The following is a 53,324-nucleotide window of genomic DNA, read 5'->3' as shown; positions in this document are numbered from 1 at the left end:
GATTGATTGGCAAGAGAAAAAGTAAATACATAAGACTTCAAGCTCAAAGATTTTATACCATTCTCGTCCCGACATAATGTCGGGACGAGAAATAACTTGACCCAAACTATCATTTGGGTCAAAAATGGTGCTGTGTCTCCGACACAAATCATACAAGCAAATATCAATTTCCCTTTAAATAAAATTACGAGCTTTCTCTTTTGAAACTATTGGCTTATTTTTATCTTGCTCAAGAATACAAAGGGCATCCATTTGCTGGCTTATCTATCGGGTGCTTATCTTATGTCTATCAAACGCTATACACAAGCCTTACCCTTCTAAGAAAACCTGTTTTATAACTTTCAAATCATTTAGTTAAAACAAAAACATGGTTTCTACAATGTATTCCTAACAGCAAATCAATCCTAAAGCATCATCGACTTAAATTATTAAAAGGTCGCCTTTTATTTGTAAACTGATGGATATCCAAAAGCTTTACAAACACAACGTACGCTCTTTTGAAGAGTGAATAACTTCCTGCAAATACGATTCAAGAATCTCAGCCTCATTTTATTTTCATAAAAATCAGTGTATGAAAACTCACTTTTACCTGTCCTTTATTTTTGTATTTTCAATCATTGGGAGTTCGGCCTGGTCAGCGCCTTCCCAAACTACCCCCTATATCAAAATTGACCAGTTTGGCTATTTGCCTACTTCCAAAAAAGTAGCGGTTGTGGTGGACCCCCAAGTCGGCTACAATGCCGCCGAAGCCTTTAGTCCAGGCACGGGAGCCAATCAATATCAAATCCGCCGTTGGAATGACGACGCCGTCGTATTTAGTGGCACGCTTCAAGTATGGAACGGCGGCACTACTCATACCCAATCGGGCGACCGAGGCTGGTGGTTTGATTTTTCGAGTGTCACTAGCCCTGGCTCTTATTATGTTTTTGACCTGACCAACAACGTAGGTTCTTATCGGTTCGATATTGGTGCTAGTGTTTATGATGAAGCCATGAAACACGCCGTCAGAACCTTTTATTATCAACGTCTCAATTTTGCTAAACAAACACCTTACACCGATTCTAAATGGGCAGACGGGGCAAGTTATGAAGGAGCCAACCAAGACCGTTTTGCCACGAGCCGTTACAATAAAGGCAATGCCTCTACTGCCAAAGACCTTCATGGAGGCTGGATGGATGCAGGTGACGTCAACAAATACACCACCTTTGCCGAAAGTGCTGTTATTCAATTGGCTGAAGCCTATCGCATCAATCCCGCCGTATTTAAAGACAATTATAATATCCCCGAGTCAGGCAATGGAACACCCGATATTTTGGATGAATTAAAATACGAACTGGACTTTCTCAAAAGAATGCAAGATGCCACTGGAACCAATGGTTTTTTGTTGAAAGTGGGCGTCGATAATTATAACGAAGTATCCCCTATTAGTACCGATACTCGCCCACGTTATTATTTGCCCGAATGTACTTCAGCCACGCTCGCAGGCGCAGCGATGTTTGCCGTAGCTGGACAAACCTTCAAAACCCATGCGCCCCTTCTTACTTATGGAAACGACCTCATCACACGAGCAGAGGCGGCTTGGAATCGGGCTAAGATTACTACTAATAATTTTACAACTTACGAAACCGCTTGCGACGACGGAGACATCAAGTCGGGTGATGCCGACCAAACCGCCGATGGTCAATTAGGAAGTGCTTTTGTGGCGGCGGTTTATCTTTATGAAGCTACTGGAAAAGCAGAATATAAAACTTTTGTAGAATCCAGATATACCTCCGTAAAACCCTACAGTGACAATTGGTGGGGACCGTATTGGATTCCACAGCAATTGGCCTTTTTACGTTATTCGACCCTCTCAGGTGCTTCTTCAAGTGTGGCCAACAATATCAGAAATCAAAAAGCTGGTATGAATTATTTGTTCTCACTTAATGATTACAACAACGCCACCGACCTTTACCGAGCTTATATGGCCAATGACCAGCACCATTGGGGCAGCAATCAAGTCAGAGCCAACTGTGGGCTACTTAGTCTAGATTTCATAACATTCAATGTCAATACGGCCAATCATGCCCAATATCGAGAAGTAGCTGAGCAGTATCTTCACTGGATGAACGGCGTCAATCCGATGAATTTGGTGATGCTATCCAATATGTCTGTAGCAGGTGCCGAAAACAGCGTCAACGAGATTTATCACACTTGGTTTACCAATGGCACAATATGGGACAATGTACAAACCTCTAGTGCTGGCCCTGCTCCAGGATACGTAACGGGAGGGCCTAACAAAAACTACACTGGATCGGTAGCAAACATCACCAATCAACCGCCACAAAAAGCCTATAAGGAATGGAACAACGGATATCCCGAAAATTCTTGGGAAATCACGGAGCCTTCTATTTATAATCAAGCGGCTTATATTATGCTTTTGGGGCGATTGATGAATACCACTTCTACCGTCGATACGCAAGCCCCTACCGCTCCGACTAACTTGACGACGTCTAACATTTCGCAAACAAGCCTGACTCTAAACTGGACTGCCGCTACCGACAACGTAGGCGTCACGGCTTATGAAGTATATCAAGGTGCGACTTTGGTGAATGGAAATGTAGTGGGGAATAGTTTTACTGTCACTGGCCTTACTTGCAATACCCTTTACAATTTCACAGTTAAAGCCAAAGATGCCGCTGGAAATAGCTCCGAAGCAAGCAATGTCGCTTCTGCCACTACCTCTGCGTGTGATGTACAAGCGCCAAGTATTCCTACCAACCTCACCGCCTCTAATATCTCCACAGGGAGCCTCACGCTCAACTGGACTGCCTCCACCGACAACGTGGGCGTCACGGCCTATGAGGTGTATCGAGGAAATACCCTTGTGAATGGGAATGTTTCAGGCACGACCTTAAATATCACTGGCCTTACTTGTAATACGACTTACAGTTTTACGGTTAAGGCCAAAGACGCTGCCGGCAATATCTCTGCAAGTAGCACCTCCTTGGATGTAAATACTTCGACTTGCCCCACAGGCACTTTTATTTATGACGACGCTTTAGCGGCTGGTTGGGAAGATTGGTCGTGGAGTTCTACTCGCAATTTTTCTAATACCAATCCTACGCAAGCGGGTCCGAACTCCATACGGGTTGATTATACTGCATGGGGAGGTTTATCACTACGACAAGCCACCGCGATAAATACCACTGCCAACACTGTTTTCAAATTTTGGGTATACAGTACTGGCGTAAACAGCATTCGTTTTTCGGTACAAACCGAAGATAATTCTCCTTTGACTACTGAATACACTTTTAGTACAGATGCTAATCAGTGGAAAGAAATTACCGTCACTAGAGCCCAAGTCGGCAACCCCGCCCTTATCAAACGTATCAATTTCCTGAACAATTCTGCCAATAATGCAACAGTGTATTTTGATCAAATCAGAATTGATACAGGCGCCTCCTCAGATACCCAAGCGCCCACTGCTCCTACTAACCTGACAACATCCAATATTTCCCAAACAGGACTAGCACTTTCTTGGACGGCCTCGACCGACAACGTAGGCGTCACCGCTTATGAAGTTTATCGAGGTACTACTTTGCTTAATGCAAATGTTACGGCTACTTCTTTCAACGTCACGGGGCTTACTTGTGGCACAGCTTATACTTTTTCGGTCAAGGCAAAAGACGCCGCTGGGAATATTTCCACTGCTAGCAACAACGCCAACGCCACCACCTCCAACTGCCCTGATACCCAAGCGCCCACTGCTCCTACTAACTTAACAGCGTCCAATATTTTCCAAACAGGACTGACACTTTCTTGGACGCCCTCCACCGACAACGTAGGAGTAGTAGCGTATGAAGTATATCGAGGTACTACTTTGCTTAATGCAAATGTTACGGCTACTTCTTTCAACGTCACGGGGCTTACTTGTGGCACAGCTTATACTTTTTCGGTCAAGGCAAAAGACGCCGCTGGGAATATTTCCACTGCTAGCAACAACGCCAACGCCACCACCTCCAACTGTCCTGATACCCAAGCGCCCACGCGCCCTGCGGGTTTAGTGGCTAGCAATAAAACACAAACTGGCTTTACGCTCTCTTGGACGGCCTCAACCGACAATGTAGGAGTAGTAGCGTATGAAGTATATCAAGCAGGGGTTTTACTAAATAGCAATGTCACAGGTACATCTTTGAATGTCACGGGCCTTAGTTGCAATACGAATTACAGCATGACTGTCAAAGCCAAAGATGCCGCTGGAAACATTTCGCAAGCAAGCTCAGGCTTGACAGTAAGAACAGAAACCTGCTTAAGTCCCGTCATCTATGATGATGCTCTTGGGACAAATTGGAGCGATTGGTCTTGGGGAACCACTCGTAACTTCTCCAACACTAGCCCTGTCAGAGTAGGTAGTAATTCATTAAAAGCAGACTTCACGGCATGGAGTGGTATTTCGCTCCGCCACGAAAATGGCATTAGTACTATATCTACTACGGTATTACGGTTTTGGATAAGAAGCACAACCGCAAGCAGCTACAATGTCTATATCCAAGCTAATGATAATGGAGCCGCAGTTGGCAATTATACATTTACAAGCACCAACAACACTTGGCAAGAAATCGTCCTGAATTTGAGCCAGTTAGGCAATCCTTCCATTGTTAAAAGGGTCAATATTCAAAACAATTCAGGCAACAACGTGACTGCTTATTTAGATAATATTCGCCTCACCAATGTCAACAACGCTCGAAGAGCCTCAGAATGGAAGCCAGAAACAGAGCTTTTGGAAAAGATGCTAGTATATCCAAATCCGTCAGACGGGCCTATCAGCATCAAATATCAATCTTCTATAGCCGAAAATATCAATTTCTCTTTGATAGATTTACGGGGTAATATTATCCAAAATCACAAAAAATTTGCCGAAAAAGGATTGAACGTGTTTGAATTAGACCTTTCTCACGAAAAAGCGGGGCTTTATTTTATTCAATTAAAAGGTTCGGTAGAGACACAAATGCAAAAGGTGATGATTCAACGATAACACCGCGTTATTTTCTATTACAAGAGGCTGTTTCAAAAGTAACAGGGTGCAAAATATTCTTTGGTTTCAACCTCATCCCAACCCTTCTCCTGGCAGGAGAAGGGCTTTCAAAGTCCCCATCTCCAGAAAGGAGAGGGGGATTTAGGGGGTGAGGTTAAATAGGCACAAAAGAAAATTTGGTAACAAAGACTTTTGAGACAGCCTCTTGTATTTAAAAAAAGGGCTGCTTATATTTATTGCCTATACTTTTCTAAACCTTAACTCATGGAAAATAAAGACTTCAAACCCTACATCCCCAACGAAAGCAACATTGCCGAGTTTACCATCAAATCGGTCGTCATGGGAGCTATTTTTGGTATTCTTTTTGGCGCGGCCACGGTTTATTTATCACTCAAAGCAGGGCTATCGGTATCTGCTTCTATTCCCATTGCCGTTTTAGCGATTTCGCTGGGACGCAAGTTTTTGGGTACTACGATTCTCGAAAATAATATTATCCAAACTACTGGTTCAGCGGGAGAGTCGATTGCTTCGGGGGTTGTGTTTACATTACCGGGTTTTTTGTTTTTATCCATGACCGAAGAAGGCAAAAGTATCGGTGCCGACTTTTTCAATTATTGGACCATTTTGACTTTGGCCATTTTGGGCGGTTTTCTCGGGACTTTTATGATGATACCGCTGCGTCGTTCGCTGATTGTTCAAGAACATGGCACCCTTCCCTATCCCGAAGGAACGGCCTGTGGCTCAGTGCTTATTGCGGGAGAAAAAGGGGGAGATTTAGCCAAAACGGCCTATCAAGGTCTAGGCGTAGCCATGCTTTATGCTTTTTTTCAGAAGATACTCCACGTTATTGCCGAAGTTCCCAAACTTGCTTCTTCGCAAGCAAACAAAATTTTTCCGTCGGCCGTAGTCAGTGGCGAAATCACCCCTGAGTACCTTGGGGTAGGCTATATCATTGGTTTTCGTATTTCTGCGGTTTTGGTAGGAGGAGGCTTATTGGCATGGCTAGGATTGATTCCTTTATTGGCGACGCTTGTTCCGGCAGATACGATTGCAGAGCAGCTTATCAAACTTGGCTACTTACAAAGCCTCACTACCGCAGGCGGGCCTGGCGGCTGGGACCCCGCCACTCATGGCTTTGCCGATACAGCGTCGGCTATTTATCGGGCTTATATTCGGCAGATTGGCGCAGGGGCAGTGGCAGCTGGTGGTTTTATGGCTTTGATGAAGAGCATCCCTACGATTGTGTCCTCTTTCAAACAAAGCTTGGCTTCGATGCAAGCAGGCAATGAAGGTGGACGCGCTCGCACTGAGCAAGATTTATCTTTTAAAGTGGTTTTGTTGGGCTGTTTGGCCTTGATCATCCTCATGATTATCCTTCCCCAAATCCCCGGTGATGGCTTCCTAACCAAAACACTAATCGCCATTTTGGTCGTGGTATTTGGGTTTTTCTTTGTCACCGTAGCAAGTCGCATTGTGGGTATTATTGGTTCGAGTTCGTCACCCGTTTCAGGGATGACCATTGCCACTATTATGGCTACCTCTTTGGTTTTTATTGGATTTGGTCTTACTGGAAAACTCTACGAACCTGCCGTATTGGTCATTGGAGGTATGATTTGCATCGCTGCCGCCAATGCTGGCAACACTTCCCAAGATTTAAAAACAGGTTACTTAGTAGGCGCAACGCCTCGTTATCAGCAGATTGCCCTCTTTATTGGGGTGATAGTGTCGTCTTTGGTCATTGGGGCTACGGTCAAGCTTCTCGATACGCCCACTCCCGACTTAGCGGCTCAAGGTATCCAACACGCCATCGGCACTGATAAATTTCCTGCTCCCCAAGGTACCCTTATGGCAACCCTTATCAAAGGACTTTTATCTTTTAATCTCGATTGGCAGTTTGTGTTGGTTGGGGTATTTATTGCGCTTACTATCGAAATCATGGGTGTAAATGCGCTTTCCTTTGCGGTCGGTTTATACTTACCACTCTCTACTACCCTTCCAATTTTTGCAGGAGGTTGTGTGAAGGCTTTTGTCAATTGGAATAGCCAACGTAAAGGCATCGAAGAAGAAGACGCCGACTTAGGCAAAGGCAATTTGTTTTCGACGGGTCTCGTAGCAGGCGGTGCTTTAGCGGGTGTTGTGGTAGCATTGCTATCGGTCAATGACTCCATTTTCAACGCCCTAGCCAACATCAATTTAGAGCCTAGCCTAGCTCACAGCCTTGGAGAAGGAGGTTATCATATATTAGGGACATTATTGTTTGCAGCTATGGCGATAGTATTGTATCGCACCGCGATGAAACGCTAAATCTAAGTTTGGCAAGTTGGGGATTTATCGTTCTCTCCACTTGCCCATTCTCTAATTTTCCTAACCCATGATGCTTTTACGCATAGCAGTAGCGATTATCTTGTTGACGCACAGCCTCCCAGTCATGTTAAACAATGGAGTCAACGATTTTGGCAATCTATTTCTTAACCAAATTGGTTTTGCACCCTTAGGGGTTCCTATTGCATGGGCTGTCAAAATCTCTCATGTCGTTTGTGCACTGTTATTAATAGTCAATAAATACATCAAATGGGCAGGATTTATGACAATTTTGGTACTCCTTGGCGGTATCATACTTGTGCATTATCCCGAAGGATGGTTTGTGGTCGGAAATGGCCGCAATGGAGTTGAATACAATTTTCTGTTGATTTGTACTTTGATAGCCATTATGTATCCTGACGGATTCAGAACTTCCTTTTTCTTGACTAAAAAGTAAACAACACTTCCCTACACAACTACTATACTTTACTGTTGCATAGATTTTTTTTCCAAAATTTATGAGTACACCTGCTGTCAGCAAATAAGCTGGGGAGGTGACCTCTATTGTATAAACACCTAAAAATCAACAACAAAACCCATTTTATTTTCAATATTTTATTTAAAAATGTACACTTATGAATCATTTGTGTCGTTATTGAGTTTTCTTTTCAGCTAATAGCCGATAGACATACGCATTTAGTTTTTGTTAAACAAAACCTTAAACAAACCAATGAAAAAAGTAGTTGTACTTCTCTGTGTTCTTCTTTCAGTAGGTGCTTTTGCCCAAGGTATTAAGACACCTGCGCCAAGCCCCACCCAAACAATCAAGCAAGATTTTGCCCTTTCTTCTATCGAAATCAACTATTCTCGGCCTGTTATGAAAGGTCGTAAAATCTTTGGTGACTTGGTACCTTTCGGAAAAATCTGGAGAACTGGCGCCAATGGTGCGACCAAAATTACTTTTGGCGAAGATGTAAAAGTAGGCGGTGTGCCTGTCAAAGCGGGTTCTTATGCTATTTATTCAGTACCTAACGCCAATGAGTGGGAAATCATCATCAACAAAGGTGCCAACAACGGTGGCCTTACTGGTTACAAAACTGAAGATGACGTAGCTCGCTTCAAAGTAAAAGCGATGCAACTGCCTTTTGAAATTGAATCTTTCACTATCATTTTGGCTAACGTTACGGCATCGTCAGCTACGGTTCAAATTTTATGGGAAAATACCGCCGTCGAATTCCCGGTTGAAGCCGACATCGATAGCAAAATCATGGCACAAATCAACACCGCTATGAGTGTAGATAGCCGCCCTTATTTCCAAGCAGCAAGCTATTATTTCGACAATGGCAAAGACATCAGCAAAGCACTTGAATGGGCAAATAAGGCTGTAGAAGCTCAACCTACTGCTTTTTGGGTATTGCACCTTAAAGCCAAAATCCAAGCCAAAGCAGGTGATAAAGCGGGCGCTAAAACAACCGCAATGAAATCTATCGAATTGGCAAAACAAGCCAAAAACGATGATTATGTAGTACTGAATCAAAAGCTAATCGCTACTTTGTAAGATTCTTAGCTCAACGTAAAATCCCTTGGTTTTCAGTGAAAAACCAAGGGATTTTGTGTTTTAAGCAATAGCGCAAAATTTTTCCCGTATTTGAGCCTTGTCCTGAAATAGTTTGCCCAATTAATTTACAATTAAACAGGTCGAAAATAAAGGTAGAAATTACCTTTTTAGGAATTCGAAAAACTTTGATAAGGTTTGAAACCTTATCAAAGCTAAACTTTCGCGCCTACCCCTTTTTTAGTTTGTTTCCATGTTAATCAGAGTCCTTCCAAGTTTTGAAAACTTGGAAGGACTCTGATTACTCAAAAAAGAGGCAGATGCGTTTTGTTTTAGCCCTTAAAAGTATTATTTAGAAATTCTGAACTACGGTTTTGCCAACAAAAACTCCTTTACCAATTCTAGTTGGTCGGTACTTAGGAAATCTGCACCCGCCTGCCGTAACTTTTTCCAAACTACAGGGTCTTCGGGACAAGCCCACAAACGTAGCTTTTTACCTTCGCTGTGTACTTTTTGTACCAACGTCTTCAATTTCTGAAATTCGGCTTCTGGCATCTCCCCTTTTCCTCGCCATGTCAGGTGATTGGCGTAATTGTCGCTTACGACAGGCATTAAATTGGCACTCATTTTCTTGCCCAAATCCCCCGGACGTCCGTCCAAAGATGCTAATCTTTCTTTGGCTTTTTTTAAGGTTTCGATAGGCCGATTACCCGAAATAAATACCGTCACTGCATTTATCTTAGGGGTATTACCTTTATAAGAAGTAAACAAAGGTCGGTACTTTTGTAACAATTTTTCTAAAGCAAGATACGTACTTTCAGCCTCGGTTTTGAAATCAATCATCAAATAAAACGGCCCTTTATAGTCCGCATACACTTGTCCATTGTTTTGTGAGATACGTTCTTGAAGTGGTTTGAAATACAAATTTTCGAGCGTATTTGCTGCGTTGTTGAAAGTAGGGCGCTCATGCGCCACAAAAAGCGTATCATTGATAAGATATACATCTGCTTCTACACTCGTAAATCCTTGGTCGAGCGCATCCCACAAAGGACGCGATTGTTCATAATCATTGTGGGCATGTGCATTGGGCAGGGGCACGACATTCGCCCTGACAGGAGGAGCTTGCAGTTTTGCTATGGGTTGAAGCCAAGCCGTTTCGACATCTCCCGCCGCAAAAGGATTGTATTTAGGTTTGTTGGAAATAATTTTAGCCCGTACCATCAAATCATCTTCGCCCAATGTATAACTTGATTCTGTGCCCTTGATTTCCTTAAAAATTTCTGTTTTATCTTTTCCTTTTTTGAGACCAATCCACTGAATGGTATATTCAGTCTTAGGTTCTGCCTTGATTTTAAAAGAAATAGACTCGGGTGTTTGGACACATTTTTCAAGCTCTACGCCGGAAGTGGCATAAAACCGCCCTGCTTCCATCGCTTCTATGAGAGAGCGAGGTGATAAGTCAACCGCGTTGACCATTACCCAACCACGGCCGGTATTGCTAAATTCTAAGCCAAAAAACTGGTAATTATGGCTATCGTCGGTAGCAAGTCCATACATTAGCGGACGCCCTTGTTTTAGGAAATGTACATTGATTTTATCCCACATGGTTTCGGTGCCGTCGCGCTTATCATCGCCATAATTGTTGACCAAAGGATGCCCATTAAACACCTCAAAAAAGCGTTCGTAGCGCAATTGCATCAAATCTTGCGCCGTAATGGCATAATAAAAATTGGGGTGATTGATATGAGGAAACATCGGCTGCCCTGTCTGACGGCGCTGCGCCACTACCAAATCAATATTGTTTTGCATCACCTCTGCTACGCTGTTTCCCCTTTGTGGCCTAATGAGGTTTTGTAGATTGGTCATATTGATATGGATAGGCTTGCTATCATAACCCGTAGAAACCTCCTCGCTTTTGATAATCAAAAACTTACCCACTTCGTCAAAATAGCTGCGGTATTCTTGGAGGTTTTTGAGGCGAACCTTGAGGGAGTCGTTGGGGCCTTTTTTGTAAGTGACCCAATCGGGGCCAAAAGTGCGTAGATAGCGCTCAAACGTACGGCGACGCTCTGGTACACGTGGTACATTTACCCACTTTTCGCCTTCTTGAAAGGTATTATGATCTGATAATCCCACAAAATGATAACCGTTGGCTTTGTACCACTCCATAATCATTTCGGGATAATCGTCGCCGTCGCTCCATAACGAATGCGTATGTAAATTGCCTTTGTACCAGTTTTGAGCCTGAGCAACCGATAGCCCAACAAACAAAAAAAGGAAGAATAATAAGCGCATCTCAGAGAAGAATATTGATTGATGCTCACATAAGGCGCTTATCTTCCATTTCTAACATTATGATATCATTAAGGCTATTATGGTCTCATTGTTCCAAGTCTTACAAATAAGCCTACTTTTCACAACCACACCTAGCACTACTTCGGAATCACCGTGACTTGACTGAGGGTATCTGCTTTTTCTTTTTCGTCGTTTTGTTTTTTCTTTCTGAAATATCTTCTAAACAAAAAGTTGTGTTGTAATGCTTCTAGGTTTTCGTCCAGTTTGGCCGAGCCACTCTCAAGATTTTGAAGGATTCCTTTTACATTTTGGGCGGTTTTGGCATCATGAAGCAATACACCCACCGTACTATTTCTGTCATTGGCAAGTTTTTCACTAGTCTCTTGTAGATTGGCCATCATGACTTTGGCCGAGGTTGAAGTTTCGCGAAGCATACGAGAGGTTTCACCTAAAGTATTGACCGTTTGCTTCAAATCACCATACATCTGCTTATCTGTCATCAAATCGTTGACAAAATTGCCTTCCGTATTGAGGTTCTTGGAAAATTGAGCCAAAGAAGCCGTAGTGGCTTTAGCATTGACGGTAGCGGCTTCCAACCCACTCAAAGTAGTGTTTAATTTGGTATATAAATCATCTTGAGTCAAAAGCTTACCCACTGACCCTTGACCACCTTTAATACTATGAATCAGTTCTTTGAAATCGGTCGTAATCGCCAGCAAATTTTTATTGTTTTCTTGTAAGGTTTTTATCATTTCTTGCTGCGATTCTTCTTTAGATACGTGAAATTGGTAGCCATCTTCTACCATATCGGCAGCAGCGGAGCCCCCCGATACCACGATGATAGTATTTCCAATGAGCCCGTCAGAACTTACTTTGACGGTCGCATCTTTTTTGATGAACTTTTGGGAAGCTTCTTCAATCCCAAAAGTCACTTTCACTTTTGAGTTTTCTACAAAATCAATATGTTTAACGGTCCCTACTTTTACTCCCGAAAACCATACATTGCTTCCCCGAGTTAGACCATTGACATCGTCTAAGATAGCATAAGCATCTATTTTATTGACAAACGTCTTGCGCATAGTGCCAATCATCAATATCCCTGACACTAAAATAAGGATACCCAAGACTACAAATAGACCTACTTTTACTTTATAGTTGTTAGACTTCGGCGCAGATTTCATGCTGTATATATGTTTTAGTCTTGAAGTTTGGATTCAATAAAATTATAATCATAAAAGCTACGAATACGAGGATCGGCATTAGAAAACACCTCCTCAAACGTACCTTGATACTTAAATTTTCCGTCAAAAAGCACGGCTACTCGGTCGCCCGTTTCTTTGGCACAAGTCAAATCGTGGGTAATAATGATAGAACTTGTTCGGTATCTTTCTTTCACCTCGTTCATCAACTCATTGATTTCTTGGCACGTAATAGGATCCAAACCGGCCGTAGGTTCATCATAAAGCATGATTTTGGGATTCATAATGAGCGTACGAGCAATCCCAATCCTTTTGCGTTGCCCTCCCGACAATTCTGAAGGCATTTGGTCGAGTGTTTTTTTGAGCCCTACTCCATCTATTACCTCTTCTACGGCCTTATCGATCTCGGCACGTGTCATATTTTTAATGTTTCTGACGAGCGGAAACTCCAGGTTTTCGCGCACGGTCATACTATCGTACAAAGCACTATTTTGGAACGAAAAACCTATTTTCAAACGCAAGGCGTTGAGTTCTTTTTTATCTAAATCAGGTACCGACTGCCCAAAAACTTTCACTTGTCCTAGGTCAGGCGAGAGCAATCCCGCAATGATTTTAATCAATACCGACTTTCCCGTTCCCGAGCGCCCCAATACTACCACATTCTCATTTTCGTACACGTCCAGATTGACACCAAGCAATACATCAAGGCTTCCAAATGATTTATATAGGTCTTTTATTTCAATGGTTTTCTCCATGATTGGGGTCTATTTTTAACGAAACCAATTGGTGACTTGTACAATAAAAATCTCTTCAATAAATATCAAAAACATGGAAAGTACTACCGAAGAGTTGGCCGCTTTTCCTACACCTTGGGTACCATTGCTGGCGTTGAAGCCTTTGTAGCATCCAATCATCCCGATGGTAAAGCCAAAACTGACGGCTTTGATGACGGCCGTAATCACATCCAAGAATATGATACTATCAAACCCTTTTTCAAAAAACGCGAAGAGATTGGTGCCTTCGTTGACCGCAACATTTAAAAAACACCCTGCCAAAGCCACCAACGCACAATAAAAAGACAAAATAGGAATCGTAATCGTAGAAGCCAACACCCGCGTAACCACTAAGTATCGGATAGGATTTACGGCCGATACTTCCATGGCATCGATTTGCTCGGTCACTTTCATAGAACCTAATTCGGCGCCAATGCCCGACCCAATTTTACCAGAACAAATCAGAGAAGTCACCAAAGGTGCCAACGCCCTCACGATAGCAATAGTGACCAGAGAAGGCAACCATGAAGTAGCCCCAAATTCCATGAGCGAAGGCCGAGACTGTTTGGTAAAAACGAAACCTGTTACAAAACCCGTCAACGAAATCAACGGCAGCGAACGCAGCCCAATGTGATAGCATTGACGTACAAATTCATTGAATTCAAAATCGCCCGAAAAGGCTTCCTTGAAAACCAATTTTACAAATTCGAAGGCATTGTAAAAACCTAATAACCAATCATCTATTTTTTCAGAAAAAACTGGCTTTGTTGCTTCCCTGCTCATATGTTGGTACTAGTGTTTCGATTTTGTGACGTAGATTTTACTCAAAATTTTAAAGAAGTAACCTTAAAAAATTATTCCACAAGACACTGTAGAATAATTTCCCCAAAAGTATTGTACAAAGCAAATACATTTCTAAAACGTTGATTGTGCAAAAAAACGTAGAATTTTGGGTAAAAAATTTCCCTTCTTCGCCCACTACAACATTTTTAGCATTTTGACATAAGGAATAGGACCTTTGTAGAAAATTACTCCTTCTTGGTACATCCCAAAACGTTGGTAAAAAGGAGCGGCCTCTAGACGCGCATCACACCAAATTTGAGTAGCTTTTTGTAAAACAGCCTCCTCAAATACCGCTTGTAACAAAGCCGTGCCGATGCCTTTTTTTTGATAATTGGGATGCGTAGCAAACTTGCGAAAGCGGGCGTGGTGCTTGGTATCTATAAAAAGAGAAATCACTGATACGAGCTCATTTTCTATAAAATACCCATAATGATAGCCCGCCTCATCTTCGGGCACTTTTACAAAATCAAGTGGCTGCTCAGGCCACAAAACCTGGTGACGAAGTGGGTAGGTATCAGCAGCGGTTATTGTACGAATCATGACCAAAAACAATTGCGGCACTGCCTTTGGTGACAGTGCCGCAACTTTAATTTTGTGTACTAAAAATCCCCTCGGGGTCGCATTTTTTGGAGAGCAGTTCTTTCATAAATTCATAATCTAGAAGCTCCGCATCTAAGAGCCTAGTTTTATGAAGATTAGCCCACGCAGCGTCATAGTTTTCTTTGTGGTATTCAAGAACCGATTTTTTGAGGTAGGCATTGGCGTTGGTACTATCGATTCGGAGCACCCTAGTCAAGATTTGGTCGGCCTCTATCAACTCCCAATTGTCTTTGCTTTCTTTGAAATGAATCAAATCTACCGTAGCCAAATCTACCAAAAGCCCCACATTCATGGAGTCGATATCAGCGCCTTTTCGGAGCATTCTTTCGGCATCGGTAAGGTGGCCTTGATGATAGCACATCACACCCAATCCCCACAAACAATCACTGTTTTTATTGTCGAGGAGATAGGCCAAATTGAAACGATAGCAGGCCGTATCTAGCTCTCCTTCTTGCAGATAATCCCAACCACGAGCCGAAAAAAACTGACTTGCCTCGCTACGACTTGCAAAGTTTTGATCACACTCATTTAAGAAGTGTATTTCAAACTCTATTTGTTCTACACTCTTACTCGTTTCTCCAAAAAGAGGAAGCAGATGAGGGTTTTTGACAGCAGGAGCGGATTCGTTAGCAACTTGTGTACTAGTATCGGCAGGGCGACTACTACTCACAAACTGCATGGCCTGAGCCGATGCTACCACAGGGGCTAAGATTGCCCAAAAAGACCCCAATACAAAATGACTAAGTGACAATATCTCTTTCATACGCTACCAACTCATCAGAACGTCATAAAAAACGTTTCATTCTTCACATTATTATCTCAATCTTCACTTTTTTCGTTTGTTACCGTTTTTTCTTGGCGATATGGTTTGCTTTTTTTTAGGCTTCGAATCTACAAATTTTTTATGTTTCTTTTCATGAAATGCCCCTTTAAAATTTGGGTCTTCTTTTCGACGCTGATTGTCGAGTTCACGAAGCATTTCCTGTTTTTCTTCAAAGGGGGTTTCGGGCACATCTACGTTTGGGGGCATAGGAGTCCGCGGAATCGTCATCCGAATGATTTTCTCAATTTTGGCAATATGATATTCATCCGACATGGTTACAAACGTAATGGCCTTTCCTTCTTGGTTGGCACGTCCCGTACGCCCAATACGGTGTACATAGTCTTCGTAGATAAGAGGTACATCAAAATTAACGACATGACTTACCATCGTCACATCTATTCCTCGGGCGGCTACATCTGTAGCGATTAAGATACGAACATTGCCTTCTTTAAAAGCTTCCATGGCATTGATGCGGGTATTTTGGCCCTTATTGGCATGAATTACCCTCACTTCGTCTTCCGAAACTACCTTGCGTTTCAAAAATTTGTAAATATTCTCCGCTGCTTCTTTTGAACGTACAAAGACCATTCCCCGCTGAAAAACCGCTGCATCCTGAACAAGATACTCCAACAAATTGATTTTGGCTCTAAAATTGGGTACTTCAAAAATCACCTGCGCTACGCGTTCGGCGGTGGTGGCTTGGGGGGTTACTTCTACGCGAACGGGTGCTTCTAAAAAATTTTCAGACAGGCGCTCAACTTTAGGGGGGAAAGTAGCCGAGAAAAGCAAATTTTGTCTTTTGCGGGGAATTACCTCCAAAATCCGATTGATTTGGGGCATAAAACCCATGTCCATCATCTTGTCGGCTTCATCAAGAATCAAAGTCGTAAGCTGCTTGACTCCAATCTCCCCTCTCAAGTACAAATCCATAAAACGCCCTGGGGTAGCCACAATAATATCTACTCCTTTTTGGATATTTTCGATTTGCGTTTTGGGACCTAAACCGCCATACAATGCGACATACCTCAAATCCGTAAATTTGCCTAATACGCCAATTGCTTCGTGGATTTGCATCACCAATTCACGCGTGGGTGCCAAAATGAGCGCTCGAGGAGTTTGTCCTTGGGCGTATTTGATACGCATCAACAAAGGCAACACATAGGCGGCGGTTTTGCCAGTGCCTGTTTGGGCGATTCCCAATACATCGTGCCCCTGCAATACCAACGGAATGGCCTGCTCTTGAATAGGGGATGGCGTTTCGTATCCTGCCTCTGCTATGGCATTGAGAAGCTGTCGGTTGAGGTTAAAATCTTCAAAAGTCATCGAAATCAATTTAATTCTAAAAAAGAAAAGGCGTTAGTTTTAGGTACGCTTTTCGGTGCTTGGTTGTTCGTAATTCAAACAAAACCCACCCAATCACAAGGGAGGGAGTGTTTTTACGGATTTATTCAGAAAACAAACTAAACAACTGAATATCAATCATATAACACATAATTGATTGTTCAAAAACAAAATGGCTTAGTTGTGCTTTATTATTTCTAACGTACTCAATTCCAAATACATTCAAAGTTACAAGAAGTTTTGTTACGAATAGCCCAACGAAAATCTTAACTTTGTGGCCGAAAAGTCACTTATTCATCCGCTTAGTTACTCCATCTTATATTATATATGAAATTCGGCGTAGTAGTATTTCCAGGCTCCAATTGCGACGATGACACCGTCTATACCTTACGGGTCAATTTAGAACAAGAAGTTGTTAAACTTTGGCACAAAGACCACGACCTCCAAGGTTGCGATTTTATCATTTTGCCGGGTGGTTTTTCGTACGGTGACTATTTACGTACGGGGGCGATTGCCCGCTTTTCTCCCATTATGAACGAAGTAATCGCCCACGCCAATCGGGGAGGATATGTAATGGGAATTTGTAACGGATTTCAGATTTTGGCCGAAGCAGGTCTTGTACCGGGGGTATTGCTACGCAACAGCTCTCAACGCTACATTTGCCGCAATGTGTATCTAAATCCCCAAAGTAAATCAACGATTTTGACGGCAGGTCTCGACCGCGCTGCTTACAAAATTCCGATTGCACACGGAGACGGACGGTATTTTGCCGATGAAGATACCCTCAAAAGCCTTAATGACAACGACCAAGTGTTGTTTAGATATTGTGACGAAAATGGGCTTATCACCGAAGCCGCCAATCCTAATGGTAGCTTAGAAAACATAGCAGGAGTTTCTAACGCTGGTAAAAATGTGTTTGGAATGATGCCTCACCCCGAAAGAGCTTCTGATGATGCTCTAGGTAATGCCGACGGGCGCTTTATCTTAGAGCAACTTTTGGCCGTAACTGCCTAAAAAAATTAAGATCAAAAACATGAATCATCCCGACTTTAGATGATTCATAAAAAAACCTTCAGATTCGTGTTTGAGTAGGTATAAACTCTCAAATGCAAACAGAAGGTTTTTTTTGCTTATTATGGTAGCTTTTTACAAATATCTTTTGATTTTACCCTTCCTGTTATGTTTGACTTCTCCGAAGTCGTTTTTTTGTTAGGGACTTGAGAACTACAAACATTGAGCCTCTCCGAGGCAGAAAATAAGAAGGCTGTTGTGAAAGAATAGCATCACAGAAGCCTTTGCAATAGGAAGTTCTTCGCCTTCACACCAATAACTTCAGAGAAGTCAAATCTAAACTATTTGTCTTAGCTTTTACGACAAAAATTTTCAGATCTTAAATGCTTGCTTGGGATGATTCATGTTTTAGAGGCTAGAATGAATACCCAACGGCAATATTGAAAACCAGATTTTCTTTCCGCCAGCTTTTGTTTCCAAAATCAAACTGATTGAATACCCATCTCTCATTTTCGGGAAGCCAAGGCTTACGGAAAGGCGTAGCCAAATCTAAACGTAACAACACAAAAGGCGTAACAATCCGCAGCCCTAACCCTCCTCCTACGGCTACTTGCTTGTAAAATTGATTGGTAAATACGGCATTATCTTCGGGTAGATAAAATGAATCATCATAATTTCGATACATCCATATATTACCGGCATCCACAAACATCGCTCCTTCAAAATATTGGCTAAATCTCAACCGTAATTCAGTACTCGCTTCCAAGCGAATATCACCAAAAGAGGCATTTCCGAAAATACTCGCCGTAACCGAATCGGGCTGATAGCTCCCCGGGCCTAAAGTACGCGCCCTAAAAGCCCGAATACCGTTGGTTCCCCCCCCAAAATACTGTTTAAACTGCGGCATTGATAACGAATTCCCATACGGTATCCCGACTCCTGCCAATACCCGACTGGCCCATTTCATGGTTTTACTCACCTCTCGATAATAACGCATCTCAAAATCGAAGCGAGCGTATTGTTCATAAGGGATTCCAAACACCATTCCCACTTCATCACGCCCTTTGGCAAGTAACCCCGCTACATTACCAGCTATATCGATTCCGCCCGTAAATACAAAGTTGTTTTTACTTAATGGCCGAGGTGTAGGCGTATACGTAACATTGTATTGTGCCCCTAAAATGAGCCTATTCTCCAAAATTCTGAAATAGCGAAGTAAGTCTTGGGGTTTGGCAAAAGGGTCTGTAATCAAATTCAAAAATGCCTCTCCGTTGATATTGGTAGGCTGCACTATATTGAGCGCAATCGGCAATAAGGTATGCTCAAACTCGGTGCTTTTACGCCAGCTATACCCCCAATTAAACTTAATGGAGGTTTGGGTATAAAGCCCCTGCTGAGTCAACCGTTCAAAACCCGTAGTCAAAGTGGTTTTGGGAAGACCTTGACTTTTTTCGGGCCTTACTCGATAAAAAGGCAAAACAAATCTTGGAAAAGACAACTCGGCTTCAAAACTTGTACGATAAAAATCTCTGACATTGGCGTTGCGATTACCCCCTAGCTGTACGTCCAAGCCAGCCGTGGCATTGAGACGAAGCTGCTCTGCACCTCTAAAAAGATTGCGGTTGAGCCAGGTTAGATTAAACTGCGTACCAGTGAGGTTATTAGACTTGGTCACGGCACTTATTTCGGCCCGAAGTGTTTTCTTTTTGAGCGGAGTCAAGTAATAATATACATCCAAAAATGCTGAATCTGAACGAGGAACCAATTCAAATTGATTTTTGACAAACTTAAAATTTTTGAGGTTGATGAGGCGCGAAAGCGACACATCATGCACTTCGCTGCTATACATAGCCCCTCTACGAAATCCAATGGCATCAAAAAAGATTCTTGGTTTATACGATTGGGAAGGGTCCACAATTCGGACACCGCTTCTTCGTCCCACTAGACTCGGCACAGTATCTTTTTTCAGACTTCCATTGTCAGAAATAACATAGATGTTTTGAATAAAATACGTTTTTAGAGCCAACTGCGTCGTATTCGGTTTAAGCTCTACGTACAAATTTACCTTATGATTATTGAGGTTAGTATCCGCTTTGACGATGAGGTAATCGGGGCGAAAATAATAAAACCCTTGTTTTTTAAGTTCACGTTCTACACGATTCCGCTCTTCCTCAATCACACTCAACCGATACGGATTTCCTACTTTAAGGAGTGTTTTTGGGGCAACATCACCTAGTCTTTTAGAAAAGACGCTAATGTTTGAATCAGGTTTTATAAACTGTACACTATTGATAGTATAGCGAGGTTTCAGATATACCGTATAAGTCGCCTTTGATTTACGCTTGCTTTCGGTCAGCTCTCCCGTAGCGCTCGACCTAAAGTAGCCTTCATTGTTGAGATAATTGCCTATGATAGCACTGTTGGTGGTGACAGCCCGACGGCTCGCAAATACAGGTGGCTCCCCAAATCTCTTTCGGAACCATCCACGGAAGCTTTTTTCTTTTTTAGGCTCTCCCAGTACATAGTACAACCATACTTTGTAAGGAAACCCCAGCAGCACCGTATTGGGTTTGGGCCTTATGATAGGCTCTATTTCTTCTTTTACTGTTTTTGAAACTTTAGATGCAATCGTCGAATCCGCCACCATTTTTACTTCGGCACCCGTATATATGCTTTCATTGGGAGGCAAATAACGCGAAACCGAACAGCTAGAGAGCCATACAGCCAATAATACAAAAATGATGTTGAATCTTGTAATCACGCTTAATCCTGTTTTCTAAAACTATTTTTTGAAAATTTCCTTGATTTTGTCGTAATCCATTACCACCGCAAAACTCACTCCTGTTTCCACAATAAACCCTTCCAAAACCGCTTGGTATTGGTTTTTGCGATAAGCACGGAAGGCATAGCGGCCATCACGAGTAAGGTTGTAATTGATATTGACATTGTCAACAATCTCCGTCGAACGGGCTGCTCTCGCTCCGTTTTCAATTTCAAAATTACGTCCCACGTTGACAGTCAGGCGGTCGTCCAAAAACGCTTTGCTCAAGCCCACATTCAAATCGGTTTGGGCAGCATTGCCAGTAGCCGTAGCTACCGAAGTAGAGTTTAGATTGAAATCTAGCTTTACCCCTTTTATCAAGTCAGAAGCCAACATATTGAGCTGATCGGTAAGGAGTTTGCTTACACTTTCACGGGCGATAAGCTCAGGATTGACATTGGAAAAGAAATCGGATGATTGCTCTCCCGAAAATTTATTCAAAACCAATAATGAAAAAACTTGCTTGTTCATCATTACGGCGTTGTTTCTCATTTCGCCAAAAATATTATCGTTATTGAGTTTGCTAAGATCATCACTTGATAGCTTAGTAGCATCAGGACGTATATCAAAACTGATTTGCGGTTTTTCTAAGCTTCCCTGCATTTTGAGCAGTACTTGCAAGGGTACTTTACCATATTTAGCTGCGTCAGCGTTAAGTGCTCTTAGTTCGGCCGTAACAGGATACACCGCCGTAATATCAACATCAGCTTTCATGGGGTCGCCTGCCCAAATAAGGCGACTACCTTTTTGGATGGTAAATCCACGCTTTAAGATTTCAAATGTCAAATCATAAGAACCTTGCGTGATTTCGTATAATCCTAAAATAAACACTTGTCCACTTTCTGAAATACCAGCATTTAGCTGAGCATTTCCCCTTACTTTGAGATTGTCGCCGTTGAGTTCATCCACCACAATAGTCAGTTGTGAACGGTCATCCGCTTCTAGATTGAGCGATATTTCGGAGCTATAATGTGGTGCTTCTTCTTTGGTACTATCTACCCCCATAGCCGCAGGGTTTTTGAGATTGACAAATTCCACAATCCCTTCGGCGGCATTTTCTCCAAGCGATTCATCAGGCAAAATAACCGTAATGTCACTTCCTTCTTTCAACTTCACTGACCCATCAATCGTAGGTGTACTGCCTACGCCTGCCACGTGTAAATTTGCATCTACAATACCTTTGCCGTAAAAGAACTCGTTTTCTTTGCGGGTAGCATTGAGTACCGTAAAATTCTTCCCAGCTATATTGAGATCATAAGCTACTTCGGGTACCTTAGCTATATTGATTTTACCGTCGATTTGTAAGGGCTGATTAGTAGTATCACTCACTACAAATTTCTGAAGGAGGATTTCTGAACCCTTAAATTGCAAATCGCTTTTGTTGATTCGATAAGTGGCGCCCAGTTGGGTCACATTAAATGAAACACTATCAAAAGCCATTCGACCTTCAATCTGAGGCTTGTCAATCGCTCCTTTGATAGTAGCTTGCCCCGATAAGCTTCCTTTCGTACGACGTAGCTGACCTGCGCTAAACGCCTCTACAGTCTGCATCCCTAAGCGAGCAATGTCTAATTTGAGATTCAGCGGGTTTTTGTTTTTAAGAAGATAATTACCCGTCAGCCTTACATCATTTTGGGGGCTTTGAAGGGTGGCTTCCGCAGCGATATTATCAGCTGACTGATTATCGGCTTTCACCTTCAAGTCTCCTATCAAGATGTCCGTAAACTTAAGATTACGAATCGAAAAATTGCCCGTAAAAACAGGCGTTTGAGTATAGTTTTGCAGAAGCACATTACCAGCCAATACTCCTCCTACGAGCATAGAATCGGCAGCTATCGCTACCAATGGGCGTAGATTGAGGCTATCCATTTCTACTCTGATAGGCCCATTGGGGATATTTGTTTCGCTATTTACAAAAAGCCTTTGACGGTTTTGGGATAGTACAAATTGCCTGACCAATAGCCCTTCTTTTCCAAATTGGACATATCCCGTAGAATCGGCCTGCCAAGGCTTATAATCTAATAGCAACGCCCGACGACGTAATTGCAGACGGTAATTGCTCCCCACTGCCGCAAGTGCTCCTTCTACTCCATGTCGGTCTTTATCAAGAGAATCTTTGAGCACGAGATTAAAACCTACGATATTATTGGCAATTTGCCCCTCTAAGTTAGTACGTTTTATTTGGTAGGTATTGTACGTAATTTTGTCAACATGGGTATGGTATTGGGCTTTATTGTTAGCGCCTATCAAGCTAAAAGTTGCCTTTTCGACGGTTGAGCTATCGTACTCTATCAAAGGCGCGATAAGGCTCATTTTTAAAGTAGTATCTTGCTGACTATTGAGCTGCATCGAAAACCTCACGGTATCCATTTTGGTCAGCTCTGGTACAAAAGCTTTGATAGCAGGGTGGTTGGCCACTTTTCCATCCAACACAAGCTGATAAGGCTCCGTAATAGGTTTGTATTTGATATCAGGAACGGCAAAATACCGATTGATTTCGGTCAACACTATATCCGCCAATTGGGCATAGCGAAACTGTCCACTAGCTTGGGCTTTCAAAAAAGGAGCTTCTATGAGCGCCAAACGTTGTCCCTTTTGATTCTCTAGTCTTACTTGAACCTCTTGAAGCGGTATTTCTTTGCCGTCTTGGATCAACACGCCATTTTCTACGCTCAAAGTCCCGCGAGGGTCCTCAGGATTGGTAGATACAAAATCTACTTTAATCTTTCCTTTTATTCCCAAATCCTCCGCATACAAATTCAGTGGTTTAAAACGTAGCTTTTCAATCTCTACTTCCGATTTTACGACCGGAAATTCTGTGCTCAAATCAGCCTGCGCCGAAAGCCGTAGGGTAGCATTTGCGTCTTCTATGTCGGCTTTAAAATCTGCCACTTGTTGCCGATAAGTCCCCGCTAAGTTTAGATTGTTGTAAGTATATCCTTTAACATCTGCGCTCTCAAGCGTACCTTTCAAATCAGCTTGCAGCGTTTTTGGGTCAATCCCTTGTCCATCTACGGTTACCGACAACGACAACTTACCCAACTGCTCAGGGGGCTGTTTCAGCAATTTTCCCGCATTAAACTCTTTTAAAACTAAAGTCCCTTGATAAGCTTGATTTTTGGCTTTTGCAAAATTTTTCAAATTACCGTCAAAAGCCGCTTCTCCCAAATCAGACCCTAATTTAGTATTGATAGTGAGGTCATCCGCTTTGCCTTTTAAAGTACCAGTCATCACCAATCGGCCAGGTATGTCAATCGACGTAGGCAAGGCATCTTTGGGCAAGAGTCGTTCGATGTCAGCTTTGGTGGTAGCCAGTTCGCTTAGTTTTAAGTCTAATATGACTTTTGTAGGTTCGGGCAATCCCGCTATTCTACCTTCCATTTTTAGACGTGTTCCTTGCAAGGTACTTACGTCTATTTTTTTCAAAATAAGATTTCCCACTTTGCCTTCTACCACGCCATTGAGTTTGACAACAGCATTGGGATTTTTGTCAAAGGGCGGGGTTTTACGAAGCGATGGCATCCAAGTCAATACATCCTTAAAACCCAGCTTGCTATCTTGTAGATTGATTTCTACGGCTAGATTCCCGATATTTTTTGATAATTCTTCGGGCGAACGATAGCGGAGTATGGCTTTGTTACGAAGCGTAGTTTCATTGGTTTGTACCAACAGATTTTGAAGAGACGCCTGCGTATCCGAATACACAAAGTTGGTTTGAAACTGCCGTAATACAAACCCTCTTTTTTCGGCCATACTAGCCGATTTAAGCTTACCTTCAATCAAATTGGAGGTAAACTTAAAATCTTCGAGTAATGTATTGACTTGACTAAGGTCTATGTCCAAGCTATCGGTTTTATAAACCAAACTTGAATTGTTTAAGGCTAGTTTTTTGAGTGATACGGCTAGTTTTTCTAAAAACAACTGTTCACTTTCAAGCTCCAACGTCCCAATCTTTGCGCCTGTTTTGAGTTTTTGTGTTTCGTCAACATAATTTAACTCATAGTTTTCTACACGGATTTTACCCAGCTTTATATCTAGAGAATCAGAAGCTGAAGACACCACCACGGCACTATCAGAAGCTACGGCAGGAGCGCGGAGCGGCGCATACATTCTCACGGAGCCTTTGCCTTCATTGAGCAGTGTAGTGCTCAAATGATAACGATTGTAGGAAGGATTGAAAGCCGAAAATGTCACTTTTGAATCCTTCAGCCATAGCTTCGCATCGGTCCCGATGAGGGCATCGCGGTATTGTAAGTTGACGTTTTTGAGTGATATAGCATCAAGGCGCATATCCAAAGGGGTCGATGCCGTATCGGGAGCAGCATCAGGACTTGCAAAAGCTTGTGTAATAAAAGCAAAATTGAAAGTAGTATCAGGTAAAGTTCGGTGGACATTCAGTACAATATTTTCCAATTGTATTTCATTGATACCTACTTTATTTTGTAAAAGGCCCCAAACATCCAAATCCACAAACAAACGCCCACCCGCCAGTAAAGTATCCCGATGTTTGTCTTCCAAATACACCTCCTTTAACTCAACCCAGTCGGGCAGTTGAAACCTCACTTGAGCTACTTCTACCCGCGTTTGGAGTTTTTGCCGCAAATACGACACTACCCTCCGCGTAAGCCAGTCTTGACCTGCTCCTGTTTGCAACCAAACAATCGCAGTTCCCAAAAACAGCAATAGCCCCAGGAAAATAAACAGGATGATTTTACCGACTTTTCTCAAAATGCTATAAAATGCTAACGCTGCACTTCTAAAAGCGCATAGTTAAGGTGGATAATTCGAGCAATAAATTACTCTATTACTTCACAAAAGAGTCATCCGGGAGTTTGGCGTTGAACTCTACTGTGGTAGTTACTTTCATTGTTTTTTTGTCGATGCTACTCACAAAAGTCGATTCAGAAGGATACGACAATCCATACGCTGACTTAGTGTATTGAGTATGGTCACGGGTCTGGATTTCATTGGTAGGTAGCGTCAACTTTTCTCTAATCAATTCTCCTTTGAGAGCATCAAAATAGAGATTGTATTTTACGCCTTTCCCTTCCAATTCTACATTGTAAGCTTGCTTTCCATTGATGGTTTCTTGGCCCACTACGGTAGCAATGTAGCCTTTTTGGGCATAATTGTAAAAAGGCACCAAAATGTCTCCTAATTCCCGGCGCATGGTTTCTTTTTCTTTATCGCTTAAGGCACTTGTTTGGAATTGGGTTACTTTATCACGGCTTCCAATAGGTATCTTTACCCAGCCATCGGTACCTCTCACACCATATATAAAATCACGCTTCATGATAGTCCTGATTTTGGAAATTGCTTGAAGTGGCATTGAGCCCCTTATTTCTAAATCATAGTCATTGGCGGTACCCGCCCGATACGATTGCTTGATAGAATAGGTCTGAACACCATCCCAAAGTGCCTTACCACCCGTAGCGGTATAATACTTGTTAAAGATACTGTCGGCCGGAATGCTTGTCTGAGCAATGACACCCACTTGAGTAGCCGCTACAATCAAAAGAGTTTGGAGGTACTGTTTCATAGGTAAAAAGATTTTTGGATTAATAACTCCAAAAATATTGGTTTATGATATTTAAATCCTCAAAAAAATCGTGCCAAACAAAAAGCCCCTTGATAGGGGCCTTTCATTATAGCAAAAAAACTTTAGTCTTTTGGTATATTTCTAAAATCGAACTCAAAGCAATTAATTTTGGTAAGTCACTGCTTTTACAGCATCGATGGTACGTTTTACGCTTGGCAATGTTGCTTCTACCAAAGTAGGGGCATATGGCAACGATACGTCCATGTTGTTGACACGGATTACGGGCGCATCCAAATAATCAAACGCTTTGCGTTGAATCATGTAAGCCAACTCAGTAGCGATTGATGAAAGCGGCCAAGCTTCTTCTACTACTACACAACGGTTGGTTTTCTTTACGGAATTGATAACAGTGTCATAATCAATCGGGCGTACAGTCCTCAAATCTACTAGCTCGGCATTAATGCCCATTTTCGCTAATTCCTCAATCGCAGGATTGACTACCCGTGGAATCATCTTACCAAAGGAAACAATCGTCACATCACTTCCTTCTTTTTTCACTTCAGCTTTGCCCAATGGAATGATATATTCTTCTTCGGGCACTTCCCCTTTGTCGCCATACATCAACTCTGACTCCATAAAAATCACCGGGTCATTGTCACGAATAGACGCTTTAAGCAAGCCTTTGGCATCATATGGATTAGAAGGAACGACCACCTTCAAACCAGGTGTGTTAGCGTACCAATTTTCAAAATTTTGTGAGTGCTGCGCTCCCAATTGCCCCGCATTACCGGTAGGTCCCCGAAATACAATAGGGCAGCTATATTGCCCACCTGACATCGAAAGGATTTTAGCAGCCGAGTTGATTACTTGGTCGATAGCTACCAAAGAGAAATTGAAAGTCATAAACTCAATGATAGGCCGCAGTCCGTTCATACCCGCTCCTACTCCAATCCCCGCAAAGCCCAATTCGGCGATAGGGGTATCAATAACTCTCTCTGGCCCAAATTCGTCAAGCATCCCTTGACTCACCTTATAGGCTCCATTATATTCGGCAACTTCTTCTCCCATCAAGAATACGCTCGCATCACGGCGCATTTCTTCAGATAGGGCCTCACGCAAGGCTTCACGGAAAAGTATTTGTCTCATTGTATGTCTAAAATTCGGATTTGAGTTGAAAACGGGCGTAAAAATAGGAATTTTTTGCAAAAATGGTCTAACCAAACCAGATATACCCCAAAATCCCTGCCTTTAACATAACAATATCTTTGATTTTGCTCCGAATTAGTGCCTTTTTCAGAGAGTTAGGTATCTATTGTTTTAGGTACATTTTTAGGTTCTTTTTGGAAGGTAGCGTCACGAGAAGGGTTAGGTTCTACTTTTTCTATATTAGCCAAAACAAAATCATCCTTTTGAATCAATGTCGCCAACACACCTTGCATCTCCATCAGTGCAAATTATAGTCGTATAAGCACACGAAAAATTTTGCTCTATTACTTACCACCTTTCTGAGATGAGTAAGAATTTTGAATTTTTTCAAGAAAAACTAACCAATGCCAAGGTGTGACCTACCCAAAGCAGCTTGTGAGCTACTGAGATTGATGGAAGTTTTTTTTGCTTCAATAGCATTCAAAAGGCATTTTTTAGTAATTTTGAGGCGTATACTTCCTTCATTAGTTTACTTTCTTTAAATTTATTTTAAAAAAGCTAAACAAATCGTTAAAAAGCTCAGATAGGCGTAGCCCTAAACGTACAAATTGGCGTAATTGGTATTGAAACAAGAGGGTTTTTAAAAAATCTATCCCAACTAACAGTAAAAAGTTATAGAAATGGGCTTACTTTTGCAGTAAATTTGTAAAAGTATCCTAATAATTTTCAATAAAACCTAACTACAAACATCCACTTTAACCTCATACAAAATGAGAAAAATTATTTTGTTTTCCTTATCTGTTCTTTTGTTTGCATCTTGCAATAAGAAACAATTAGCACAATTAACCAAAGACAAAGCTGAGCTTCAAGCCTTGCTCGACAAAAACAAAGCTGATTGTGACGCGCTTACGGCCAAACTCAAAAATGACGTGAGCGATTTGCAAGGCCAAATCAAATTGAAAGATGGCGACATCACCAATGAAAGAGCAAAATTGAAAGCTCTTGAAGATGAAATCGCTTACTTGAAACGTACCAACACCAACTTGCTTGACCGTCTTTCGGACTTGTCGATCGTAAGTAAAGATGGTGCCGAAAGTATCAAAAAATCATTGGATGCACTTAATCGCCAAAGTTCTTATATCCAAGACCTTAACTCTAACTTGCGCCGCAAAGATTCTCTTAACTTGGCGCTTGTGATGGCACTTAAGCGCTCTTTGGAAAATATCAACGATGAAGATGTAAACATCGAAGTGAAAAAAGGAGTGGTGTATGTTTCTCTTTCAGACAAAATGTTGTTTAAGTATGGTAGCTACGATATCACTTCACAAGCTGAAAGTGTATTGGGCAAAATCGCTAAAGTCGTAAACGACCGCAAAGACTTCGACATTTTGGTAGAAGGCCATACCGACAACATCCCTTACAACAGTGCCTCAGTGTTGGAAGACAACTGGGATTTGAGCGTGAAGCGTGCTACTTCAGTGGTACGTTCACTTCAGAAAAAATACGGAGTTGCTCCTGAGCGTATGACTGCGGGTGGTCGTGGCGAGTTTGTACCCAAAGTCGCTAACTCTGATACCAAAAGCCGTAGCGTAAACCGCCGCACTGAAATCATCATCTTACCAAAATTGGATCAATTCTTCCAATTGTTTGAAGCTGGTAAGTAACCTTTATAAAGTAAGGTTTTAGGTCCTTGCTTGTATGCGAGCGATGTCTTTTGGGGCATCGCTCGTTTTTTTGTTAGAAATACATAACTTCGTAGGGATTTTTCGTTATTTTACCACGAAGTATAAACACTCAATCGACCTGCCACAAACTTTTCTTTGGATTTTGACCACCATGAAACATTTACGTAAATTCTCTTTAGCCGCTGTTTGTGTTGCTGGATTGGGATTTTTTGCCTTCCGCAACGATGAGCGTTTTTTTGAAATCGCTCGTAACTTAGACATCTACGCGACACTGTTCAAAGAACTGAACCGCTATTACGTAGACGAAATCAATCCCAACAGACTTACCAAAATGAGCATAGAGTCGATGCTCAAAAACCTCGACCCTTACACTAACTTTTATGCCGAAGATGAGATAGAAGACTATCGCACCATGACTACCGGTCAGTACACGGGTATTGGAGCGGTGATTTCGAGCGTCAAAGGTAAAAATATCGTTTTTTCAATTTTAGATGATTCCCCTGCCGAAAAGTCAGGCCTGCACATTGGGGACGAAATCGTCAAAATTGACGGGGTAGACCTAACAACTCGCAAAGATGCCAATCCCGACAAACTTATGAAAGGACAGGCGAATTCGTCCGTCAAATTGACGGTCAAGAGAGTAGGAAGCAAAGAGCCTATTGACATCAATGTGACGCGTGAATTTGTGAAAACGGGCAATGTCCCCTACTATGGAATGCTCAACGACGAAGTGGGCTATATCGACCTCAAAGATTTCAACCAAACGGCTGCCCGCGAAGTAAAAACAGCTTTAATCGAACTAAAAGGCAAGGGCATGAAGAAACTTGTCTTGGATGTACGCGAAAACCCCGGCGGACTGCTAGACCAAGCCGTTTTGATTTGCAATCTCTTTATCCCTAAAGATGCAGAGGTAGTATCAAACCGTGGGAAGGTAACAGAGTGGAACAAAACCTACACGGCTCCCATGGCGCCCGTAGATACCGATATCCCGTTGGTAGTATTGGTAAACGGCCGTAGTGCCTCAGCTGCTGAGATTGTATCGGGCGTAATGCAAGACTACGACCGTGGCGTGTTGATTGGACAGCGTACTTATGGCAAAGGCCTCGTCCAAACGACCCGCGACTTATCCTATAATACCAAACTTAAAGTAACCGTCGCTAAGTATTATATTCCAAGTGGCAGATGTATTCAGGCCATTGACTATAGTCATCGCAATGCTGACGGTAGCGTTGGTAAGATTCCTGATTCTCTTAAAGTCGCCTTCAAAACCCGCAATGGTCGCGTGGTATATGATGGCGGTGGCGTAGAACCAGATATAGTGACGGAACTTCCCAGCCGTTCGCCCATTGTCACTAGTCTCAGTGCCAAAGGTCTTATTTTTGATTATGCTCTCAAATACCGTGCTGAGCATCCAACCATTAAGCCCGCCAAAGAATTTGAACTTAGCGACAGTGATTATCAAAACTTTGTAACTTGGCTCAAAGACAAAGAATATGACTATACGACCCAAGTAGAAAAGGATTTGTCGGAGCTGGAAGCCTCGGCTAAGAAAGAAAAATATTTTGATGCCATTCAAGAGCAGTTCAAAGCCCTCAAGACCAAACTTACCCACAGTAAAGACGCCGATTTGGCCAACTTCAAAAAAGAAATCAAACACATTTTAGAACGCGAAATCGTGTCTCATTACTATCTCCAAAAAGGCGAAAGGGAATTTGTGTTTCGAAACGACCCAGAAGTAAAAACGGCTCTAGACTTGTTTAAAGACTCTTCACGTTATACCAAAATTTTGCAAGGGCAAAAATAAATAATCGACATTTTACAATCCCTTATACAAACAAAGCCGCTGTCAATTGACAGCGGCTTTGTTTGTATAAAAAGAAAAAGTGGCAAACTATTCAGGCGTAACATACGCAGCGGTGATACCACCGTCTACCAAAAACTCTGTACCTGTCACGTAAGAAGACTCATCAGAGGCAAGGTAGAGGGCAGCAAAAGCCATTTCTTTGGCTTCGCCAAAACGTCCCATTGGAATATGAACCAAGCGGCGCTGTTTTTTCTCCTCAGTATTCAAAAATTTCATCAAAAGCTCAGTCCGCAATGGGCCAGGACAAAGCGCATTGACACGAATATTTTCACGAGCATGAATCACCGCCAATTCGCGGCTCATCGACAATACCGCCCCTTTACTCGCTGTATAGGCAATTTGAGGAGTAGCTGCTCCCAACAATGCTACGAAAGAAGCTGTATTGATAATACTTCCTCCTCCCGCACGGCGAAGGGCAGGAATAGCATATTTACATCCAAAAAACACCCCTTTTACGTTGATATTCATAGTGAGATCCCACACTGACTCTTCAGTTGTGATGGCATTGTCATCATCACTGTGCATGATACCCGCATTGTTGAAAATGATGTTGAGCTTGCCAAAAGTTTGCTCGGCAAAAGCCACCATATTTTCACAATCAGAAGCTTTCGAAACATCTGTACGAATGTAGGCCGCTTTGCCGCCTTGTTTTTCGATCAGCTTTACCGTTTCTTTAGCAGCTTCGTTGATATCAGCCACTACTACTGCAGCTCCTTCTTGTGCAAATAACAATGCCGTTTCGCGGCCAATTCCGCTGCTTCCACCCGTAATAAGGGCTACTTTATCTTTAAGGCGCATAATATAATTTAGATGTTATCAATTAATTTATAGTAAAATGAGGGTTTTTCGTCTATGTTGATAAGTGTATTACTCGGAGAAGAGTCAGGTTTACTATTAAAGTTTATAGATAAAGTTTTTGAAATTAATCAAAGGCTTTCATAAGCGCATACTTGCAGGAATCATTCCCATAAAAGCTTTGTAAACTTTCAGCACTGATTCAGGGGCTGGATGCTTGGCATCCCCCCATGTGACTTTATGCTCTTTTTGGCCCGTTTTTAGAATAATAAAGTACGAACTGCGGCTTGGATGTTTAAAATCTATCTCCTCAAAATTTACATCTTTTAAGGCTTTAAATGCTGTTTCAACATTTTTTTTGGTTTGTTCACCCAAAACTTCAAACTCCTGAGAGGTATTCATACGTCGATAAATCCCCCCATCTTCTAGCAAACGGTATTCTTTCTCTAATCCTCCGATGGACTGGCCTACAATCATCTGCCGACCCGTATAAGTAAAGGGATGTTTGGAAACCGCAAAAGGCGTAGGCTTTGCCGTATTTTCTTGGGCAAAAGATACCCAAGGAATCAAAAAACAAATCAAACGGAGGGTTTTATTCATCGCCAAAGTATTAGCTAATTTTTAATTCTTCTAATGCCAACCAAGCCATCAACCCAGGGCCAATTTCCAAGGCAGATTCGTCGATATCAAAAGTAGGCGTATGCACCCCCGATACGATACCCCGCGCCTCGTTGCGGGTTCCTAATCGATAAAAACAGGCGTCAGTTACTTGCGAATAAAACGCAAAATCTTCTCCTGCTAGCCACAAATCCAAATCTATCACGTTTTCGGCACCCATATAAGTCACGGCAGCAGCTTTGGTACGCCGAGTAAGTTCGGGATGATTTTTGAGAAAAGGATATCCTTTTCTGACCTCTACTTCGCAGCTTCCGCCCATGGCTTCGGCCAACCCTTGTGCTATCTTAGTGATTCGCTTCCAGCCTTCTTCTCTCCATTCTTCGTCCATACACCGGAATGTCCCTTCTATATATACTTCATTAGGAATGACATTGGTAGCACCATTGGCAATTACCTTCCCAAACGACAGCACCGAAGGTGCTGCTGGCTTACGATTACGGCTAATTACCTGCTGTAATCCTACGATGATATGTGACGCAATCAGGATAGGATCAATAAGCGTATCAGGCATAGCCCCGTGCCCTCCTTTTCCTTTTACAGTTAAGTAAAGTTCATCGGTACTAGCCATGTACATCCCCTCTCTAAAGCCAATTTTGCCTACAGGTATATTGGGAGCTACGTGTTGTCCCAAAATACTCGCAGGGGCGGGGTTTTGAAGCACTCCTTCTTTTATCATCAAAGAAGCCCCGCCGGGGATTTTTTCTTCACCGGGTTGAAAAATCAGTTTTACTGTGCCCTCAAAGTCATCTTTCAGTTCATTCAGAATACGCGCTGTACTGAGCAACGACGACGTGTGTACATCATGCCCACAAGCGTGCATCACGCCAGGGTTTTGTGACTTATACGAAACCTCATTTGCTTCGATGATTGGTAAAGCATCCATATCCGCACGAAGTGCCACAACGCGACTTTCGGGGTTCTTTCCTTCAATCATTACAACTACCCCCGTGTCGGCTACTCCTTCTTGGGGAGCAAGCCCCATATCTCTCAATCTTGAGGCTACAAATCGAGCCGTATTATACTCCTGAAACGATAATTCGGGATGGGTATGCAAATGTCGACGATTAGCAACAGTATGTTCGGCATAAGCCTTAGATAAAACTTTGATTTTTTCTAACATCTTAAATAGTCTTAACTTTGACCAGACAAAACTACAAAATAGAATGCGGATGACGCAGTATCCACCCATTTAGCTCCTTAAAAATCTATTTTGCCACTTTATTTTGGTACTCACAACAATGAAAATAGGATTATTCTTTGGGTCTTTTAACCCTATCCACGTAGGTCATCTCATTATTGCCAATACTATGGCAACTTCTACCGATTTAGAACAGGTCTGGTTTGTGGTATCTCCCCAAAATCCTTTTAAAAAGAACAAAGGATTGCTACACGAGTTTGACCGTTATGATATGGTAGACAAAGCCATCGCCGACAACCCCAAACTAAAAGTAAGTGATGTAGAATTTTTGATGCCCAAGCCAAGCTATACGATTGATACACTGACCAAACTACAAGAAAAATACCCCCAGCATACTTTTAAGCTTATCATCGGAGAAGACAATTTAGCACAATTTAAAAACTGGAAAAACTACGAAGCTATCCTAGAATATTACGGCTTATATGTATATCCACGCCCAAATGTCCCTCCTCATGAATTTGGGAATCACCCTGCGGTACGTTTTTTTTCGGCACCTTTATTAGATATTTCTGCTACTTTTATTCGCGAATCCATCAAAAATAGACGTTCTATTCGGTATATGGTAGCGGATGTTGTGGAGGAGATGATACAAAGGAAGAAATTTTATATTTGACAATCTGCTTTGAAATACATTACTTTGCAGCGTTTTTGAACCAAACTCCTCAAAAAAATGTCAGAGATTGCAGAAAAAGTAAAGAAAATTATCGTTGATAAATTAGGCGTTGATGAGTCAGAAGTGACCGAAGAAGCCAGCTTCACCAACGACCTCGGCGCTGATTCGCTCGATACGGTAGAATTGATTATGGAATTCGAAAAAGAATTTAACGTTTCGATTCCTGATGACCAAGCTGAACACATCGGAACAGTAGGTCAGGCGGTCAAATACCTCGAAGAAAACGTCAAGTAAGCTTATTTTTCTTAATTTATAGATCCATTTTATGATTTTAAGACGAGTGGTAGTGACAGGGATGGGGGCTTTAACTCCTATCGGTAATACGCTATCGGAATACAAAGAGGGGCTTTTTAGTGGTACCAGCGGGGCTGGGCCTATTACCCGATTTGACGCAACTAAGTTCAAAACCCGCTTCGCCTGTGAAGTCAAGGGGCTAGACATGTCGCAGTTTATTCCCCGTCAGGAAGCCCGTAAAATGGATTTATATACCCAATTTGCGGTAGTTGCGGCCGCAGAAGCCATCAGAGATGCTGGCTTGGATGAATACCTCAAACCCATTGACTTCGAAAAAGGTATCCCTACCGATTTACCTGTCAACCTACACCGAGTAGGATGTATCTGGGGTGGCGGAATCGGAGGTCTCAAAACTTTTGAGGAAGAAATTATTAGCTTTGCCAAAGGTGACGGTACTCCACGCATCAACCCGTTTTTTATTCCGAAAATGATTGCCGACAGTGCTTCGGGTATTTTATCTATCCGGCACGGTCTGTTAGGGCCTTCCTATGTTACGGTATCGGCTTGTGCCTCTTCCAACAACTCTCTGATTGACGCTTTTAATTATATCCGCCTCGGCAAAATCGATATTTGCGTGTCAGGCGGGTCAGAAGCGGCCATTACTCAAGCGGGGGTAGGTGGCTTTAATGCCCTCAAAGCAATGTCGGAACGTAACGATGACCCTAGTACGGCTTCTCGTCCTTACGACAAAGACCGCGACGGTTTTGTCTTAGGAGAAGGTGGGGCATGTTTGATTTTGGAAGAATACGAACACGCTATTGCACGAGGTGCCAAAATCTACGCCGAAATCTTGGGCGGTGGTATGTCTTCGGATGCGTATCACATCACGGCTCCCCACCCCGACGGCATCGGTGCTTATATGTGTATGAAAAATGCGCTTGAAGATGCCGAAATCACTCCTGATCAGGTAGATTATATCAATACTCACGGTACTTCTACTCCTATCGGGGATCCCCAAGAAATCAAAGCTATCGAACGTCTTTTCGGCGAACATGCTTACAATATCAACATTAGCTCTACTAAATCAATGGTGGGCCACTTGTTGGGAGGAGCAGGCGCTGTAGAGGCAGTAGCTTCTATTTTGGCCATCCAAGAGCAAAAAATCCCTCCTACCATCAATCACGTCACCGATGACCCGGACATTAACCCTCGGTTGAACTTGACCTTCAATGAGGCTCAATCTCGTAAGGTAAATATTGCTATCAGCAATACTTTTGGTTTTGGTGGACACAATACCTGCGTGGTATTTCGTAAATTTGAGGGATAAATAATTTTAACAGTAACGATTGATTTTTTCAATCAAAAACTGTAGATTGTAAAAACTTTAAATTCACCCCCTTTGGCTACGGTGTTAAATCCCATTATTGATTTCTTTAAACCGGGGAATATGTCCCCCGAAAAGAAATTTAGAAAGGCCGTAGAATTAATCATCGGCGAAAAACCTTCAAACTTGGAGGTTTATCAGCTAGCTTTTCGCCATACTTCCGCTTCCAAAGAAACCAACATCAAAGGTTTTAGAGAATCAAACGAACGCCTGGAGTATCTCGGTGACTCCGTGCTTGGTATGGTAATAGCCGAGTACCTCTTCAAAAAATTCCCTTACAAAGATGAAGGTTTTTTAACTGAAATCCGCTCGCGGATTGTCAATCGTGAAACCCTCAATGGTATCGCTCGTAAAATCGGCCTCGACCGCCTGATTGAGTTTGACGGCAATCGCAAAGGAATGCCGCCCAATTCTTCTATGTATGGCGATGCCCTCGAAGCACTCGTAGGAGCTGTGTATTTGGATAAAGGTTTTCGTTTTACGCGGAAATTTATCACCAAAGAACTCCTCACTCACTACGACTTAGACGCGCTTATCAACAACAACGCCAACTTCAAAAGCCGCCTCATCGAATGGGCACAGCGCGAAGGGAAAGAAGTACGCTTTGCGATTGTGGAAGAAAAAGGAAGCCGTCATTTCCGCGAATTTATCTCTCAAGTGACCCTTGACGGTGAGGTATTTGCCCAAGGTAGTGGCTATTCCAAGAAAAAAGCCGAACAATCGGCCGCCGAAAAAGCTTGTGAACAATTGGAATTGAAGTAAATACTTCAAACTTTATCAGCTCCCTCTTCACTCAACATTCTTGAATACTCTCCAAGAGTTTTATCGTGTATTTATTCTTGCCCCCACCAGTTGTAGTTGTACACTTCTTCATGTTGTCTCCTTATCAAATGAACTCATTTCATTTATATGAACCAGATTTTCAGAAACATATTGAAAAGTATATCTGTAGTTATACTTATAAGTAGTTGTGCCCCAACTAATTCTTGCCCAAGTACTTCTTTAGAATACAAAGGCCACATTATTTCTTTTCCTATTTCAGCCAAAGACGCTATTTATTCGTATGATCTAAAGTTCAAAAGAGGAGCTTTACTTGCAGATACGTCTTTAGCAGAATCTAGAAAGATAGTTGCTTATTATCGAAAGGGTTATGATGATAACAGATATACGATGAATGAAAATCAAAAAAAAGACGAACTATTAAACAAAGGAATTTATAGTATTAGTTTTTTTGATTGGAACACCAATGATACGAAAATGATTGCTACCCAATTAAAAGATTTATACAAAAAACCAATAATAATAAACAAAACACAGTTCCAAAAAATCACCTATTACAAAGTTGAAATAAACGAATGTGTATCTGTCATCGTGTTTGGTTTTCAACCAATTAATGTATCTTTCTGCTATCTCTTAAATGACCAAGAAATGGACAGATTTGTAGAATCAAACGGTAGTATTATTTTGGATTAACTAAAGTCAGATTAAATGTTGACTTTTTGAGTTAATTTTTCAAATATATTTTTTGGCTGTAATTGTCCACAACTTTGTAGATTATAAAAAATAAAGGTTTATGAAACCATTACTTATCCTAATTTTCATCTCCTTTATGGCCTGCTTAATCGCTTGTAATCCTCATAACGAGCAGGATTCTCTTACCGAATCAGATACGACCCAAATAGTACAAGTTCTCCTTACTACACCTATTTTAGAGAAATATTTGAGTAGTTTTCAAGATAAACAACTAAAAATTGTTCAGAATCAAACTATCTCTAAGCAATATAATATTTATAAAAATGGGAAGTTGGTTGTTTTAAGTCAGGTAGATTCCACTGACGAACAATTGCTAAACCCTTATAAACCAGCTTTTTTCTTAGAAGTTACAAAAATTCAGTTTTTAACTCCCAATCAAGCCAAAGTTTTTATGATATTTAAAGGTACAGGTCTCACTCTTTCAGCCGACTTACAAAAAGAAAAAAATAATTCTTGGAGCATTATTAGTTCAGCAATAGGATTTATATAATAATCGTTTGGCAGAATACGGAGACAGCCCCAATGTTTATTCCATTGCTGGTGTTTTACCCGAATACCAACAATGGCTAAATTGTACCTACCATGAAAACGCTACTTTGGATTTGCTACTTTACTTTTTTTACCAGCTCTTATAGCTTTGCTCAACCTAAAAAGGACATCCCTTATTTTTCAAGAGAAATAACCTTTAGCGACACGCTGACTTTAGGGGTTCTGAATCACTATATCGAAAAAGTCCCTTCCTACAGAGTTGTACATTTATCTATGGCAGTGGTCCCAGACACGGTTTTTTATCGGGTGGAGGCTATTACCACTTTCGAGGCAATTACCGAAAGTATTAAGCCTTTTTTGTGTTCAAGTACAAAGGCTACTTCTTCTTGATTGACAATGGTCTTGGCAAACTAATGCAAGGAAATGAGGCATTTGCGAAGTATCTCACCAAAAAATTAAAGAAATATTTGGTCCACCAACAAACCTCCAAAAAGATTAGTAAAGACTTAATGGAGACTTCCTTATCAGTTTTTGACCCTCCCGTATTGTCGGTAACTTTCTCAAAAAATGGAGTAAAGCAAATCAAATGGTACGGCTTATGAAATTCTTAGATTAATTTTTTTCCTCAAAACATCATTCCTAAGCGTAGTGCCATCCGATTATAAACTCGGTCTTCCCACTTTTCGATTTCACCCCAATTGAGCGGCTTGGTGACTTTGGCATTTTGACGCTTATAACTTAACGACAATACCAAAGCACTGCCCGATTTGAAGCCAAATTTGAGCCCCAAACCAGGATTTAGCATCATGCCTCCTTGGGTTTTATAATCGGTGGCATCTACGTGGAGCCAATTAGAGCTGTAGCCAGCATCAAACAAGCCCAATAAGGTTACATTCTTTTTAGAACGGGCTAAATCATAACGCACCCCTGCTGCTACGGGTGCAAGCAACACCGCCTGATACCAATCTACCCCACAACTGACGCCAAGGGCAAGGCGCGGTTTGAGTTGAATACCATTGAAGGTCTGAATCGTAAGGCTCAGGCGATTTTCGACTTGTTGGGTAGCTGGCACACTCCCCGGAATATCGTACACAACTCGCCCAAACAACCCTCCTACTTCAGTCATGTTGACATAATGCGGTTTAAAGGTAGGTGCCTGCGCACGAAGTGAATCGATAGTATGAGCCAGTATAAACCCCATCCATAAAAATTTGAATATTGTTGGCATAGATGAATAGGCAAATTTGGAAATGAATTAATAATCAAAAACTTGGCAAGTAGGCGACCTCTAAACCATCCAACTTTCCAAGTTTTGAAAACTTGGAAAGTTTAAAAGTTCAAGCCTAAATATCCAGTCTTTTTACAGGGATTTTACTGAGTTGACGTAAGCTACTTGGATTAGAAATATCAAACTGATAAAGACCGTCTTTGCCTACCATCATCAAGGTTTTGTTGGCAAGGGGAATTACGTCATAGGCATCCATGCCTGTCAAATGTTGCATTTGTTTGACATCGAAATCATTGGCTACATTGAGCGATTTGAGACCGTGGGTTCCTTCGCACAAATACAAATTGGGATAGTCGACCCCCAACCCGTGCGGATTTTGCATAGGATACGATTTCAATAACCGTGGATTGCGCAAGTCTGTAATATCAATGACATCTAGCTGATTGAGACCACGATTGCAAGTAGTACCCGAACGAAGTGTGACATAAGCGCGATTGTCGGTTACAACGACGGGGTCGCACGACATAGCATGTTGGAAAGTAGAGAGGCGTTCGGGTTTTTCGGGGTTGCTGTTGTCATAAATAAACATCCCCGTCGTAGAACCAATAAACAGCTTGTCGCGATACGGAAAAATAGTTTCGATGCCCCAGCCTATGCTGATTTTGGTACTACGGGCAGGTTTGGAAGGTGTGCTTATATCGAAAAGCAACATATCATTTTGACCGACGGTATAAAGATACCTGTCGTACAATGCAAAACGGGCCATCGAACCTGCTTGTCCTTGTCCGCTATTGGCGCTATTTCCTGTAGAGGGCGCTGCTGAATTGAACGCCGCTCGGTCAAACCAAATTCCCCCACCCCACCATGAGTTGTTGGCATTTTCGCAACTTACCTTTCGGGTTTCGGTCACAATATCCACTTTTTGGTCGTTGATAGCTCCAGTAGTCGTATTCAAAAACCACGAAACTCCATCAAACATCCCTGAAGGGAAAACTTCTTTTTCGCGGCTGATTTCTTTGACATCCAGTGGATTAGAAATATCGAAAGCTACTAAATCTGAATAACTATCGGCATACAAAATATTGCCCCGGACGGCCATATCGCCATTGCCCGGAATTTTGATAAACGAAACCATCTTAGGTGCACTCGGATTGGTATTATCCACAATGTGCAACCCTTCTTTCATCTCATTGATAAACAGATAATTTCCTTTGGTATAAATTTTGCCGGGATTGATTAAATCGCGCGAAGTCTCCGTACGTACTCCCTGACGTATCTCGGCCAAAGACACCGTAACAGGGCTAAATCGTTTGTATTTGCGGGTTTCGGTGCATTGGTCGGTACAAGACCACTGCAAAAGGCAAACCAAAAATAGTGAGAATAGAAGTGGTTTATTCATGGTGAACGTTGGCGTTTAGGATTTCTTTTTCCTAAGACGCAACTGCCTGATAAGAAGTTGGAAACACTTCTTAAATAATCTTCTTACGCCACCATTCTCTGCTCCATCTTCGCTCAAAACGCCAACCTTTATTTTGGAGCTGTAAAGGTAAATAGGCATGGGCTTCTTTGGCCGAAACCGCCTGTTGGTAGAGACTGTCGTCGGTTAGTATTACACTTTCATAGAGATTTTTTTTTTTGACCGTAATATCCGCAAAGGGGAGTTGTAGATGAAAAGTGAAAGGCAACGACTCATGCGATGTGTGAGCTAAAATCTGATTTTTAAGATTCCAAGTGTACTGGTTTTGCTCAGTTATGAAGGGACTAGGAACAAACCGTTTTTCCGACACATCCAACGCATACTGTAAATATGCTTTTAGGAGTTTCGGCCCTTCATGTAAAGTATCGTCTACTTTGAGTTCATGAGGCAAGATACTCGTTACTACAAATACTTTCTCACGGGCACGTGTGACCGCGACATTGAGCCGATTTTCGCCGCCTTGGGCGTTTAAACTCCCAAACTGCGCTCTCAATTTGCCTCGGCTATCGGGTGCATACCCCACACAAAAAATAATAATGTCTCGTTCATCACCTTGTACATTCTCTATATTTTTGACAAACAATGATGTATTATTCTGCTCGTTTTTTCCTACAAAATTAGCTTCAAGATGCGGCTCTAACATCTGTTCAATCAACTGCTGCTGAGGATGATTGAAAGTAACCACTCCCACCGAATACCCCACGTAAGTATTTACCAGTTTTTTTACAAGCATTGTCACCTCTTCGGCCTCAGCAAGGTTGCGGTTGTTTTCCCACACGCCATTTACTTTGATAAATTCGATAGCAGGTTCGGGCCGATTAATATCCTCAAAATGAGGAAGTAACTGAAGTTTATTTTTGTAAAAATGGTTATTGGAAAAAGTAATCAAATCCAGCGAACGACTCCGATAATGCCCTTGAAGGAGCGTTTCTGGCAAAAACTGTTTGGCTAAATCAAGTAAAGATTCTACTTCGAGGGCGGCCTTTTCTTCTTCGTTTTCTGCTTCATACCGCACCCTGTACAAATCATAAGGCGTAAGCTGTTTGCTATCACCCACCACTACCACTTGCTTGGCTCTATAAATAGCCGGAATGCCGTATTCGGCATAGCACTGAGAAGCTTCGTCGAAGATAACAATATCAAAAAGCCCCTCCGTAAGTGGAAACACCGCCGAAACCGTCTCGGGCGAAGCCAACCAACAAGGCACCAAATGAAACACTTCTTCGGTGTGGTTTTCCATGAGTTTGCGAACGGGCCAAATTTTACGCTTTTTGGTGACTTGATGCTGCAAATCGCGGTAAGTGACGCGATTTTGGAGACGATTAAAGGCCACATTTTTGTAGGTTTGTTCGCGCAGTTGCATCAATAAAATCTCTCTGCTAAGCGCCTGTTTTCGCAAAATAGCTTCTTGGAGTTCTTGCTCTAATTGCCCGATTTTCAAAGAAGAAACAGCGCGAAGTATTGGATTTTTTTCTTCTAAATATGCCAACCAAGCCAAACGAAGAGAATTCAGGAATACCTCCCCTATGTCTTCTTGGGTTGTTGTTTTTTCTCTCAGTGCTTGATATAGCTGATACTCTTGCCCCGAAAAATCAGCTTTGAGAAGGTCAGCTTCTTTCAATAGTTCAAAGTCGGTACGAAGTTGTTGAAGCAGTTTATCTTCAAAGGCATCTTCTTCAATCAGCCGATTGATTTGCGAAGGCAGCAGGTAGGTTTGCCAATTTTGATATTGTTGGATAGTATCTTCAACATCCTTCCATTGCCTTTGAATTTCGTTGGCAAACTCCCCAAAAGTCGAAGCAATACTAACCTTTTTTTGAAGAAATGGATAGGTGTTTTCTAAAGTCTTAAATGCTTTTTGGGCATTGTCATAGGCATCCAACAGCGCCTCTAACTGATGTTTAGAAGAATCGAAATATTCAGCAGTTAGGGGTATTTCTAATTTGTCAGAAAGCTCTTCTAAAAGAGCTTCCCAACGCAGTCTATGCTCTAGTAATTCTTGAAGTTTGTACAAATCACTCATCGATAGTCCCAACCCATACTTCTCCGTTAGGGTACGAAAATAGGTTTTATCCCCATAAAAAGGCCATTTTAAAATTGATTTACGGACTTCAATCAAATCCTGCAAACGAGCCAAAACAGGCTTCAATTGGCTCTTTGTTAATTCTTTTTCAACGAGTTGGTTGGCAGCTAGCAGCGAAAGTTCGTCAGTAATCCGTTTAAACCACTTTTTACGCGAATCCGCCCAAAGACCTTGTTGCTGTTTTTTGAAAAATTGCCACGTATTATCCTCTTCTAGCAGAGCCAACCACGCAAAGAGTTGTGGTTTTTGAGAATGAATTTGTAAAATATTGTCCAATGAAATATGGGACTCCCATTCTTCCCGAAAACGCCCTAATATCTTTTCTTTCCACTGTTTTACTTCCCCAATAGTAGCTTCAATCTGGGTTATTTCTTGAAAACCAATTTTAGAAAAATCCACCCTTTCATGCCAAGTATGAGCTTCGGGTATGCGATTTTGATAAGCTTCGTAGCGGCGTAGCTTTTGTACTAATTCGTCCAAACGCTCGTCAAACTTAAAGTTTCTAAAATCTTTTATTGCAATAATGTCAGCGTGCGGACGACTTGTCAGATAGAGTTCTTTGGGCGATACTCCACAATCTGACCTATCAAAAAGAGCTTTTCTAAAATCCTCTAACTCATTCGTGATCTGCTCAATAGCCCTACTTGCTTGCAAAAACTGACGTTCGAGAACGATATTATCCAAACTATAATTTTGCTTCTGATACGCTTCCACATTGTCGATTTGGGCTGCCAATTGCTGATACAACGCCGAGCGGTCGTTTTTGAAATCATGTACCAAAGCCAAAAAAGGAGACATCCCAACCTGCGTGAGCCGTTGACTGACCACATCCAAAGCCACCCGCTTTTGACACACCAACAACACTTTTTTACCCCGCGCCGCAAAATCAGCCATCAGGTTTGAAATCAGCTGCGACTTACCCGTACCAGGCGGCCCCTGTACCACCAAAGATTCCCCTTGTTTGACGCGTTTGAGGGCGACTTCTTGCGTAGCATCCTGCAAAAAAGCCGTAAAAGTATTGGTCTCGCTCGTGGCATTGCGGTGTAAGGAAGGTTCGAAAGAAAAAAGCGCAGTAGCAGATTTTTCGAGCTCAATCAAAGCTTCATAGTCGGGTCCAAGATAGCTACCGGTTTGTGGAAAAATACCCAAAACCGCCTCTGGATAAAGTTTCAACTCACCATTTCGTTCTATCAAATCAAGGTCGGCTTTTGATTGCGCTTCAAAATACCGAAGTGTCTCTTGAAAAAGCTCTTGATTAAAATTGATTTCGAGCGTAGAATTTTTGAGTAATTCATACAATTCAGTCCGAAAGGCCAAAGCATCTTTGCTCAACTCATCTAAGTTTTTTTCGAGCAGTTCGTCGGAGATACTTACCTGATTGAAATGCCCATAAGCCAGCAAAAAGCTACGATTGAGCAGAGTCGGTTCGTCGCGGCGATGCAGCTCCCAATATCCTTTTTGACTAGATTCGGACAAAGATTTGAGGGACAAACCCACTGGAAAAAATGCCAAAGGAGCATGAATAACGGTACCGTCCATGAGTTTTCCTCTTACAAAAGGATAGCCTATATATAGGTCTTGTGAACCACGTTCTTCTTCAATGAATTGAGCTGTACGGGCTATTTTAGCCAATTTTTTGCTTGCTTCATTGCTTTTTTCTGAGCGGCTATCCAACCGTTGACAGAGTTTTATCGTCTTTTTTTGAGCAATTACCTCTTTAAGTACCTCAAACGCCGACCGTCCTTCCAAATAATCTAAAGCCTGCCAATCCAAAAACTGCTCAGAAGGAAGAGAAGTTAATAGCAACGAACGATTGCGCGTGCTGAGGTTGGTAAGGCGACGAAGGTACACTTTGAGGATGTCAGCGGTCAGCATTATCTACGTGAAGGAGGTGAAAAAAGCGATGAATAAATGGGGCAAACAATACGGAAGTAGCCGATAAAAAAGTAATGCCACTGAATAACGCATAGAGAGAGGCAAAAATTTTGGCAATATCAGATTGTAAAGGGTCAACAGGTCCCATACCCCCCAAAATCATGGCCGCATTGTAGAAAGAATCGACCCAACTTAGGTGAGGATCCGTCAAATAATGATAGCCTAGCGCTCCTATCCACCACGATACGCCAATCATCGTCAAAGCGAAAAGCGCATACTTAATCACCCGACGCTGGAAATGAGGCCGCGAAATGACTTTCTGGCTTTTGTGTTCAAACATAAGTACAATGTCTTTTGTAATTGAAATCGTAAAATAGCATTTTGTAAAATAATTTGATAATGACATCTCTAAACCTCTCTTTCATTACAATGCGAAGTATAACTTTTTTGAGCATTATCTTATCTTTAGTGTTTTACAGTTGCGAAGAATGCGGTATTGATGGCGAACCTACCCTAAAAGTCATATACCCTTCTCAAGATACGTTGTCGCTTAAAAGTATCAAAGCTATCGGAAGCTTATCTCCTATCCCCAAAGAAGGAATTGCGAGTTATCAACAATCGGGAGTAATTACCCTACCTTTCAACCTTACTGCTGATTCGACGACTTATATTTTTGAACAACAAACCAAAACCGATACCCTTACCGTATTTTACAAAAAAACGGTAGTCAATGTCAGCAAAAAATGTGGATATATAATAGATATAGTACGCCCTGAAAATAATAAAGAGGTAGAATCGACATTCGAAGATGTATTTGTTAGTTATATCCCCTATTATAAAAATACCAAGGGCATTCAGTCAAGTGGTGGCGAAGGGGTGATTGTCCAAATCATAAAATTATGAAAAGTGTACTTTTAGGGGGTTTTATACTACTACACACGATGCTGTATGCCCAATCTACCGGCTTACGATTGAGGGCAGTCGGTATTGATGTTTTCAAAAATTTGCCATTGATGGCTTCTTTTCCCAAAATGGGTATCATGGCTGGTCAAGAACGAATACAATACAGCAACCCTCTTGCGCTGGAAACTTTTTTTCAGTTTTCTACCCGACAGCCTCATCACTTCAATCATATTGGGGTAGGATATACCCAACTCAACCAACAAATAGCTTCTCGCTTAACTCAAAATTCAGAAGGATATTTCATAAAAATGGGACATGAACAACATGCCCAAAACACCCATTTCAAAAGCTATGCTTTTTGGGGATATAATCTGACACTTACTTACTTAAAAGTCCAAAGTCAGCTTTCAATTAGAGGCCAATACTTTCCTCATTATCAGCAATCATTGCCTGACGAATCGGGACTAGGAGCATATCTTGAAATGAATGGGGGCTATGCTTTCTTAGTTTATGGGCGTTTAGAAACACGCATTGTAGCTCGCGCAGGCTTAGCACTGTCAGAAGTAGGTAGTCCCAATTCGTCTTACTTACCCGGTGCCGGAATGCGCTTATGGGCGTATCCTCTCAGTCCCGTTGGTGGCATCACTGTTCAGGTTTTTTATCTCACAAAACCTACTTTTAAGTAAAATCTAAGCCTGTGAGATTTTTATTTGCCAAACCAAAACCCGAACTTTGTTGTTGTCAACTAAAGCTTTGACTATTAGGCTATTCTTATTTCAACCAATTATTCTTAACAATGCTCTCTCGCCGCCAACAACGCGAACAAATGAAAAATACCCTCGGCTATCGTATTTGGAGCGTAGGGTTCACTATTTTTTATCCTTTTATTTCTCTATTCACGCTGGTATTCACTGGTTTGGTAAGGTTATTTTCGGGCTTGTCGCAAGGACTCGTATGGCTATTGAAAGGAGGTCGTAGTATCTAATGACTGATTACGTAGCAGAATTGCTCGACAAAAAGGTCGCTCAGTACAATCAGCCAGATTTTATCCCCTACGACCCCATCAGTATCCCCCACCAATTTTCGCGTTTGCAAGACATCGAAATCATGGGTTTTTGGGCAGCGGTTTTGGCTTGGGGACAGCGTAAAACAATCATCAATAAATGCAATGAGTTGATTCAACTCATGGACGGTGCACCGTATGATTTTGTAAAGAATCACACAGAACAAGACCTCAAAAGATTTTTAAACTTTAAGCATCGGACTTTCAACGCCACCGATACGCTTTATTTTCTGCACTTTTTCAAACAATATTACGCCCAGCATTCTTCGCTCGAATGGGCTTTTGTGCAAGATTTGACGCCTGATGATACGCATGTAGAAAGAGGGTTAGCAAGCTTTCACAATCTTTTTTTTAGCCTTGAAGACTTTCCCGAACGTACCCGCAAACACATTGCTACGCCCATGCGCAAATCTTCTTGCAAACGGCTCAATATGTTTCTGCGCTGGATGGTGCGCAAAGATGACAAAGGCGTGGACTTCGGACTTTGGCAAACCCTCCAACCTTCGCAACTCATCTGTCCTTGTGATGTACACGTAGACCGCGTAGCACGTAAGCTAGGACTTATTCAGCGTCCCACTACCGACTGGCAAACGGCACTTGAGTTGACCGAAAATCTTAAACAATTTGATGCAAACGACCCCGTTAAGTACGATTTTGCGTTGTTTGGTTTGGGAGTAGAGGGGGAAATGTAAGTTCCTAAAAATATTCAAATACCACAGCTTCTTCCCTTCCAGGATATACGCTTGCAATTTTTTTCATCCCTGACTTTTCAAGTACCTTGCGCGAATTTGCGTTTTGAGCTTGGATAAAAGCGATGATTCGACGACCTGCAAAATGCGTTTGAATATACTCAATAGCAGCTTTGGTGAGTTCGGTGGCATAGCCCTTTCCCCACGCTTCTGGTACAAAAGCATAGCCCACTTCGATGTCGTCGGTGGGGTCGATATGTTTTATTTTTGCCAAACCTACGTAAGTATTGGTTTCTTTTTCAAAACACGCATACAATCCTAGTCCAGGATATGCCTCATTATAGATGATTTCTTGTTGGATTCGTGCCAAGCTTTGGGAAGCATCCACCGCCGGCGGGCGAATGTAGCGCATCACATCAGGATTTCCTTCGATACGAAATAAATCTGCGGCATTACTTTCTTGAAAAAGGCGAAGAACAAGGCGGGGAGTTTCTAGATAAAACATGATGAAGATGTTTCGCCAAAGTTACGTCAATTGCATCAGAGACGCAAAACCGAATTTCGCCCTAATTTGGAATTGGGCAAGGGAGCTCGTCCCGAATTCTGATTCGGGACGGACGCGGCTTAGCGTCTCCGAAGCGTACAGAATAAAAGCGTCAGAGACGCTAAACCAAATTTCGCCCCAAATGGAAGGTGGGGCGGGCATCTCACGAATTCTGATTCGGGACGGGCACGGTCTAGCGTCTCCGACGCGTACAGAACAAAAGCGTCAGAAACGCTAAACCGAATTTCGCCCCAAATGAAAGGTGGGGCGGGTTTCGGGAACCTCGTCCCGAATTGTGATTCGGGACGGGCACGGTCTAGCGTCTCCGACGCGTACAGAACAAAAGCGTCAGAAACGCTAAACCAAATTTCGCCCCAAATGGAAGTTGGAGCGGGCATCTCGACGAATCCGACGCGTGTTAGTCTAAGCTATATGCCAATTTTTGAGCTGATTAGATTTTTCTTTGAACTCAGTAGGAGAAAGACTTTTCTTTTTCTTAAAAATACGGCAGAAGTAAGAAAAACTATTAAATCCGCTAGCCATAAATACTTCTTTGACACTCATTTTAGGGTCACGTAGTAGGCTTTCAGCGAGTTTGAGGCGTTCCTCAATGATAAAATCAATCGGGGAAGCTCCTGTTTCGTGTTTAAATGTACGGTAAAAATTAGACTCACTCATGTAAGCTTTTTCGCTCAGTAACTCAATCGTGAGATCTTCGGTGATATTTTCCCGAATGAAATTAAGCACAAACGAGATACGGTCGTTGTTGGGTTGGGTGTAAGACTTTTTAAGGTAAATACTCTTCGATTCAGTTTGCAAAATGCGAATGATAAGCTCTTGGAGCAGCATATCAGCAAAAATGTCTTTGGAAGGATGGTTTTCGGTGAAAATAAAAATAAGCCGTTGGAGGATTTGGTTGATGGCAATGTCGTTGGTAAAATGATAATTGTAATCGGTTAGGCTCCATTCCTTCCCATTTTGTTTGACACCCCGTTCATTCAATAAATCAACGGTTTGCTGAAGTTTGGACTTGTTGAATGCTAGTGCCAAACACTGCGTAGGGTTTTGCTGAGTAGCTTCAGGAAAATCAATACACATCAATTCATTAGAGGGTAAAATCACTGATTCGCCGGGCAAAAAACCAAACGAGGGAGTATTCTGAAGATGCATGATTTTTTTACCGCGTATCATACTTGCCAAAACAGGTTCATGAAACTGCAACATCACTTGCGCTGCCTTTTGGTGGGTCTCAAAGATGTTGAGTTCGGCATTATTGAGCGTATGCAGGGTACGATTCTCTACCAAGGTTTCGAGGCGGCGATTTTGGTAATGCAAGGGATTTAACTCAACCATAGGTCTATATTGCTAAAGAATTTGTTGTATTAATTCTTAAAATCATACTAAAAGTAAGTAAAAAATGGACAAAATGGTAGTATAGTGCAATAGTTGATAGAATAGTGCAATCAGTTGATAGGATAGGGAAAATAGTGAGCAGGATAGGTCAATCAAATGTAATTTTTTGAAGGTTGTTTTGTGCAAAATCTTTTTGTAACACAAAGCCCTTACAACTATGTCAACCCTAATCACCCAACAAAACAACTTGGTAGCAAAGCCAATCTTCAAAACCCACTACGATAATTTCATTGGCGGACAATGGGTCAGTCCTGTCAAAGGCGAATATTTTGAAACCACCTCACCCGTTGATGGCCAAGTATTTACGAAAGTCGCTCGCTCGACCGAAGAAGATATCAACCTTGCCTTGGATGCAGCTTGGGCCGCAGCTCCTTATTGGAACAATACATCGGTGGCAACTCGGAGTAATATTTTGCTCAAAATCGCCGATGTCATGGAAGCAAATTTAGAATTGTTGGCAAGCGTAGAAACGTGGGACAACGGTAAGCCAATCCGCGAAACCAAGGCCGCTGATTTACCTTTAGCGATTGACCACTTCCGCTACTTTGCGGGCGTGATTCGGGCAGAAGAAGGCTCGGCGTCGGAGTTGGATTCAAACACTTTATCGCTAATTGTACACGAACCCCTTGGAGTAGTAGGCCAAATTATTCCTTGGAACTTTCCGTTGTTGATGGCAGCTTGGAAAATAGCACCTGCACTCGCCGCTGGAAACTGTGTGGTCTTGAAGCCTGCCGAGCAAACGCCCGTGGGAATTATGGCATTGGCCGAATTGATTCAGGAAGTATTGCCTGCGGGAGTTTTGAATATCGTGAATGGGTTTGGTATCGAAGCAGGGAAGCCGTTGGCATCTAGCTCCCGAATCAACAAAATAGCTTTTACGGGAGAGACAACAACAGGGCAATTGATTATGCAATATGCCTCTAAAAATATCATCCCTGTTACGCTTGAACTGGGAGGAAAATCACCAAATATTTTCTTCAAAAGTATCATGGATGCCGACGACGAATTCTTCGATAAATGTTTGGAAGGAGCTACGATGTTTGCCCTCAACCAAGGCGAAGTATGTACGTGTCCATCGCGTATTTTGGTGGAAGAATCTATTTATGACGCCTTTATCCAGCGGGTGGTAGACCGCATTGAAGCTATTAAACTTGGCCACCCGCTCGACCCAAATACGATGATGGGGGCACAGGCATCAAACGATCAATACCAGAAAATTCTTCATTATATCGACCTCGGTAAAGAAGAAGGAGCCGAACTACTAACAGGTGGAGGCGCAGCTTACAACGAAGGCCTTGAAGGTGGGTATTATATCAAACCAACGTTGTTTAAAGGCAACAACAAAATGCGCATTTTCCAAGAAGAAATTTTTGGGCCAGTGGTGTGCGTCACTACTTTCAAAACGGAAGAGGAAGCGATTTCGATTGCCAACGATACACTTTATGGCCTCGGCGCGGGGGTATGGACGCGTGACACCCACCAAGCCTACAAAGTAGCGCGTGCGGTGCAAGCGGGTCGTGTCTGGGTAAACTGCTACCATGCGTATCCTGCGCACGCACCGTTTGGCGGGTATAAAAAATCAGGTATTGGCCGCGAGACGCACAAAATGATGTTGAATCATTATCGTCAGGCCAAAAATATGTTGATTTCGTATGACAAAAATAAATTAGGATTCTTTTAGGCTAGTAGGGAAAAGGGTAAACCTGTGGGGTTAAACCCTCACAGGTTTTTTAATAAATATCGCTATGTCCAGAATCGCAATTACCAAAGAAGCGGAGCAAGTCGTTGATACATTACGTGCCAAATATGGAGAACTGATGTTTCATCAAAGTGGAGGCTGCTGCGACGGGTCAGCGCCCATGTGCTTTGAGGTGGGGGAGTTGATGTTGAATGAAACTGATGTGAAGCTGGGAGAAATCCACGGCTGCGAATTTTATATGTCCCGCGATCAGTTTGAGTATTGGCAACACACGCATTTAACGCTCGACGTCGTCTCTGGTAGAGGGGCGAGTTTTTCTTTAGAGATTCCGATGGGGGTACGTTTTATTATCAAATCGCGGCTCTTACAAGCCCATGAGACCTAAATTCATTGTCTATCAAGGCATATGGATTTAGCAAGGACTGTATTCTCATAAGTGCACGGTGCAATCGCTTCCAAATGTTGGAGTCTATCAGAATTCATACCTTCGGGTATTTCTTGAAGTGGAATAGAGCAAAGCCCCGTATAGCCACCGTTCAAACGGTGGCTATACGGGGCTTTGAATGTATGTTTGTCAGTTGTTGAATCATTGTGTTAAGATTTGCCAAAAAGCTTTTAACTACCTAACTTTAAAAATAAATACATCAGAAAATAACCATGCAAATTACTAATTTCACTTAAATCGTTGCTGATGCAGGCATTTGCCAAGGTTTACCACGAGTCAAAGATACGCGTATTACGGTATCATCTATTTTGGCACATATTGCTGGTGGAATGTCGGTTGGTGATTTACTTGTTGCTTTTTCTCAATTATCTGAAACTGCTATTAATGAGGTGATTATGTTTGCGGCGCAGCGCATCCAAGAAATATACATTCCTATGAAAGCAGCATGAAGTTTCTCTTAGAGGAAAATCTGCCTTCGTATTACAGTAAAGTATTCTGTATTGACAACAATCACGAAGGCTTTCATGTTTCTGATTATGGGCTAACCAATACTACTGATGAGATTATAAGGGTATTTGCGCAGGCAAATGGTTTCACTATTGTAACTTTAGATTTTTCTCGATTAGCGGCTTTAAATAATGAGCCTAAACCTTCTGTATTAACATTCCGAGCTTCAAAAATGAGTAAAACATTTTTAGAGTCATTTGTCGAAGACCACTTATCAGATTATCAGAATTGCTTCCTCATCTTGAAACTGGAGCCACTGCTACGGTAGATGACCGTAAGATTAGGATTAGACAGCTGCCTTTTTAAATGATTATTATCAAAGCCCCAAAATAACCACCCTCCAAACGATGGCTAGGTGGGGCTTTGACAGTACGTTTTTAACGTTTTGAATCAGTGATTCTACAAATGCTTCAGCAACTCAGCGCCCATGGCGTCGGTGCCTAGGATTTTGTCGGCTGGAGTTTCGCTGTTGGCGATGTAAAAATTTTGAATAAGAAGGCCTTTATCTTTATGTATAGGGCATTCCATTGAAGAATCAGTAATATTCATTAGGATAATTTTCATTGAAGTCGTCATTATAATTATCAAACGATGATAATGACCCCATTTTTCCGCTTTCACGACGTTCATTACCAAATCCTACTGAACCATCTTCTGAAATACCTCCTTTATATGACACCTTATCAGAATTTTCGAGCACTAAACTTTTATGAGTTGAATGTGATGTATGTGTCGTAGGTATTAAACCATGCTTTCTTAACTCTTTTTGACAGTTCTCTAGCCTTTTTTTATAGTCATCTTTCTCTCTTTTTAGTTTTTCTATTTCTTTTTCCAACTTAAGTTTATCACTAAGAACAACATCTATTCTAAAACCTTCATTTTTAGTTATTTTATTTTCTTCCTTTAACCTATCTAAATCTTTTTTCAGGTTCTTATTTTCAACTTCTAGCGTTCGAATTCGTTCTTTATTATCTTTTTTTATTTTTTCCATTTCTTGATTTTTCAACATTAAATCACCCCCTAATGACTTAACTTTATATTTTAATAACAAATCAGTTTTTTGCGATTTATTGCTATTAATCTCATTAATCAGTTTTCTATTTTCTTCAAACAACCTTTTATTCTCTCTACTTTTTTCAATACGAAGGTTTTCTTTTTCTTCGGTCATCCTATACACTTCATTTTTCGCATCTTCTAGCTTACTATACAATTCACTCAACATTTTAATACCTTTTTCTTCTGAACCAACTTTAATTTCTTCAATAATAGAGTTGTTTTCTTGTTGATTACTAACAAGTTATCTTTTTCTTAAAGTCGATTTTGAAGTTCCAAAGGCCTGCGCATAATTCAATACTTTCATCAAATTTTTCCTTAGATTTTCCTCTATACTTGTTAATTAAAATATGATAACGTTTTATTCCTGCAATTGCATTTTCTACAAAAACTCGCTTTTTACTAATAGACTTGTTGTAGTTTTTTTGCTCTAATGTTAAGCTTGGATAAGGATTTTTTTTGCTTTTTTTGGGCTTTTTAAATGGAATCTTTAAAGACAAAAATTTGTATTCTTTCTGAATACCAAGATAACCTAAATCAACATATAC

At 41.8% G+C, this 53,324-nt stretch carries 45 protein-coding genes; 22 read left to right on the top strand and 23 right to left on the bottom strand.

Translation table 11 applies throughout. The features are described 5' to 3' along the window. Positions 1 to 571: 571 nt before the first annotated feature. The 4 genes from G563_RS37345 to G563_RS0129185 all read left to right on the top strand — a co-directional run bounded on the left by G563_RS37345 (position 572) and on the right by G563_RS0129185 (position 8,876). Positions 572 to 5,017, top strand: a complete 4,446-nt coding sequence (locus G563_RS37345) for a fibronectin type III domain-containing protein (RefSeq protein WP_051211278.1) — start codon at positions 572 to 574, stop codon at positions 5,015 to 5,017. Positions 5,018 to 5,281: 264 nt separating this feature from the next. Further along, positions 5,282 to 7,321: an OPT family oligopeptide transporter gene (locus G563_RS0129195; protein ID WP_028668452.1), complete on the top strand. Its 2,040-nt coding sequence runs from the start codon at positions 5,282 to 5,284 to the stop codon at positions 7,319 to 7,321. A gap of 67 nt (positions 7,322 to 7,388) precedes the next feature. Then, complete coding sequence (locus tag G563_RS0129190; protein ID WP_028668451.1) at positions 7,389 to 7,775, top strand: DoxX family protein; 387 nt, start codon at positions 7,389 to 7,391, stop codon at positions 7,773 to 7,775. Positions 7,776 to 8,048: 273 nt separating this feature from the next. Next, on the top strand, positions 8,049 to 8,876 hold the full coding sequence (locus G563_RS0129185) for a DUF2911 domain-containing protein (protein WP_028668450.1): 828 nt from the start codon (positions 8,049 to 8,051) through the stop codon (positions 8,874 to 8,876). 363 nt (positions 8,877 to 9,239) lie between these two features. Here the strand turns inward: G563_RS0129185 and G563_RS0129180 are convergent, their stop codons facing one another. The 7 genes from G563_RS0129180 to G563_RS0129150 form a co-directional block, all read right to left on the bottom strand. Then, complete coding sequence (locus tag G563_RS0129180; protein ID WP_037328517.1) at positions 9,240 to 11,168, bottom strand: histidinol-phosphatase; 1,929 nt, start codon at positions 11,166 to 11,168, stop codon at positions 9,240 to 9,242. A 137-nt stretch (positions 11,169 to 11,305) separates the two neighbouring features. Then, positions 11,306 to 12,349 carry an MlaD family protein gene (locus G563_RS0129175; protein ID WP_028668448.1) on the bottom strand — a complete coding sequence of 348 codons (1,044 nt, stop codon included), beginning with the start codon at positions 12,347 to 12,349 and terminating at the stop codon, positions 11,306 to 11,308. A gap of 14 nt (positions 12,350 to 12,363) precedes the next feature. After that, positions 12,364 to 13,122: an ABC transporter ATP-binding protein gene (locus G563_RS0129170; protein WP_211235324.1), complete on the bottom strand. Its 759-nt coding sequence runs from the start codon at positions 13,120 to 13,122 to the stop codon at positions 12,364 to 12,366. Between the two features lie 15 nt (positions 13,123 to 13,137). Further along, positions 13,138 to 13,923: an MlaE family ABC transporter permease gene (locus tag G563_RS0129165; protein ID WP_028668446.1), complete on the bottom strand. Its 786-nt coding sequence runs from the start codon at positions 13,921 to 13,923 to the stop codon at positions 13,138 to 13,140. Positions 13,924 to 14,118: 195 nt separating this feature from the next. Beyond that, positions 14,119 to 14,523: a GNAT family N-acetyltransferase gene (locus G563_RS0129160; RefSeq protein WP_037328515.1), complete on the bottom strand. Its 405-nt coding sequence runs from the start codon at positions 14,521 to 14,523 to the stop codon at positions 14,119 to 14,121. A 46-nt stretch (positions 14,524 to 14,569) separates the two neighbouring features. Beyond that, complete coding sequence (locus G563_RS0129155) at positions 14,570 to 15,346, bottom strand: tetratricopeptide repeat protein (protein ID WP_051211277.1); 777 nt, start codon at positions 15,344 to 15,346, stop codon at positions 14,570 to 14,572. A gap of 63 nt (positions 15,347 to 15,409) precedes the next feature. Next, positions 15,410 to 16,729 carry a DEAD/DEAH box helicase gene (locus G563_RS0129150; protein WP_028668443.1) on the bottom strand — a complete coding sequence of 440 codons (1,320 nt, stop codon included), beginning with the start codon at positions 16,727 to 16,729 and terminating at the stop codon, positions 15,410 to 15,412. Between the two features lie 345 nt (positions 16,730 to 17,074). Here G563_RS0129150 and purQ point away from each other — a divergent pair, with 345 nt between their 5' ends. After that, positions 17,075 to 17,761: a phosphoribosylformylglycinamidine synthase subunit PurQ gene (purQ, locus tag G563_RS0129145; protein ID WP_028668442.1), complete on the top strand. Its 687-nt coding sequence runs from the start codon at positions 17,075 to 17,077 to the stop codon at positions 17,759 to 17,761. 412 nt (positions 17,762 to 18,173) lie between these two features. Here purQ and tamL read toward each other — a convergent pair whose 3' ends face one another. The 4 genes from tamL to G563_RS0129125 all read right to left on the bottom strand — a co-directional run bounded on the left by tamL (position 18,174) and on the right by G563_RS0129125 (position 27,264). Further along, positions 18,174 to 20,519: a translocation and assembly module lipoprotein TamL gene (gene tamL / locus G563_RS0129140; protein ID WP_051211276.1), complete on the bottom strand. Its 2,346-nt coding sequence runs from the start codon at positions 20,517 to 20,519 to the stop codon at positions 18,174 to 18,176. A gap of 21 nt (positions 20,520 to 20,540) precedes the next feature. Beyond that, on the bottom strand, positions 20,541 to 25,307 hold the full coding sequence (locus G563_RS0129135) for a translocation/assembly module TamB domain-containing protein (RefSeq protein WP_028668440.1): 4,767 nt from the start codon (positions 25,305 to 25,307) through the stop codon (positions 20,541 to 20,543). 76 nt (positions 25,308 to 25,383) lie between these two features. Continuing rightward, positions 25,384 to 26,118: a hypothetical protein gene (locus G563_RS0129130; RefSeq protein ID WP_028668439.1), complete on the bottom strand. Its 735-nt coding sequence runs from the start codon at positions 26,116 to 26,118 to the stop codon at positions 25,384 to 25,386. A 162-nt stretch (positions 26,119 to 26,280) separates the two neighbouring features. Next, positions 26,281 to 27,264, bottom strand: coding sequence for a pyruvate dehydrogenase complex E1 component subunit beta (locus tag G563_RS0129125; RefSeq protein WP_028668438.1), 984 nt, complete (start codon positions 27,262 to 27,264; stop codon positions 26,281 to 26,283). 770 nt (positions 27,265 to 28,034) lie between these two features. Between G563_RS0129125 and G563_RS0129115 the strand changes: the two genes are divergently transcribed. Together G563_RS0129115 and G563_RS0129110 are read left to right on the top strand one after the other, a co-directional pair. After that, entirely contained in the window at positions 28,035 to 28,928 is an 894-nt protein-coding gene (locus G563_RS0129115) for an OmpA family protein (protein WP_028668437.1), read from the top strand. A gap of 172 nt (positions 28,929 to 29,100) precedes the next feature. Beyond that, on the top strand, positions 29,101 to 30,753 hold the full coding sequence (locus G563_RS0129110; protein ID WP_028668436.1) for a S41 family peptidase: 1,653 nt from the start codon (positions 29,101 to 29,103) through the stop codon (positions 30,751 to 30,753). A gap of 87 nt (positions 30,754 to 30,840) precedes the next feature. On the opposite strand, the gene G563_RS0129105 is transcribed toward G563_RS0129110, so the two are convergent. From G563_RS0129105 to G563_RS0129095, 3 genes are all read right to left on the bottom strand, one after another. Further along, positions 30,841 to 31,611: a glucose 1-dehydrogenase gene (locus G563_RS0129105; RefSeq protein ID WP_028668435.1), complete on the bottom strand. Its 771-nt coding sequence runs from the start codon at positions 31,609 to 31,611 to the stop codon at positions 30,841 to 30,843. 138 nt (positions 31,612 to 31,749) lie between these two features. Beyond that, a complete protein-coding gene (locus tag G563_RS0129100; RefSeq protein WP_028668434.1) occupies positions 31,750 to 32,208 on the bottom strand; it encodes a hypothetical protein in 459 nt (152 codons plus the stop codon). 10 nt (positions 32,209 to 32,218) lie between these two features. Then, complete coding sequence (locus G563_RS0129095) at positions 32,219 to 33,406, bottom strand: M20 metallopeptidase family protein (RefSeq protein ID WP_028668433.1); 1,188 nt, start codon at positions 33,404 to 33,406, stop codon at positions 32,219 to 32,221. A 118-nt stretch (positions 33,407 to 33,524) separates the two neighbouring features. Here G563_RS0129095 and nadD point away from each other — a divergent pair, with 118 nt between their 5' ends. From nadD to G563_RS0129055, 7 genes are all read left to right on the top strand, one after another. After that, complete coding sequence (nadD, locus tag G563_RS0129090) at positions 33,525 to 34,097, top strand: nicotinate (nicotinamide) nucleotide adenylyltransferase (protein WP_028668432.1); 573 nt, start codon at positions 33,525 to 33,527, stop codon at positions 34,095 to 34,097. Between the two features lie 57 nt (positions 34,098 to 34,154). Further along, a complete protein-coding gene (locus G563_RS0129085; protein ID WP_028668431.1) occupies positions 34,155 to 34,391 on the top strand; it encodes an acyl carrier protein in 237 nt (78 codons plus the stop codon). Positions 34,392 to 34,422: 31 nt separating this feature from the next. After that, positions 34,423 to 35,718 carry a beta-ketoacyl-ACP synthase II gene (gene fabF / locus G563_RS0129080; protein ID WP_028668430.1) on the top strand — a complete coding sequence of 432 codons (1,296 nt, stop codon included), beginning with the start codon at positions 34,423 to 34,425 and terminating at the stop codon, positions 35,716 to 35,718. 120 nt (positions 35,719 to 35,838) lie between these two features. Next, positions 35,839 to 36,537: a ribonuclease III gene (rnc, locus tag G563_RS0129075; RefSeq protein ID WP_051211275.1), complete on the top strand. Its 699-nt coding sequence runs from the start codon at positions 35,839 to 35,841 to the stop codon at positions 36,535 to 36,537. Between the two features lie 147 nt (positions 36,538 to 36,684). Then, positions 36,685 to 37,248 carry a hypothetical protein gene (locus tag G563_RS0129070; protein ID WP_028668428.1) on the top strand — a complete coding sequence of 188 codons (564 nt, stop codon included), beginning with the start codon at positions 36,685 to 36,687 and terminating at the stop codon, positions 37,246 to 37,248. Positions 37,249 to 37,348: 100 nt separating this feature from the next. Continuing rightward, entirely contained in the window at positions 37,349 to 37,798 is a 450-nt protein-coding gene (locus G563_RS0129065) for a hypothetical protein (protein ID WP_028668427.1), read from the top strand. A 358-nt stretch (positions 37,799 to 38,156) separates the two neighbouring features. Then, positions 38,157 to 38,399, top strand: a complete 243-nt coding sequence (locus tag G563_RS0129055; RefSeq protein ID WP_157585704.1) for a hypothetical protein — start codon at positions 38,157 to 38,159, stop codon at positions 38,397 to 38,399. A gap of 23 nt (positions 38,400 to 38,422) precedes the next feature. Here the strand turns inward: G563_RS0129055 and G563_RS0129050 are convergent, their stop codons facing one another. The 4 genes from G563_RS0129050 to G563_RS0129035 form a co-directional block, all read right to left on the bottom strand. Continuing rightward, a complete protein-coding gene (locus tag G563_RS0129050) occupies positions 38,423 to 39,025 on the bottom strand; it encodes a hypothetical protein (protein ID WP_051211274.1) in 603 nt (200 codons plus the stop codon). A 115-nt stretch (positions 39,026 to 39,140) separates the two neighbouring features. Continuing rightward, on the bottom strand, positions 39,141 to 40,424 hold the full coding sequence (locus tag G563_RS0129045; RefSeq protein WP_028668423.1) for an LVIVD repeat-containing protein: 1,284 nt from the start codon (positions 40,422 to 40,424) through the stop codon (positions 39,141 to 39,143). 70 nt (positions 40,425 to 40,494) lie between these two features. Beyond that, positions 40,495 to 44,460 (bottom strand): AAA domain-containing protein, encoded by a 3,966-nt coding sequence (locus G563_RS0129040; protein ID WP_037328512.1) that lies wholly within the window; start codon positions 44,458 to 44,460, stop codon positions 40,495 to 40,497. Then, positions 44,447 to 44,800 (bottom strand): hypothetical protein, encoded by a 354-nt coding sequence (locus tag G563_RS0129035; RefSeq protein ID WP_028668421.1) that lies wholly within the window; start codon positions 44,798 to 44,800, stop codon positions 44,447 to 44,449. The genes G563_RS0129040 and G563_RS0129035 overlap by 14 nt, the downstream gene beginning before the upstream one ends. A gap of 89 nt (positions 44,801 to 44,889) precedes the next feature. On the opposite strand from G563_RS0129035, the gene G563_RS0129030 reads away from it, so the two are divergent. The 4 genes from G563_RS0129030 to G563_RS0129015 all read left to right on the top strand — a co-directional run bounded on the left by G563_RS0129030 (position 44,890) and on the right by G563_RS0129015 (position 47,118). Then, positions 44,890 to 45,363, top strand: coding sequence for a DUF6452 family protein (locus G563_RS0129030; protein ID WP_028668420.1), 474 nt, complete (start codon positions 44,890 to 44,892; stop codon positions 45,361 to 45,363). Beyond that, complete coding sequence (locus G563_RS0129025; RefSeq protein WP_157585702.1) at positions 45,360 to 46,049, top strand: hypothetical protein; 690 nt, start codon at positions 45,360 to 45,362, stop codon at positions 46,047 to 46,049. Before G563_RS0129030 ends, G563_RS0129025 begins: the two co-directional genes overlap by 4 nt. Positions 46,050 to 46,159: 110 nt before the next feature. After that, the gene (locus tag G563_RS0129020) at positions 46,160 to 46,348 is read left to right on the top strand and encodes a hypothetical protein (RefSeq protein WP_028668418.1); all 189 of its coding nucleotides are present in this window, start codon (positions 46,160 to 46,162) and stop codon (positions 46,346 to 46,348) included. After that, positions 46,348 to 47,118 carry a TIGR02757 family protein gene (locus G563_RS0129015; protein WP_028668417.1) on the top strand — a complete coding sequence of 257 codons (771 nt, stop codon included), beginning with the start codon at positions 46,348 to 46,350 and terminating at the stop codon, positions 47,116 to 47,118. Before G563_RS0129020 ends, G563_RS0129015 begins: the two co-directional genes overlap by 1 nt. Before the next feature lie 4 nt (positions 47,119 to 47,122). Here G563_RS0129015 and G563_RS36160 read toward each other — a convergent pair whose 3' ends face one another. Further along, positions 47,123 to 47,620 (bottom strand): GNAT family N-acetyltransferase, encoded by a 498-nt coding sequence (locus G563_RS36160; RefSeq protein ID WP_051211273.1) that lies wholly within the window; start codon positions 47,618 to 47,620, stop codon positions 47,123 to 47,125. Between the two features lie 462 nt (positions 47,621 to 48,082). Further along, complete coding sequence (locus G563_RS0129000; RefSeq protein ID WP_028668415.1) at positions 48,083 to 49,012, bottom strand: AraC family transcriptional regulator; 930 nt, start codon at positions 49,010 to 49,012, stop codon at positions 48,083 to 48,085. A gap of 217 nt (positions 49,013 to 49,229) precedes the next feature. Between G563_RS0129000 and G563_RS0128995 the strand changes: the two genes are divergently transcribed. From G563_RS0128995 to G563_RS36155, 4 genes are all read left to right on the top strand, one after another. Next, a complete protein-coding gene (locus G563_RS0128995; protein ID WP_028668414.1) occupies positions 49,230 to 50,753 on the top strand; it encodes an aldehyde dehydrogenase family protein in 1,524 nt (507 codons plus the stop codon). 64 nt (positions 50,754 to 50,817) lie between these two features. Continuing rightward, on the top strand, positions 50,818 to 51,156 hold the full coding sequence (locus tag G563_RS0128990; RefSeq protein WP_037328510.1) for a DUF779 domain-containing protein: 339 nt from the start codon (positions 50,818 to 50,820) through the stop codon (positions 51,154 to 51,156). Between the two features lie 296 nt (positions 51,157 to 51,452). After that, the gene (locus G563_RS37790; RefSeq protein WP_084651002.1) at positions 51,453 to 51,665 is read left to right on the top strand and encodes a DUF433 domain-containing protein; all 213 of its coding nucleotides are present in this window, start codon (positions 51,453 to 51,455) and stop codon (positions 51,663 to 51,665) included. Continuing rightward, entirely contained in the window at positions 51,662 to 51,991 is a 330-nt protein-coding gene (locus tag G563_RS36155) for a DUF5615 family PIN-like protein (protein WP_037328507.1), read from the top strand. The genes G563_RS37790 and G563_RS36155 overlap by 4 nt, the downstream gene beginning before the upstream one ends. A gap of 131 nt (positions 51,992 to 52,122) precedes the next feature. Here the strand turns inward: G563_RS36155 and G563_RS38280 are convergent, their stop codons facing one another. From G563_RS38280 to G563_RS36150, 3 genes are all read right to left on the bottom strand, one after another. Continuing rightward, on the bottom strand, positions 52,123 to 52,287 hold the full coding sequence (locus G563_RS38280) for a hypothetical protein (RefSeq protein ID WP_169579821.1): 165 nt from the start codon (positions 52,285 to 52,287) through the stop codon (positions 52,123 to 52,125). After that, positions 52,259 to 52,891 carry a hypothetical protein gene (locus G563_RS0128970; protein ID WP_157585696.1) on the bottom strand — a complete coding sequence of 211 codons (633 nt, stop codon included), beginning with the start codon at positions 52,889 to 52,891 and terminating at the stop codon, positions 52,259 to 52,261. The genes G563_RS38280 and G563_RS0128970 overlap by 29 nt, the downstream gene beginning before the upstream one ends. Before the next feature lie 121 nt (positions 52,892 to 53,012). Continuing rightward, positions 53,013 to 53,324: transposase family protein (locus tag G563_RS36150; protein ID WP_037326637.1), on the bottom strand; the 312-nt coding region annotated here is incomplete at its 5' end.

Origin of the sequence: Runella zeae DSM 19591 (assembly GCF_000423565.1) — a bacterium.
GTDB lineage: Bacteria > Bacteroidota > Bacteroidia > Cytophagales > Spirosomataceae > Runella > Runella zeae.
Note: the sequence above shows the minus strand (reverse complement) of the source record. Positions and strands in the feature narration are given on the sequence as shown.

Excerpts from the sequence above, each read along its gene's own strand:
- G563_RS37345 (WP_051211278.1), top strand. The coding sequence starts at position 572 with ATGAAAACTCACTTTTACCTGTCCTTTATTTTTGTATTTTCAATCATT.
- G563_RS0129195 (WP_028668452.1), top strand. The coding sequence starts at position 5,282 with ATGGAAAATAAAGACTTCAAACCCTACATCCCCAACGAAAGCAACATT.
- G563_RS0129190 (WP_028668451.1), top strand. The coding sequence starts at position 7,389 with ATGATGCTTTTACGCATAGCAGTAGCGATTATCTTGTTGACGCACAGC.
- G563_RS0129185 (WP_028668450.1), top strand. The coding sequence starts at position 8,049 with ATGAAAAAAGTAGTTGTACTTCTCTGTGTTCTTCTTTCAGTAGGTGCT.
- G563_RS0129180 (WP_037328517.1), bottom strand. The coding sequence starts at position 11,168 with ATGCGCTTATTATTCTTCCTTTTTTTGTTTGTTGGGCTATCGGTTGCT.
- G563_RS0129175 (WP_028668448.1), bottom strand. The coding sequence starts at position 12,349 with ATGAAATCTGCGCCGAAGTCTAACAACTATAAAGTAAAAGTAGGTCTA.
- G563_RS0129170 (WP_211235324.1), bottom strand. The coding sequence starts at position 13,122 with ATGGAGAAAACCATTGAAATAAAAGACCTATATAAATCATTTGGAAGC.
- G563_RS0129165 (WP_028668446.1), bottom strand. The coding sequence starts at position 13,923 with ATGAGCAGGGAAGCAACAAAGCCAGTTTTTTCTGAAAAAATAGATGAT.
- G563_RS0129160 (WP_037328515.1), bottom strand. The coding sequence starts at position 14,523 with ATGATTCGTACAATAACCGCTGCTGATACCTACCCACTTCGTCACCAG.
- G563_RS0129155 (WP_051211277.1), bottom strand. The coding sequence starts at position 15,346 with ATGAAAGAGATATTGTCACTTAGTCATTTTGTATTGGGGTCTTTTTGG.
- G563_RS0129150 (WP_028668443.1), bottom strand. The coding sequence starts at position 16,729 with ATGACTTTTGAAGATTTTAACCTCAACCGACAGCTTCTCAATGCCATA.
- purQ (WP_028668442.1), top strand. The coding sequence starts at position 17,075 with ATGAAATTCGGCGTAGTAGTATTTCCAGGCTCCAATTGCGACGATGAC.
- G563_RS0129130 (WP_028668439.1), bottom strand. The coding sequence starts at position 26,118 with ATGAAACAGTACCTCCAAACTCTTTTGATTGTAGCGGCTACTCAAGTG.
- G563_RS0129125 (WP_028668438.1), bottom strand. The coding sequence starts at position 27,264 with ATGAGACAAATACTTTTCCGTGAAGCCTTGCGTGAGGCCCTATCTGAA.
- G563_RS0129115 (WP_028668437.1), top strand. The coding sequence starts at position 28,035 with ATGAGAAAAATTATTTTGTTTTCCTTATCTGTTCTTTTGTTTGCATCT.
- G563_RS0129110 (WP_028668436.1), top strand. The coding sequence starts at position 29,101 with ATGAAACATTTACGTAAATTCTCTTTAGCCGCTGTTTGTGTTGCTGGA.
- G563_RS0129105 (WP_028668435.1), bottom strand. The coding sequence starts at position 31,611 with ATGCGCCTTAAAGATAAAGTAGCCCTTATTACGGGTGGAAGCAGCGGA.
- G563_RS0129100 (WP_028668434.1), bottom strand. The coding sequence starts at position 32,208 with ATGAATAAAACCCTCCGTTTGATTTGTTTTTTGATTCCTTGGGTATCT.
- G563_RS0129095 (WP_028668433.1), bottom strand. The coding sequence starts at position 33,406 with ATGTTAGAAAAAATCAAAGTTTTATCTAAGGCTTATGCCGAACATACT.
- nadD (WP_028668432.1), top strand. The coding sequence starts at position 33,525 with ATGAAAATAGGATTATTCTTTGGGTCTTTTAACCCTATCCACGTAGGT.
- G563_RS0129085 (WP_028668431.1), top strand. The coding sequence starts at position 34,155 with ATGTCAGAGATTGCAGAAAAAGTAAAGAAAATTATCGTTGATAAATTA.
- fabF (WP_028668430.1), top strand. The coding sequence starts at position 34,423 with ATGATTTTAAGACGAGTGGTAGTGACAGGGATGGGGGCTTTAACTCCT.
- rnc (WP_051211275.1), top strand. The coding sequence starts at position 35,839 with ATGTCCCCCGAAAAGAAATTTAGAAAGGCCGTAGAATTAATCATCGGC.
- G563_RS0129070 (WP_028668428.1), top strand. The coding sequence starts at position 36,685 with ATGAACCAGATTTTCAGAAACATATTGAAAAGTATATCTGTAGTTATA.
- G563_RS0129065 (WP_028668427.1), top strand. The coding sequence starts at position 37,349 with ATGAAACCATTACTTATCCTAATTTTCATCTCCTTTATGGCCTGCTTA.
- G563_RS0129050 (WP_051211274.1), bottom strand. The coding sequence starts at position 39,025 with ATGCCAACAATATTCAAATTTTTATGGATGGGGTTTATACTGGCTCAT.
- G563_RS0129045 (WP_028668423.1), bottom strand. The coding sequence starts at position 40,424 with ATGAATAAACCACTTCTATTCTCACTATTTTTGGTTTGCCTTTTGCAG.
- G563_RS0129040 (WP_037328512.1), bottom strand. The coding sequence starts at position 44,460 with ATGCTGACCGCTGACATCCTCAAAGTGTACCTTCGTCGCCTTACCAAC.
- G563_RS0129035 (WP_028668421.1), bottom strand. The coding sequence starts at position 44,800 with ATGTTTGAACACAAAAGCCAGAAAGTCATTTCGCGGCCTCATTTCCAG.
- G563_RS0129030 (WP_028668420.1), top strand. The coding sequence starts at position 44,890 with ATGCGAAGTATAACTTTTTTGAGCATTATCTTATCTTTAGTGTTTTAC.
- G563_RS0129025 (WP_157585702.1), top strand. The coding sequence starts at position 45,360 with ATGAAAAGTGTACTTTTAGGGGGTTTTATACTACTACACACGATGCTG.
- G563_RS0129020 (WP_028668418.1), top strand. The coding sequence starts at position 46,160 with ATGCTCTCTCGCCGCCAACAACGCGAACAAATGAAAAATACCCTCGGC.
- G563_RS0129015 (WP_028668417.1), top strand. The coding sequence starts at position 46,348 with ATGACTGATTACGTAGCAGAATTGCTCGACAAAAAGGTCGCTCAGTAC.
- G563_RS36160 (WP_051211273.1), bottom strand. The coding sequence starts at position 47,620 with ATGTTTTATCTAGAAACTCCCCGCCTTGTTCTTCGCCTTTTTCAAGAA.
- G563_RS0129000 (WP_028668415.1), bottom strand. The coding sequence starts at position 49,012 with ATGGTTGAGTTAAATCCCTTGCATTACCAAAATCGCCGCCTCGAAACC.
- G563_RS0128995 (WP_028668414.1), top strand. The coding sequence starts at position 49,230 with ATGTCAACCCTAATCACCCAACAAAACAACTTGGTAGCAAAGCCAATC.
- G563_RS0128990 (WP_037328510.1), top strand. The coding sequence starts at position 50,818 with ATGTCCAGAATCGCAATTACCAAAGAAGCGGAGCAAGTCGTTGATACA.
- G563_RS36155 (WP_037328507.1), top strand. The coding sequence starts at position 51,662 with ATGAAGTTTCTCTTAGAGGAAAATCTGCCTTCGTATTACAGTAAAGTA.
- G563_RS38280 (WP_169579821.1), bottom strand. The coding sequence starts at position 52,287 with ATGAAAATTATCCTAATGAATATTACTGATTCTTCAATGGAATGCCCT.
- G563_RS0128970 (WP_157585696.1), bottom strand. The coding sequence starts at position 52,891 with ATGACCGAAGAAAAAGAAAACCTTCGTATTGAAAAAAGTAGAGAGAAT.